The organism is Mesorhizobium sp. WSM4307 (genome assembly GCF_007003945.1).
Lineage (GTDB): Bacteria > Pseudomonadota > Alphaproteobacteria > Rhizobiales > Rhizobiaceae > Mesorhizobium.
This window is the reverse complement of sequence record NZ_VFTB01000007.1, coordinates 1-57,671: the sequence shown is the minus strand read 5'-3', so window position 1 is coordinate 57,671 and position 57,671 is coordinate 1. Positions and strand designations below refer to the sequence as shown.

43 protein-coding genes and 3 pseudogenes (1 of these 46 running past the window's edge) are annotated in these 57,671 nt (G+C 59.6%); 36 read left to right on the top strand and 10 right to left on the bottom strand.

Going from position 1 to position 57,671, the window contains the following annotated elements; genetic code table 11:
• Nucleotides 1-728: the 3' portion of a hydroxymethylpyrimidine/phosphomethylpyrimidine kinase gene (locus tag FJV83_RS17850; protein ID WP_142886641.1), read on the top strand. The gene continues 34 nt to the left of window position 1, outside the view; only the last 728 of its 762 coding nucleotides appear in the window; its start codon lies beyond the left edge, outside the window; it ends in the stop codon at nucleotides 726-728.
• A 625-nt stretch (nucleotides 729-1,353) separates the two neighbouring features.
• Here the strand turns inward: FJV83_RS17850 and pmtA (FJV83_RS17845) are convergent.
• Complete coding sequence (gene pmtA / locus FJV83_RS17845) at nucleotides 1,354-1,926, bottom strand: phospholipid N-methyltransferase PmtA (RefSeq protein WP_142886640.1); 573 nt, start codon at nucleotides 1,924-1,926, stop codon at nucleotides 1,354-1,356.
• A gap of 395 nt (nucleotides 1,927-2,321) precedes the next feature.
• Here pmtA (FJV83_RS17845) and FJV83_RS17835 point away from each other — a divergent pair, with 395 nt between their 5' ends.
• The 7 genes and pseudogenes from FJV83_RS17835 to FJV83_RS37005 form a co-directional block, all read left to right on the top strand.
• A complete protein-coding gene (locus FJV83_RS17835; RefSeq protein WP_245318364.1) occupies nucleotides 2,322-3,989 on the top strand; it encodes an ABC transporter ATP-binding protein in 1,668 nt (555 codons plus the stop codon).
• A gap of 387 nt (nucleotides 3,990-4,376) precedes the next feature.
• Nucleotides 4,377-5,372: an ABC transporter permease gene (locus FJV83_RS17830; protein ID WP_095775734.1), complete on the top strand. Its 996-nt coding sequence runs from the start codon at nucleotides 4,377-4,379 to the stop codon at nucleotides 5,370-5,372.
• 14 nt (nucleotides 5,373-5,386) lie between these two features.
• Nucleotides 5,387-6,208 (top strand): ABC transporter permease, encoded by an 822-nt coding sequence (locus FJV83_RS17825; protein WP_095775733.1) that lies wholly within the window; start codon nucleotides 5,387-5,389, stop codon nucleotides 6,206-6,208.
• A 490-nt stretch (nucleotides 6,209-6,698) separates the two neighbouring features.
• Entirely contained in the window at nucleotides 6,699-7,715 is a 1,017-nt protein-coding gene (locus FJV83_RS17820) for a dipeptidase (protein WP_095775732.1), read from the top strand.
• Nucleotides 7,716-7,888: 173 nt separating this feature from the next.
• A complete protein-coding gene (locus FJV83_RS17815) occupies nucleotides 7,889-9,445 on the top strand; it encodes an ABC transporter substrate-binding protein (RefSeq protein WP_142886639.1) in 1,557 nt (518 codons plus the stop codon).
• Between the two features lie 180 nt (nucleotides 9,446-9,625).
• Entirely contained in the window at nucleotides 9,626-10,990 is a 1,365-nt protein-coding gene (locus FJV83_RS17810; protein ID WP_095775730.1) for a serine hydrolase domain-containing protein, read from the top strand.
• A gap of 51 nt (nucleotides 10,991-11,041) precedes the next feature.
• A pseudogene (locus tag FJV83_RS37005) lies at nucleotides 11,042-11,367 on the top strand (aldehyde dehydrogenase); the annotation flags it as partial.
• A 141-nt stretch (nucleotides 11,368-11,508) separates the two neighbouring features.
• On the opposite strand, the gene pmtA (FJV83_RS17800) reads toward FJV83_RS37005, so the two are convergent.
• The 3 genes from pmtA (FJV83_RS17800) to panB all read right to left on the bottom strand — a co-directional run bounded on the left by pmtA (FJV83_RS17800) (nucleotide 11,509) and on the right by panB (nucleotide 13,913).
• Nucleotides 11,509-12,105, bottom strand: a complete 597-nt coding sequence (gene pmtA / locus FJV83_RS17800) for a phospholipid N-methyltransferase PmtA (RefSeq protein ID WP_095775729.1) — start codon at nucleotides 12,103-12,105, stop codon at nucleotides 11,509-11,511.
• A gap of 75 nt (nucleotides 12,106-12,180) precedes the next feature.
• Nucleotides 12,181-13,071 (bottom strand): pantoate--beta-alanine ligase, encoded by an 891-nt coding sequence (panC, locus tag FJV83_RS17795; RefSeq protein ID WP_095775728.1) that lies wholly within the window; start codon nucleotides 13,069-13,071, stop codon nucleotides 12,181-12,183.
• Nucleotides 13,068-13,913, bottom strand: coding sequence for a 3-methyl-2-oxobutanoate hydroxymethyltransferase (gene panB, locus FJV83_RS17790; RefSeq protein WP_095775727.1), 846 nt, complete (start codon nucleotides 13,911-13,913; stop codon nucleotides 13,068-13,070). Before panB ends, panC begins: the two co-directional genes overlap by 4 nt.
• Before the next feature lie 234 nt (nucleotides 13,914-14,147).
• Between panB and FJV83_RS37000 the strand changes: the two are divergent.
• From FJV83_RS37000 to FJV83_RS17770, 3 genes and pseudogenes are all read left to right on the top strand, one after another.
• Nucleotides 14,148-14,331, top strand: a pseudogene (locus FJV83_RS37000) (MFS transporter); the annotation flags it as partial.
• A 326-nt stretch (nucleotides 14,332-14,657) separates the two neighbouring features.
• Nucleotides 14,658-15,158 carry a YdcF family protein gene (locus FJV83_RS17780; RefSeq protein WP_095775726.1) on the top strand — a complete coding sequence of 167 codons (501 nt, stop codon included), beginning with the start codon at nucleotides 14,658-14,660 and terminating at the stop codon, nucleotides 15,156-15,158.
• Nucleotides 15,159-16,000: 842 nt separating this feature from the next.
• On the top strand, nucleotides 16,001-16,741 hold the full coding sequence (locus tag FJV83_RS17770) for a hypothetical protein (RefSeq protein ID WP_095804221.1): 741 nt from the start codon (nucleotides 16,001-16,003) through the stop codon (nucleotides 16,739-16,741).
• Nucleotides 16,742-16,831: 90 nt separating this feature from the next.
• On the opposite strand, the gene FJV83_RS37715 is transcribed toward FJV83_RS17770, so the two are convergent.
• The gene (locus FJV83_RS37715) at nucleotides 16,832-17,623 is read right to left on the bottom strand and encodes a PAN domain-containing protein (RefSeq protein WP_348628979.1); all 792 of its coding nucleotides are present in this window, start codon (nucleotides 17,621-17,623) and stop codon (nucleotides 16,832-16,834) included.
• A 444-nt stretch (nucleotides 17,624-18,067) separates the two neighbouring features.
• On the opposite strand from FJV83_RS37715, the gene FJV83_RS17765 reads away from it, so the two are divergent.
• From FJV83_RS17765 to FJV83_RS17695, 15 genes are all read left to right on the top strand, one after another.
• Nucleotides 18,068-19,003 carry a hypothetical protein gene (locus FJV83_RS17765; protein WP_095775724.1) on the top strand — a complete coding sequence of 312 codons (936 nt, stop codon included), beginning with the start codon at nucleotides 18,068-18,070 and terminating at the stop codon, nucleotides 19,001-19,003.
• Nucleotides 19,000-20,241 carry a hypothetical protein gene (locus FJV83_RS17760; RefSeq protein WP_095804222.1) on the top strand — a complete coding sequence of 414 codons (1,242 nt, stop codon included), beginning with the start codon at nucleotides 19,000-19,002 and terminating at the stop codon, nucleotides 20,239-20,241. Before FJV83_RS17765 ends, FJV83_RS17760 begins: the two co-directional genes overlap by 4 nt.
• Nucleotides 20,242-20,278: 37 nt before the next feature.
• A complete protein-coding gene (locus FJV83_RS17755; RefSeq protein ID WP_095775722.1) occupies nucleotides 20,279-23,404 on the top strand; it encodes a virulence factor SrfB in 3,126 nt (1,041 codons plus the stop codon).
• 10 nt (nucleotides 23,405-23,414) lie between these two features.
• A complete protein-coding gene (locus FJV83_RS17750) occupies nucleotides 23,415-26,117 on the top strand; it encodes a virulence factor SrfC family protein (RefSeq protein WP_095775721.1) in 2,703 nt (900 codons plus the stop codon).
• Entirely contained in the window at nucleotides 26,114-27,073 is a 960-nt protein-coding gene (locus FJV83_RS17745; RefSeq protein WP_095775720.1) for a hypothetical protein, read from the top strand. The genes FJV83_RS17750 and FJV83_RS17745 overlap by 4 nt, the downstream gene beginning before the upstream one ends.
• Nucleotides 27,073-27,879 carry a PAN domain-containing protein gene (locus tag FJV83_RS17740; protein ID WP_095775719.1) on the top strand — a complete coding sequence of 269 codons (807 nt, stop codon included), beginning with the start codon at nucleotides 27,073-27,075 and terminating at the stop codon, nucleotides 27,877-27,879. Before FJV83_RS17745 ends, FJV83_RS17740 begins: the two co-directional genes overlap by 1 nt.
• Before the next feature lie 107 nt (nucleotides 27,880-27,986).
• The gene (locus FJV83_RS17735) at nucleotides 27,987-28,817 is read left to right on the top strand and encodes a PAN domain-containing protein (RefSeq protein WP_245318361.1); all 831 of its coding nucleotides are present in this window, start codon (nucleotides 27,987-27,989) and stop codon (nucleotides 28,815-28,817) included.
• Nucleotides 28,818-28,820: 3 nt separating this feature from the next.
• Nucleotides 28,821-29,999: a glycoside hydrolase family 3 protein gene (locus tag FJV83_RS17730; protein ID WP_095775718.1), complete on the top strand. Its 1,179-nt coding sequence runs from the start codon at nucleotides 28,821-28,823 to the stop codon at nucleotides 29,997-29,999.
• Nucleotides 30,000-30,027: 28 nt separating this feature from the next.
• Complete coding sequence (locus tag FJV83_RS17725) at nucleotides 30,028-30,666, top strand: PAN domain-containing protein (protein WP_142886638.1); 639 nt, start codon at nucleotides 30,028-30,030, stop codon at nucleotides 30,664-30,666.
• Between the two features lie 40 nt (nucleotides 30,667-30,706).
• On the top strand, nucleotides 30,707-31,393 hold the full coding sequence (locus FJV83_RS17720; protein WP_142886637.1) for a PAN domain-containing protein: 687 nt from the start codon (nucleotides 30,707-30,709) through the stop codon (nucleotides 31,391-31,393).
• 36 nt (nucleotides 31,394-31,429) lie between these two features.
• Nucleotides 31,430-32,422, top strand: a complete 993-nt coding sequence (locus tag FJV83_RS17715; protein WP_245318359.1) for a PAN domain-containing protein — start codon at nucleotides 31,430-31,432, stop codon at nucleotides 32,420-32,422.
• 345 nt (nucleotides 32,423-32,767) lie between these two features.
• Nucleotides 32,768-33,172, top strand: coding sequence for a hypothetical protein (locus tag FJV83_RS17710; RefSeq protein WP_142886636.1), 405 nt, complete (start codon nucleotides 32,768-32,770; stop codon nucleotides 33,170-33,172).
• Nucleotides 33,173-33,213: 41 nt separating this feature from the next.
• Nucleotides 33,214-33,495 carry a hypothetical protein gene (locus FJV83_RS17705; RefSeq protein ID WP_126070484.1) on the top strand — a complete coding sequence of 94 codons (282 nt, stop codon included), beginning with the start codon at nucleotides 33,214-33,216 and terminating at the stop codon, nucleotides 33,493-33,495.
• A gap of 58 nt (nucleotides 33,496-33,553) precedes the next feature.
• Nucleotides 33,554-33,877 (top strand): hypothetical protein, encoded by a 324-nt coding sequence (locus FJV83_RS17700; RefSeq protein ID WP_095775714.1) that lies wholly within the window; start codon nucleotides 33,554-33,556, stop codon nucleotides 33,875-33,877.
• Nucleotides 33,878-34,133: 256 nt separating this feature from the next.
• Nucleotides 34,134-34,820 (top strand): hypothetical protein, encoded by a 687-nt coding sequence (locus FJV83_RS17695; RefSeq protein ID WP_095775713.1) that lies wholly within the window; start codon nucleotides 34,134-34,136, stop codon nucleotides 34,818-34,820.
• A 173-nt stretch (nucleotides 34,821-34,993) separates the two neighbouring features.
• Here FJV83_RS17695 and FJV83_RS17690 read toward each other — a convergent pair whose 3' ends face one another.
• A complete protein-coding gene (locus FJV83_RS17690) occupies nucleotides 34,994-36,172 on the bottom strand; it encodes a hypothetical protein (protein WP_142886635.1) in 1,179 nt (392 codons plus the stop codon).
• A gap of 992 nt (nucleotides 36,173-37,164) precedes the next feature.
• On the opposite strand from FJV83_RS17690, the gene FJV83_RS17685 reads away from it, so the two are divergent.
• Complete coding sequence (locus FJV83_RS17685; protein WP_126070487.1) at nucleotides 37,165-37,788, top strand: hypothetical protein; 624 nt, start codon at nucleotides 37,165-37,167, stop codon at nucleotides 37,786-37,788.
• A 278-nt stretch (nucleotides 37,789-38,066) separates the two neighbouring features.
• Here the strand turns inward: FJV83_RS17685 and FJV83_RS17675 are convergent, their stop codons facing one another.
• Nucleotides 38,067-39,392 (bottom strand): hypothetical protein, encoded by a 1,326-nt coding sequence (locus tag FJV83_RS17675; RefSeq protein ID WP_095775711.1) that lies wholly within the window; start codon nucleotides 39,390-39,392, stop codon nucleotides 38,067-38,069.
• Between the two features lie 363 nt (nucleotides 39,393-39,755).
• On the opposite strand from FJV83_RS17675, the gene FJV83_RS17670 reads away from it, so the two are divergent.
• The 7 genes from FJV83_RS17670 to FJV83_RS17640 all read left to right on the top strand — a co-directional run bounded on the left by FJV83_RS17670 (nucleotide 39,756) and on the right by FJV83_RS17640 (nucleotide 47,784).
• Nucleotides 39,756-40,985 carry a dsDNA nuclease domain-containing protein gene (locus FJV83_RS17670; RefSeq protein WP_095775710.1) on the top strand — a complete coding sequence of 410 codons (1,230 nt, stop codon included), beginning with the start codon at nucleotides 39,756-39,758 and terminating at the stop codon, nucleotides 40,983-40,985.
• Entirely contained in the window at nucleotides 40,982-41,590 is a 609-nt protein-coding gene (locus tag FJV83_RS17665) for a hypothetical protein (protein WP_095775709.1), read from the top strand. Before FJV83_RS17670 ends, FJV83_RS17665 begins: the two co-directional genes overlap by 4 nt.
• Nucleotides 41,587-43,539 carry a hypothetical protein gene (locus FJV83_RS17660; protein WP_095775708.1) on the top strand — a complete coding sequence of 651 codons (1,953 nt, stop codon included), beginning with the start codon at nucleotides 41,587-41,589 and terminating at the stop codon, nucleotides 43,537-43,539. The genes FJV83_RS17665 and FJV83_RS17660 overlap by 4 nt, the downstream gene beginning before the upstream one ends.
• Before the next feature lie 856 nt (nucleotides 43,540-44,395).
• Nucleotides 44,396-45,061, top strand: a complete 666-nt coding sequence (locus FJV83_RS17655; RefSeq protein ID WP_245318356.1) for a thermonuclease family protein — start codon at nucleotides 44,396-44,398, stop codon at nucleotides 45,059-45,061.
• 10 nt (nucleotides 45,062-45,071) lie between these two features.
• Nucleotides 45,072-45,677 (top strand): BRCT domain-containing protein, encoded by a 606-nt coding sequence (locus tag FJV83_RS17650; protein ID WP_095775707.1) that lies wholly within the window; start codon nucleotides 45,072-45,074, stop codon nucleotides 45,675-45,677.
• Nucleotides 45,678-45,738: 61 nt separating this feature from the next.
• Nucleotides 45,739-46,509, top strand: coding sequence for a hypothetical protein (locus FJV83_RS17645; RefSeq protein WP_095775706.1), 771 nt, complete (start codon nucleotides 45,739-45,741; stop codon nucleotides 46,507-46,509).
• Between the two features lie 156 nt (nucleotides 46,510-46,665).
• Entirely contained in the window at nucleotides 46,666-47,784 is a 1,119-nt protein-coding gene (locus tag FJV83_RS17640; protein WP_210248235.1) for a hypothetical protein, read from the top strand.
• Nucleotides 47,785-47,884: 100 nt separating this feature from the next.
• Here the strand turns inward: FJV83_RS17640 and FJV83_RS17635 are convergent, their stop codons facing one another.
• Nucleotides 47,885-49,666, bottom strand: coding sequence for an ATP-dependent helicase (locus FJV83_RS17635; protein WP_095775704.1), 1,782 nt, complete (start codon nucleotides 49,664-49,666; stop codon nucleotides 47,885-47,887).
• Nucleotides 49,659-51,446 (bottom strand): AAA family ATPase, encoded by a 1,788-nt coding sequence (locus tag FJV83_RS17630; RefSeq protein ID WP_095775703.1) that lies wholly within the window; start codon nucleotides 51,444-51,446, stop codon nucleotides 49,659-49,661. Before FJV83_RS17630 ends, FJV83_RS17635 begins: the two co-directional genes overlap by 8 nt.
• A gap of 55 nt (nucleotides 51,447-51,501) precedes the next feature.
• Here FJV83_RS17630 and FJV83_RS17625 point away from each other — a divergent pair, with 55 nt between their 5' ends.
• On the top strand, nucleotides 51,502-54,198 hold the full coding sequence (locus FJV83_RS17625; protein WP_142886634.1) for a PD-(D/E)XK nuclease family protein: 2,697 nt from the start codon (nucleotides 51,502-51,504) through the stop codon (nucleotides 54,196-54,198).
• Nucleotides 54,195-57,479, top strand: a complete 3,285-nt coding sequence (locus FJV83_RS17620) for a UvrD-helicase domain-containing protein (protein ID WP_095775701.1) — start codon at nucleotides 54,195-54,197, stop codon at nucleotides 57,477-57,479. Before FJV83_RS17625 ends, FJV83_RS17620 begins: the two co-directional genes overlap by 4 nt.
• Nucleotides 57,480-57,488: 9 nt before the next feature.
• Here FJV83_RS17620 and FJV83_RS17615 read toward each other — a convergent pair.
• Nucleotides 57,489-57,671 (bottom strand): annotated as a pseudogene (locus FJV83_RS17615) (SMC-Scp complex subunit ScpB); the annotation flags it as partial.

Below are 57,671 nucleotides of genomic sequence, written 5' to 3'. Positions count from 1 at the left end.
TCGGTGGCTCGGACTCCAGCGGGGGTGCCGGAATCGCGCGCGATATTGAGACGATCTCTTCGATTGGCGTGCGAACCTGCCTGGCTGTCACCGCGCTAACGGTGCAGACACACAAAGCCGTCATGGAAATCCATCATTCGCAGCCCAGTCTGGTGGCCGATCAGATGCGCGCCGCGCTGCAGGCCAACACGGTGGCAGCCATCAAGATCGGCATGCTCGCAACGGCCGAGATCGTTGTTGCCGTTGCCGGCGTGCTGCGCGAAAATCCGCGGGCGCCCGCAATCCTCGACCCCGTGCTCGCCTCGACCTCAGGCCGGGCGCTTCTTGAAGCCGATGCCGTCGCCGTCATGAAGCGTGAGCTGATGCCGCTTTGCCGCCTGGTCACACCCAATCTCATCGAGTTGGCGCTCCTTGCCGGCGCGGAGCAAGCGGTCGACGAAGATGGCGCGGTCAGGCAAGGCCAGGAACTCTTGGCCGCCAGCGCGCAGGCCCTGCTGATCAAGGGCGGCCATGCGACGGGACCCAGATCTACAGATATCCTGTTGCGTCACGAACAAGAACCAATCGGCTTCGATATGCCCCGCCTTGCCGCATCAATGCGCGGGACGGGATGTATGCTGGCCAGTGCGACTGCGGCACATCTGGCGAAAGGGAGATCACTTGAAAACAGCGTGCGCGACAGCAAGCTGTTTGTGTTCGAGAAGCTGCAAGCCGAAAACAGCGAGTGACCGTTTTGCGGCGCTTTGCCGATCACGCCGTAAAGGCTGACGAGCGACCTCCCTTCTCCAACAAAGCGAGCCGAGAGGGCTCGCAGGGAGCGAAAGAACTCGCGTATCCTTTTTTCGCGGTCCGCTGAAAAGTCTTCAGCCTAAACATGACTATTGTGGTTTGCCTGTCGTATTTCCGAACGCCATTGCACTGTAGAGTGACCGAACCTCATCGCGTGCGTGGCACGGAAGGCTGTCGTACAAGCTGAGGCACTACAAGACGGCACAGACCGTCACGCTCTTCAAAGAAGAATATTCTCCAGGGGATCGTCATCAACGATCCGGCGGTCGGGAGGCCCGCCCGGCAAAAAGAGGGCGATGGCTATGATATGGTTGGGGACGAGATGGCATGGTTTGCGTCATGCACCTCCAAAATGGCAGGCCGGTCCCGGTACCGAGACGCCGTCGCGAGATTTTCGCGGCCGTGGTGGCTTCGCCGTTTGTCGTCCGCAGGGCGATGTGCGTAGCAGATGAGTGTGGCATCTGCCAGCGAAAGGGCATAGCGGCCTCCGCAAAACGGCGGCGGCTATAAAAGCGCAATCGATGCGAATTTCGTGATGACCACCGTCCTGTCTTCGGCGTGATTCTACGGGATGCCGCCAGTTTCCGCGCGTCCCGGCTCAGACTGCTCGTCGGTAAGTCCAGAGCTGATTTTGATCACCGGCGACAAAGGTCCGTAGGTGATCTGAATCACCGGTCTGCCAGCGGGTATGCGGGCCAGCAAATCCTCGAGCAGGCCAACACGCTGTTCCATCGGAAAGCTCAACAACGGCACCGCACTTATGACACAGTCGAACTGCTCCCCGCGCCGTTCGGCCAGCACTTCTCCAAGCGCAAACGCATCGCCCAATCGAAAATCCACGCCCGGAAAAGCTCGCGTCAGGCGCTGATAGAAATCCTTGGAATATTCGACCGAAACCAGCTGATGCGGCTTGATGCCTCTTTCCAGGATTGCCTTGGTGATGACGCCAGTTCCCGCGCCAAGTTCAAGAACCGGCAATCCGGATGCCGGATTGATGACGCTTGCCATACGACGCCCGGCATGAACGGACGTTGGCATCAGCGCGCCCACTCGCTTCTTGTCCTTCTGCCAGCCCTTGAAGAATTGCACTTCTTCTTCAAACTTTCTGGCGAGGCGCTCCTTCAATCGAAAGACCATATCCACTCCCTGCTACGGCTATTTGTCTGGGTCATGTTGACGACGCACGTTTGTCCAAGCCTTGCGGCTGCTCAATCATGCGGCACGGATGCGGAAGGTATGGCGGTTTTCATGACCTGGTGAACAACCACTGTTGGCGCACCTTCGGCTCGGCGGCGCTGATCGCTTTCGTAGCTTTCGCGGGTGCCGCCCACAACAGTGACGGCCCTCATGCACTACGAATCAAAGGGTCAAGATGCGTTCTTGGCCAAGCGAACCTTTAAACCAGGCACATTCCTGAATTCAAAACATGTCTCTCCATAACTGTATCCAATCTACAATTGCTTGACAACGGGGGTTTTGAGGTGGTTTGTTCCAGCAGTATCGTTAACAACGATATGTGGGAGGATTTTTCGTTGAACGTCCAAAAATTGCCGCGCCGCAAGCCAGAGGGACCTGAGATTCTGCGTCTCGAAAATCTTTGCATTGCGGCGAGGTCTGATGACAGCCGAGTGGCAACGTCAATCATAAACGGCGTCAACCTGTCGCTACGACGTGGGGAAGTAATAGGCCTGATCGGAGAGTCCGGGGCGGGAAAATCGACCATTGGACTGGCTGCGCTTGGATATACCCGCCCTGGCTGTGAGATCACGGATGGAAAGATTCTATTCGACGGCATGGATCTCCGGACCCTCAACGGGGAGCAACGAAGACAGGTACGGGGGCATCGAATCGCCTATATCGCCCAGAGCGCAGCGGCAGCGTTCAACCCCGCGAAGCGCCTTTATGATCAGGTGTGCGAGGGCCCTGTCCGTCACGGACTGATGAGCTATGAGGAGGCAAAAGCCCAAGCAGTGCAACTCTTTCGCGAATTGGATCTGCCTTCGCCGGAGACGTTTGGCGAGAGATATCCCCATCAAGTTTCTGGAGGTCAGTTGCAGCGAGCAATGGCGGCCATGGCCATGTCATGCCGTCCTGATATCCTGGTTCTGGACGAGCCGACCACTGCGCTTGATGTAACGACGCAAATTGAAGTCCTCGCGTCGATCCGGAGGGTGATCCGCGAGCATCAGACGGCCGGCCTCTATATCACCCATGATCTCGCTGTCGTTGCTCAAATCGCGGATCGCATCGTCGTGCTTCGCAACGGCAATATGGTCGAAGAGGGTGAGACAGAGCAAATACTGAGCCAACCGCGCGTCGAATACACGCGAGCCCTAGTCGCAAATCGGACAAACGTAGCTCAGGAAAGCGAGCGCGCAAGCGAGGCTACTCCGCCCGTGCTTGAGCTCCGAAAGGTCACCGCGAGTTATGCGCAAAACGTTCGCGTGGTAGAAAGCGTTGATTTGTCGGTGGGCAAAGGAGAAACGGTCGCGATCGTAGGCGAGTCCGGAAGCGGAAAAAGTTCCTTAGCTCGCATCATCACAGGGTTGCTCCCAAGTGAATCCGGCAAGATCATATTTGAAGGCTCCGAAATCCCGCCTGCCCTTGGCGCACGGAAAGCCGACCTGCTGCGACGCGTTCAAATGATCTACCAGATGCCCGACGTCGCGCTTAATCCACGCCAACGGGTTAGCGATATTATCGGCCGCCCGCTTTCGTTTTATCTGGGTTTAAGTGGGGTGAAACTGCGCGACCGAGTTGCACAGCTGTTGGAAGACATCGGGTTGTCCTCTGATTTCGCTCGACGCTATCCGAGCCAACTCTCCGGAGGTCAAAAACAGAGAATTTGCATCGCTCGCGCCTTAGCCGCAGAACCAGATCTCCTGATCTGCGACGAGGTAACCTCTGCACTCGACCCCTTGGTCGCAGAGGGCATCCTCGAACTTCTTCGGCGATTGCAACGCGATCGCGGCTACGCGTATCTATTCATAACTCACGACCTCGGCACCGTACGGCGCATCGCGGATCGGGTCGCAATCATGCTGAAGGGCCAAATAGTGGCGCAGGGTGCATGCGCACAGGTCTTTTCCGCGCCAATGCACCCCTACACCGAACTATTGCTTTCGTCGGTCCCGGAGATGAACACCAATTGGCTGGATGACGTCCTTGCAGGTCGCGTTCTGGAATCCTCTCTGTCATGACAATGGCACGTCAATCGTTGTTAAGGAACTCGCTCTCAAACGATAGCCGCGCCGTTGGCGGTGGAAGGCAGTAAGACGACACGGAGTGGACTCCTTATCGACCGCACTTGCGTTGCACGACCATTAACTGTATCCAATCTACAATCGTGACAGCCATACGTGTGTGTAGACGTCGCTGTTGGTCCAGGAAAACTCTGGTTATCTCATGGTGATGCATCCTTATTACGTTGAAGCCATGTCAGAAAAATTGACGCTATGTGAGGTATCCCTTCGGAGAAAATGCAAAGAATACACAAAACAGCTGGTTTACTACATAGAGCCAGCAGGGAACGGCGCGAGTGCGCTTAATATAACCTCCGCGTGGAGAAACTAGGGGAGGGCACGCGAATGAAGGCATTCCCAGCATTTACGGCACAACGGTCAGGTAACCTGTCGGTCGTTTCTATCATCGTTCAACGAATAGCGACGGGTCTACTAACTTTGTGGGTCGTTTCATTATTGATATTTGCTAGCACCGAAATCCTTCCGGGAGATGTTGCCAGCGCCATCCTCGGACAGCATAGAACTCCAGAGGCCGAACTTGCCCTGCGGCATGAGTTGGGTTTAGATCGCCCCGCGCCAGTGCGCTATGTTGAATGGCTTTCCCGCTTCGTCCAGGGAGATATCGGCAGGTCGCTGATCAACAAGCGGGACATGGGCCCGGAAATCCGTGAGCGGTTTGGGAACACTATGTTCCTCGCTGGCATCGCGGCATGCATCGCCGTTCCTTTGTCAATATTGTTTGGTTTGATTGCCGCGGTACGTCAGAACGGTTTGTTTGATCGCGTAATTAGCATGTTTACGCTTTTCACCGTATCAGTGCCCGAGTTCTTCGTGGGTTACGTTCTGATTATCGTATTTGCTGTCAAACTCGGTCTAGTGCCAAGTCTGTCGATGGTCGATAGTGACATGGCACTCGGTGCTCGTCTTCAAGCCGTCACCCTTCCCGTCGCCACACTCGTGCTTGTCGTGCTCGCTCACATGATGAGGCAGACGCGGGCTGCTGTCATTGGGGTATTGTCCAGTCCTTTTATCGAGATGGCAATTCTCAAGGGCATCCCATGGTGGCGTATTGTCCTGGAGCATGCGCTGCCAAATGCCCTCGCCCCGATAATCAATGTGGTTGCGATCGCGCTTGCTTGGCTAATTGTCGGCGTCGTGGTGGTGGACATCGTGTTCGTCTATCCGGGCATGGGCCAACTTATGGTCGATGCGGTGTCCAACAGAGATATTCCTGTCGTTCAAACATGCGGATTGATCTTCGCGAGCGTCTACGTCGGGTTCAATATGATCGCTGACATGTTGGCGGTGATAAGCAACCCGCGTCTTCGTCATCCGCGTTGAAGGGATTAAGCAAAATGAGAATTTTTGGGCGTCAAATTCCGGCCGGCGCGATCTTAGGAGCAGCCATCGTCTTCATTAACATATTGGCAGTTTTATTGGCACCAACCATCGCTCCTTCTGGCGAAGCTGATATGGTTGGCGCGGTGTGGGCACCGCCGAGTAGCGAGTATTGGCTTGGACTAGACAACCTTGGCCGGGACATCTTTTCGCGTTTGTTGTTCGGAGGCCGAACAACAATCGTACTAGCTCTGGTTATCACGCTTCTGTCGTGTTCGATCGGTGTGGCGACCGGCTTCGCAGCAGCGGTGAAAGGGGGGTGGGTCGACACGGTGCTGAGTCGTTCGGTTGACGCCCTTTTGGCGATACCCGGGCTGATCTTTTCGCTTGTGATACTCTCCGTTTTTGGAAGCTCGGTTCCGGTATTGATCATTACCATCGCTGTTCTTAGTTTCCCTGGTGTTTTCCGGGTTAGTCGCGCAGTTGCCCTTGGTATCGCCGCCATGGATTATGTGGAGGTGGCCCGGCTTCGCGGTGAGCGTCTTCCTTGGATCATGCGAAGTGAGATCCTGCCCAATGCTATGCCTTCACTGATGGCAGAGTTTGGCCTACGGTTCTGCTTTGCATTGCTTTTTGTCGCTGCGCTTAGCTTTCTCGGTCTAGGTATCCAACCTCCCTATGCCGACTGGGGCGGAATGGTCCGCGACAATGCCCAAGCAATCAATTTTGGCAGCCTCGCTCCTCTGATTCCGGCGTTTGCCATCGCGCAGCTAACCATCGGGGTAAACTTGGTTGTTGATGGCTTCCTTCCGAGCCACGGACGAACTCGAGGCGATTGAGTTGACTCTCGGCGCCTATTTCAAAGATCGATATCGAGCACTTTTATCTATCGGGGTCCCAGGTCAAAGTCCTGCGGACCCATGAGTTCAGATTCTTTGACCAGCGACTGCAGCCCCCGAACGGCGATCGCTCACAGGTAGGCCGGTTCACCGCAGAAAGTCGACTGTGTTGCGTTCTCGAGCAAGCTAATCCTCCTTCGTTGGCCGAGATCGCACTCATGTCGAGGTGGGTGCCCAATCTTAGTCGTGCAACGCACGCTCACTAGCCGTTGATAAACTTCCAGAACAATAAGTACGCAGTTCATCCAAGCATTTCGTCCGCAGACGTCAATGCCAGGCTGCCCCGCCTTCCAACAAGCGCCAAACAAATCGGACCCCCTACGATCACGTCTCGGGGCTACTGTATCCAATCTACAAACGCTTGACTATTGGATCCCAACAAGGTACCGTGAATGATGCCACTAAGGGTTTAAGCAGCAGAGGCAACACATTGGACGCAGCAGAAATTCACCGCGATTCCATAATCATCGACGCGGTGGCGCCGCTTCTCGACCGGAAGAATTATGTAGACGCCTATATCTCCGGTAGCGCTACGTGTGTAGCTCCGACGATTGCAAGCGGCACTGACACGCCTGAATTCGCGTTAAAGGCTATTGGCCGATGGCTAAGATTTATTCGCTCGCGACAGGATCTCAGGCTGGTTCTTAAAGCTTCGGACATCGAGGAAGCAAAGCGCGACGGCCAGATGGGCATACTGTTCCATTTTCAGGGCACTGGCCCTTTCAAAACGGATCTTGACCTCACTGAAGCTTTCCAAGCCCTGGGCGTGCGAATGGTGCAACTGACGTACAACAGGAAAGATTACGTTGGGGATGGGTGCGAGGAAGAATTTGATGGAGGGCTTAGTAAATTTGGCAAGAATCTTATTCGGCGCTTAAACGAGAACAAGATAATCGTCGACTGCACTCACACCGGCTATAGAACAACTATGGATGCGCTTTCACTAACAACGCAACCGGCCGTTTTCTCTCACTCAAATTCAGCCTCAATTTTCCCGAGCAGGCGAAACATACAGGATGACCAGGCACGAGCTGCCGCAGCGACAGGCGGGTTGGTTGGCGTGACGGCCGTTCCGCAGTTTGTCGTGCCCGCCAATGGTGGGCCAGCGCGGCCATCACTTGACGATCTGATCGCCCATATTGACCACTTCGTCTCACTGGTAGGGACCGATCACGTAGCCTTGGGGCTGGACTACTGGTGGGGCACGCTTCCTTTCTCGGATATCAGCACCGTTATTCGTGAATGGGAGTATTATGTTGGAATTGGCGATTGGGATCCGGAGGCCTATCCGCGCCCGCCGCATTACAACCCGCCCGAAATCGACACGCCCGAAATGCTCCTAGGCCTGACTAAAGGGCTCCTTAGACGCGGGTACACGGAAGACCACGTCCGCAAGGTGCTCGGCCTGAACTGGCTTCGCGTGTTCCGAGAGGTCTGGGGTGAATGAACCTGGGCTGGATGAAAGCGGTGGATTCAACTCAAGCCCGTCTAGGGTAATTGAGCGTCGCGAGCGTCATTTTTCGCTACGAGCGCGATTGGGCCAGACAGGTCTACGGATCAAGAAAAAGCACCGTCCTCAGTCGGTCAAAAGTTGAAACCGTAGAGCAGAAGGGGAATGAAATGGTCGATAATTCTAGCGCATACAACAACCTCACCAGGCGGCGGTTTTTGCATTCGAGCGCAGCTTTGGGTGCAGGGGCGGCGCTTGCAACGTCTGTGCTGCCCACGTTTGCTGCTGCCCAGACGCCCACCAGAGGAGGTAAACTCGTGGTGGGCGTAAAAGGCGGCTCGACCGGCGATCCATTAGATCCGCTGCTTATTCCATCGCAGGCTGCTGCTTACGTAACTTATCAATATGCAAACTGGCTTGTCGAGCGCAGTGTCAACAATGAGTTGAAAGGGGATCTCGCCGAAAGCTGGGAGCCAAGCGAGGGTGGCAAGAAGTGGACGATCAAGCTCAAGCAAGGCGTCAAGTTCCACAACGGCAAAGACATGACCTCAGAAGATGTTGCTTACTCGCTTAACCGCCACCGCGGGACCGACTCAAAGTCACCTGCTCGGCCTTTGATGAAGCAGTGGGACGACGTCAAAGCGGATGGACCACATCAAATTGTAATTTCCCTGAAGGAGCCGGATGTTGGTCTGCCCTATCTGCTCACCTTTATCCATCTGGTTATCCAACCCAAGGATGAAGATCCGAATAAGGGTATTGGCACCGGACCCTTTGTGCTCGAGAAGGCTGAGCCAGGCAAGCGATACACATTTAAGAGGAACCCAGCTTACTTCAAGCCAGATACTGTCTGGTTCGATGAGTTGGAAGTCCTGATCATCAACGATGACACTGCACGTATTTCTGCCCTCCTTTCGGGAAGCGTGCACATCAGCACAGAAGTAACGCCGAATTTGGTGGCTCAGATAAAGAACGCTCCCAATTTTAATATCGTGAGTTCAGCAAATTCCAAGTTCTACTATCTCACGATGCTGATTGATCAGCCACCATTTGATAATCCTGACTTACGGTTGGCTCTAAAGTACGCTGTTGACCGTGAGATGATTCTGAAGGGTGTCTTGGCCGGATACGGCGAGATTGGCAATGATCATCCGGTCAATTCCGCTTATCCGCTGCATCCTACTGATATTCCGCAGCACAACTACGACGTCGACAAGGCCAAATACCACTATCAGAGGTCTGCAAATAGCGCACCGATTGTTCTCCATACAGCGGAAATATTTCCCGGCGCCGTCGACATGTCGGTAATGTTCCAACAGAGCGCCGCCAAAGCCGGCATTCCCATCGAACTGAAGAGAGAGCCGGTTGATGGTTGGTGGGATAACGTATACTTGAAAGCTCCCTTCCAAGTCTCCTATTGGGGCAGTCTAACAACCGAAGACCAGGCCTTATCGCTGCCATTTGCGAGCGACGCGCCTTGGAATGATTCGCATTGGCGCAAGTCCGAATTTGACGATCTGCTCACTCGAGCGAGGGGCGAACCAAACGAACAGTCGCGGAAATCTTTATATCGTGACGCATGTTTGCAGATACACGATAATGGCGGCCATATCACCGTCATGTTCCCTCAAGATATTCAAGCGATTTCAAGCAAGGTGAAGGGGTTTGTCGGCTACCCATTTGGCGAAAACGCTCAGAACACGCAGCACTGCTGGTTTGGATCTTAGGATTTAACAGAGCGAAAGCCACCCGGTGTCGGATTGGCGAGTCTTCGCCAGTTTGGAGCTAAAAGGCTGATCGCAAGCTCAATAGCTGTACCTTCCCCACACGCGGCCGCGTGGGCCGTCACTAGTGCGCAGTGGTCGGCCAAGAGGCAGAGAATACCCAACGCAGCGAGAGAATTATAAATGACTTTGAACAAACAAAGCACGCCTGTGATGGCGTCCCATCGGCTCGACCCCGCGCTTCTCGATCAGGCGCGTGTGGAGATGCAGCGCGATGGCGTCCCAGGAATTGCGCTCGGCATCTATCATAACGGCCACGCAGCGACCGCTGGTCTGGGCGTCACGAACTTGGTGCACCCGCAGCCTGTCGATGGCGAAACGCTCTTTCAAATAGCATCAATCACGAAGACCTTCACCGCCACAGCGATTTTGCAACTGGTTGACCAGGGGCGTCTCAATCTGGATGACCCGGTCCGCGTCCATCTCCCCCAGTTCACGGTTGCAGACCCAGATGTCTCTGCATCCGTCACCATACGTCACTGTTTGACCCACTGCTCAGGCTGGGAGGGAGACTTTTACGAAGATCCAGGGTGGGGGGACGACGCTCTTGCCGCAATGGTCGACCGAATGCGCAAACTAGTTCAGGTAACGCCCCTCGGAAAGATCTGGTCGTATAACAATGCAGGCTTCTACGTGCTCGGGCGAATACTTGAGGTGCTGCATGGACGGACTTTCGAGGTTCTGCTCAATGACACTCTGCTTTCGCCTCTCGGCCTCCACGGAACCTGCTTCTTCGCCCACGAGCTCATCCATCGCAACTTTGCCGTCGGACACGCGGAACTCCAGGGGCGGACAGTAATTGCGACGCCGTGGGTGATGCCCCGATGCGGCAACCCAATAGGCGGGCTCATCGCAAGTGCAGAGCACCTCATGCTCTATGCGCGGTTCCAATTGGAAGGCGCGTCAGTGCTCAGCGATGCCATGCGATTGGCCGCCTTCTCGCCAGCCGGTCCTTCAAGCGACGTCCCAGAGATTGGACTTGGCTGGTGGCTCGACGACAATTTCGGAGAGCGCGTTGTCAGCCATGGTGGAGGTGCCAACGGCCAGCCGTGCTTTTTCGCGATGGTTCCCTCGCGAAGGTTCGCCATCGCCGTACTGACGAATGGTGAAAATGGCTCCACCACAGCGCAGCAACTGCTTTCGTGGGCAATGCGCACCTACTTCGGCCTTGCCGTGCCCGTTTCGCGCAGCCAGCGGCACCCGATTAGCGACGATTGGGTGGGAAGTTACGAGACTTGCCTGGAAAGACATGCGTTACGGCGCGAAGGCGAAGGGCTCGTCTACGATCAAAGCACAATCAAGGAATGGCTAGAGGGTCTAGACCCACTCCCTGGTCCAGAGATTGGCACACCGGTCCAGGCAATTGGTCCGGATACGATGCACATCGCCCCCGGCGAGCGCACACAGTGCGTTGGAACCGTCTTGCGTGATGAAAGCGGCGAGGCCCGTTGGCTGCGCATCAAGGGTCGCGCTGCGCTGCGCAAGTAAACCAGAACGCGTTGCGCTGATCCTTGCGCGCTTCGCCGGGCTGTCGGCCATCTGGAAGGGCAGCTGACATTTCTGTCCATGCCGACACCAGTGGTTACGCGGTTGCTGGTGGACTGATGCCGCTTCTTGAACGGAGAGCAGGTCGTCTCATAGTCAACGGGTTTGGGACGGGGGTAGAGGTGAGCCACGCAATGGTTCACAGGGAACCATTTCCCGCCACATCGGACGTCCGAACTACTTCAGTCGGTAGTCTTGCGATCGCGCGCTTCCTACGACCAGCCAGCCATCAGAATTTCCCAGCAGACCTGCTCCCGGCAGCGGCCGCGGTGGTTTCGCTGTCTGTTGTCCTCAGGGCGAAGCGCGTAGCAGGTGAGTGAGCACCTGCCGATGCGAAAAGGCATAGCGGGCTCCGCGAAACGGTGGCGGCTATAAAAGCGCAATAGATGCGAATTTCGTCACGACCACCGCCTGTCCTGACGATTTTGCGAACGGCCCGCCGTCCTCGCGCGTCCCGCGGCTCAGACTGCTCGTCGGTAAGTCCACAGCTGTGCGGGCGGGATGTTGCGGACGACGAAATCATAGTGAGACACGACATAGCGGTCGGGCATTTTGATCACCGGCGACAAAGGTCCGTAGGTGATCTGAATCACCGGTCTGCCAGCGGGTATGCGGGCCAGCAGATCCTCGAGCAGGCCAACACGCTGTTCCATCGGAAAGCTCAACAGCGGCACCGCACTTATCACACAGTCAAACTGCTCCCCGCGCCGTTCGGCCAGCACTTCTCCAAGCGCAAACGCATCGCCCAATCGAAAATCCACGCCCGGAAAAGCTCGCGTCAGGCGCTGATAGAAATCCTTGGAATATTCGACCGAAACCAGCTGATGCGGCTTGATGCCTCTTTCCAGGATTGCCTTGGTGATGACGCCAGTTCCCGCGCCAAGTTCAAGAACCGGCAATCCGGATGCCGGATTGATGACGCTTGCCATACGACGCCCGGCATGAACGGACGTTGGCATCAGCGCGCCCACTCGCTTCTTGTCCTTCTGCCAGCCCTTGAAGAATTGCACTTCTTCTTCAAACTTTCTGGCGAGGCGCTCCTTCAATCGAAAGACCATATCCACTCCCTGCTACGGCTATTTGTCTGGGTCATGTTGACGACGCACGTTTGTCCAAGCCTTGCGGCTGCTCAATCATGCGGCATTGGCTGCCGCGAGCAGCTCGCCTTTGCGCCGCCCGGGCAGAACTCCGACGTTATCGATAAGCCGCGTTCCGCCGAGCCAGGCAGCGACGATCAGGCGGGCCGGTCGGTCCGCGGCGGATAGTGGCGACAAGTCATGGTCTGCTCGTAGCTCGAGATACTCGACTTCGTCGTAACCGGCAGCGAGGATCGCTTGCCTGGCCTCGGCAAGCACAAGCCCCGCCGGCGATCCCGCCGACAGCCGCTCGGCCGAAGCCGAGAGGACTTCGGCGAGCTTTGGCGCTGCCAGGCGCTGTGCGGTCGAGAGCCTGACATTGCGCGACGACATCGCCAGGCCGTCGGCTTCACGCACCGTTGGACAGGCTATTATCTCGATCGGAATGTCGAGATCGCGGACGAGCCGGCGAACGACGTGCAGTTGCTGGAAATCCTTCTCGCCGAAGAAAGCGAGATCGGCACGCGTCTGGAGAAAGAGCTTGGCGACGACGGTTGCCACGCCGTCGAAATGGCCGGGTCGAAACGAACCGCACAGGCCCTCGCTCACCCCGCCCACCGAGATCGTAGTGGCGAAACCTTCCGGATACATGTCCGCCGCGTTCGGCGCGTAGAGCAGATGGGCGCCGAGCGGCGCGAGCCTGGCGGCATCGTCATGCTCAGTGCGCGGGTAGGCCGCGAGATCGGCCACGCTGTTGAACTGTTTCGGGTTGACGAACAGCGTCACGATAACCCGGTCGGCCTTGGCAAGCGCGGCACGCACCAGGCTCAGATGGCCTTCATGCAAACCACCCATAGTCGGCACGACAGCGACCTTCAGGCCATTCTGACGCCATCCGGCCACAGCCATGCGCAATTCGGCGACGGTTCGTGCGATCGGAATGCTCATGCGCCTTCTCCACCATTGACCGTCCTTGTCGCATCGCCGAAGACATGCTCGTCCGCTGGAAAGCTGCGGTCGCGCACTTCCTGCGCGTAAGCCGCGATCGCCGCCTCGGCGATCTCACCGAGTTCGGCATAGCGCTTGACGAATTTGGGCCGGAAGTCGCCGAAGATGCCCAACATGTCGTCGACGACGAGAATCTGCCCGTCACAGGCCGCCGAGGCGCCGATACCGATCGTCGGGATCGCTACCTCTGCGGTGATCCGGCGGGCGAGCGCCTCCGGGACCTTCTCCAGCACCACCGCGAATGCCCCCGCTTCGCTCACGGCATGCGCGTCGGCCCCCACGCGCTCCGCATCACCGCCCCTGCCCTGGACGCGGTAGCCGCCGAAGGTATTGACCGCCTGCGGCGTCAAGCCGACATGGCCCATGACAGGGATGCCGCGTGCAACCAGGAAGCGGATCGTCTCCGCCATTGCCTCGCCACCTTCGAGCTTGACCGCCGCGCAGCCGGTTTCCACCATGACACGTGCAGCATTGCGGAAGGCCTGCTCGGGGCTTTCCTCGTAGGAGCCGAACGGCATGTCGACGATCATCAGCACCTGCTCGAGGCCGCGGCGCACGGCCTGACCGTGCATGACCATCATCTCAAGCGTCACGCCCAGCGTCGACGGCAAGCCGTGAAGCACCATGCCGACGCTGTCGCCAACGAGAACAATGTCACAATGCCGATCAACGAGCTTTGCAATCGGCGTGGTATAGGCTGTCAGGCAGACAAGCGGAGTGCCACCCTTCCGGGAACGAATATCGGGCGGTGTGATCGCCCTGGTGTTAGCAACCGCACTCAACGAGGCTCCTTCCCCAACGTTACCAACCATAGGGGCTGCGTTTGGCACATTTTTGTGCAGGTGCGAAGAGCTAAATTCGCAATTGCGAGTGTGTGACGCGCCGCCATTCATCGTCAGAATCAATCAAATCGGTTTAGCTGCCTCCGCAGCATATCACTCTGCCAACCCAGTTACGGGATCATGGCCATCGGCAAAGCCAACTAGGAAGGGAGAATATCGCGGAATTTCTGAGACATGCGCGAAAGGCGGCGTGTTCAGAGCCGTGCCGGTGCGCGGGGACTGGACCCTCCAGCGCGACCTTCAGAAGCTGACTCTTTGGACCGAGACATTCCGCACGCCGACATGGACGGACTATCTTCGTCTAAACCATCGACTAACGGTGACTGACCGGGAGGTAGGCGAGCGTCTTGCCGCTCTGCAGGTTTGTGGTTGTCCTTCTTATCTCGCGCTTTCGATCGAGCGGTCGACAAATCCTGCCCCCCGGCAGCCAAGTCCAGCCTGTGCCCTTTGTATCGCCCGTGAGGCGACCGGTAACTTTTGTGGGGGGTGGACACGGGTTGAGACCTGCGCAGTCCATCGCCGTTGCTTTGTTTGGAGGTCAACGCCCGCTTCCGGCTGACGAAGCTCGGTTTACCCCATTTGCATTGTTAGAATGCCGTTGTACCCGTGGAAGGCAGTGTGCAATCCGTGGCCGCGGACGCCACGGTATCCATGGTCTCAAGCGAGTAGCCCCAGGAGTTGGGAATGGTCAGCGCAACAGCTTTGGAACTTGCCAAGGTACTTTGGGAATACAACTACTGCTCAAATCCCCCTCAGGACGCGGACGTCCTTATTGTGATGGGAACGAATGATCTATCAGTTCCGCGCTATGCCGCAGAGATTGCAATTAGGCATGCGTACCGATGGATCGTCGTCAGTGGCGGTGTCCGTCACTCAGTAGCTTTGCATGGGGAAAGCTTTGGAGGGACAGAAGCGGACGTGTTCGCGCGGATCATGTCCGAACGCGGCACCCATTCCACTAGAATAATGCTCGAAAATGCGGCAAAAAACACAGGCGCAAACATACTTGAGAGTAAGCTACTGCTCGAACAGAATAATGCTGCTGTCCGAACAGGGCAGTTGGTTCACACACCCACCATGCAACGTCGCGCTTGCGACGGCTCAGAAGCAATGGCCATCGGTTTCATGGAGCATCAGTTGCAGCCCAACGACCTTCGAGGACTACACGAAAAGCCTCAATCTTGAAAAGTTCATCAAAGGGTTGGTGGGCGACACCTACCGTATCTGGCACTATCCTTCCATCGGCTATCAGGTCGAACAGCTAATGCCGGTAAGAGTGAGGAAGAGCCTCCGTCGCCTGATTGAAATGGGCATGACCAACCCCTTCCCTGGCGGCTTTTGTAAAGACGAACTTTAATCATTTTCCATTTTTTAGGAGAAGTGCCCATGGTTCCGGCAAAAAACGCATGGTACATCGCGGCAATCGCAACCTTATTCGGCTTGTCGAACCGCCTTGCAAACGTCACCAGGATACGCCCAGCCCCGAGATCTACAGCATGGGACGCGGCGGCTAAGGACGCCGGAGGTCATGGAGCGGAGAAAGCGTGAGTTCGCACCGCTTTGTTCAGCGGTGGCCCCCCGCCGTCGCAGCGCCTGTCGCCGACGTTCCACACTGCCATTTATGCGACTTTCTGAGAACAAAAAGAGATCATGTAATGCCAATGGCACGTCATGGTTCTGGCAAAGCTGCACCAGTGTGGTCTGCTGGCTTTGTTTCGACGATTTTGCGGTGACGACCGCGGAAATTCAGTGCGCGTTGATGCCAGCTGTTGCGCCGATAGGCATTGAAGCCTCTGAGCACGCCTTCATTACGTCCAGCAAACCCTTGCGGAACAAAGGATTAGGATCGCGCTGCCCCAAAGACGCCGCAGCAATCAAACCTGGCTGTGGGCAGAGAAGTATAATGTTCATTGAACATTTTAGTGACGATCGTTCTCAGAGACGACTGAGGGTTTATACATTTGGTCAAGTACCGGTTGAAGCCTCAATGAATGAATGCCATCAGTGGGCTTTTTGGGGAGCGACCTATGAGACGACTTGCGGCAAGCGTATTGATTTCCATAGCTGCGGCCAGCGGGGGCCAGGCCGCCTGTTACGATATCTCGAAAGGGCAGCCGTCGCGGCTGAGCGGCGATCTCCATCGACGAATACTTCCCGGGCCGCCGAACTATAAAGACGTGCAGACAGGAGACCAGCCCGAGCCGACTTACTTACTGGAGCTGGATGCCGACATTTGCCTTGAGGGCGAGGGCTTTGCTGATTCCGCATCCAGCTTCCGCGAGGTTCACGTCGTGCCGGTCGGCGGCATGGAGGGCGCCATGGCATCATTGATCGGACGCCGCGTGACTGTCGGCATCGTTGATCGATGGGCTCCAAAAAACGCAAATCGCCGAGCCCCGCTGATGGCCATTGTAGGGAGCATCGCGCCTGAAGAGGACATCACTGAACAGCCCGGCACCGCAGCGACCGTTGTGCGGGCGTTTTACCTGGCCCTCGGCACTGGGGACGGCAAGGAGGCGGCGCGGTTTGTAGTCCCTGAAAAGAGCGCCAGGGGTCCTCTCTCCGCCGCGGCCCTGAGTGGTTTCTACGGAGGGATGCAGGCGCCCCTTAAGCTTCTCGGCATCGAAGCGAAGGCAGATGACTTGTTCTTCGTCAGCTATGCGTTCAGGAAGGGTGCCACAGCATGTTCTGGCCGCGCGGAAGTGACGACCGTGAACGAGGGCGGCAAGGACTACATCAAAGGCATTAAGGCGCTCGACGGCTGCTGATACGATCGCACGGCTAGAACTGGGCAATTGAGAGGCTTACGCGCAGACATCAACGCCTAGCTGCTGCGCCCGATAGAGTAGCCGGGAAATTCACTCGTGGCCAAGCCATATGTCGATGCGGTATCGGTCGGAACCTTGCATGGGCAATAGACCGTCCGCCCGTGTTCCCACTCCGGCAGGACGAAGGAGCGGACGCATCTCCTCTAGCGCCGCTCCGATTCTCCACTCCTCGGCGCCCGGCGAGGCATACCCGACGGCCTTGGGTACGAGCGCACATTGCGGTGTGGTACTCCTGTCAAACTGTTCAATCCTGCCCGGAATGAGCCGCAATGACTCAAAAACAAATCCGTTGATAGAACTGCGAAGTGAATCCGCTTCCACCGGGGCTCCGCTGCAGACATTGATATACACCCAGCCTATCGGCCTGGGGTCGCCGGGAATCGATCGATAACTCACCTTGCGGCCACTGATGTTCGGCGGCGCCGCGCGTGAAACTTTTGGCTGGGCGGCGGAAGGCGTTGCGGGCGGGTTTGAGGGAGGACGATACCCAATGATCAGATTCCGCGTAGCTGCTGTCGACGCCCGGCTTTCGCCGGCGGAGCTGACCCCTGCCAAAAGCCGACAACTGTTGTCGGCGGACGAGTGATCAAAACCTACGCAGCCCGAACGCGAGGTGCAAAGGGATCGACATGCCTGCAGGGGTGCGATGACCTGCGCGCTGACAACCCCGTTCAGTGAGGTCCCGGGATAGTCGAAGAACACTGCCGTGGTCTGCGCGCCGATTGGTTGGATGCCAACCAGAACGACGAGAGCTGCCAGAGACGAGCCAGCGGCTCTAAGTAGGAGCTCTCGGTATCCGCAGAAAAAAAGATGCGCAAACATGTTTCCCGTGTCACTATTATTCTGTTTCAAGCGGGTCTTGACCGACAAGTCAGCGCGGTTGGCTGACTTTGACGTCATGACTGGCGAGGAGGAAGGCGAGTTAGACGGCTAGCCAGAAACCTCATGACAGATCGCGATCTTTCCCGTTGCCCCATTTTCTTTTGACGTTGGCAATGCCCCTGTTGCGCTCGGCAAATTCGGCCCGGCGCGACCGTAATCCTCCAGTTTTTGCATTTCCACCCCAAATGGGGGATGTGCAATGCCAGAATGCAATTCAACTAGAATTGGCGCTAAGATGGGAAATAGGCTGCGGTCCGCTACAGGTTAAGCATCTGAGTCGAATCTACTTGAGCGCTCGTTGACACTGCGTTTCTTTCCGTCGAAGTATGCCGGAGGGGACGCCGCATAGTTAACGATTTCTTGCGGCAAGGGGAAGGTGCTTAAATGGCTCGAGGGGGCAACGTCCACTTCGTTCGCTCAACGTCGGCGCTTTCCGGCGACGTGTTGGCCGTCGCCGGAAAGCCGATGTGGCGGGACTGCGAAACGACGTTCGCCCGGATAGACGAACTGTGCGGTGACAATGCGTCCCGGCTGTTCGCCGAACCGAACGCCAAGGAGCAGGAGGGCGGGCGCCTGGCAGTGGCGTGGTTCAGCAGCTTTGACGACGAGCCGAAGCAGCTGAGCGAACTCGACCGAGGAAAGCGCGCCAGGGTCGAATCGATTTTGGTGGCGCGGATCGACGCGCTGCGTCCGGCGCTGGCAGACCGGGAAATCGGCGAAACGGTTGGCGCGATGCTCAACGTCGCGGACGAAGCCTCGATCGTCGCCGTCGGCGAGAACGCCGTGCTCACGAATTGGGGGGTGCTGCCAGAGGAAGCCCGCTCCTCCCGCGCCGCATTCGTGCGGCACTGCGAGAAGACAATTGGCCCCTACCTTCCAAGCGGCATCTCTCCCTGGGTGCCGGGGCAGTCCTGGGCCGCCGTCGGAGGTTTCGCCACCGCCGGACTGTCTCCCCCGCGGCGCGTGATTGTTCCCGAACCCACCGCAGCGTCCGCCCAAGAGGCTCACCCAGCGGCCTCGGCAAGACATAGGCAGGCTTGGCTTTGGCCCATAGCTGCCCTTTCTCTAGTTTTCGCCGCCAGCCTGATCTACGCGGCTTGGCCTGGCAACCTCGTTTATCCGATGGCGCTTCCGCCGCGGACGGCAGCTCCCGTGAACAGCGATGAGGTCAACCGCATCATTGAAGAGCGGATCGCTAAAATGAATGCCGAGCTCACGAAGACTGGATGCGAGACAGATTCTTCTATTCTTGGTCCACTCCTCGACGACGGAAGCGGTGGACCCGCCGCCCCGGCGCCAGCCGGAGGCCCGGCCCAATGAGCCAGTTCGTTGCCACCACGACCCTCAGCCTGATGCGATCCCTCGGATCGACCGCGGAGCGCTCGGTCCATAGGCTTCAAGCCGTGCTCGGGCGGGAATTCCCCGGAGGCATTGGGCTTGAGCTGGCCGAACCAGTGCCACGCAAGGACGGCTCGGGGATCGACTGGTATACCGAACGGGACGAGACGCTTGTCCGCCTGACAGACCTCCCGCCCGAAACGGCGTCCGTCTACAAGGCGCGGCTGGACCAATCCGTCCGATCAGTTCTCCGTGCGGCCGCCGCGCACGAGGCTCGCACCGACCCGGCGGCCCGGTCGACGGCTACCGCGCTGCGCAACGCGGTGACATTCCCCGACGACGAGAACGTGTGGGTCTCCGGCGATTCCGACGGGGGCGACGGAGTGCTCGTCCTCACTGCATGGGGTTATGAAAAACATGACGCGGAGACCAGCGGCCGGGGGCAGATTGCTGCGGTCGCCCGGGACCGGCCGCCGACGCCCGTTCCGGATGCAGTGGTGGAGCGGCCCGTGCTGCCCGCCGGTCCTTCCCGGTGGCGGCCGATCGCCCGCTGGCTGCTTTGGCTTGTTCCCATAGCGCTCGCGGGGGCGACCGCGTGGCTGCTGCTGCCCGCCTGCGGCTTGGTCCTTCCTTTCGGCGTAACGGCATTCGGAAAGGGCGGGGGCGCGTATTGCGCACTTGTCGCGCCGGCGCCAGCCGTCGATCAAGCCAGCCTGCGAACGCAGGAGCTAATTTCTGAGGCCACTGTGATCGAGGGGCGGCTGCGCCAGCATATGAACTCGTGCCAGCAGGCCTCGCTAGATCAGGCGGCGATAGCCAAGAAGCGCGTCGACCGCGAGCAGGGACTGCACGGCAAGATGGAGGTAGCTCTCACTTGGAACAACCGCACGGATTTGGATCTTGCCGTGAAATGCCCCAGCGGGGAAATAGTGAAACGGCGACAACCCGCATGCGGCGGCACTCATGATATCGATATGAATGTCCCTGACCGAATGAGCAATGAGCCTATCGAACACATAAGGTGGGCGGACGATCCCCCGCCGGGCCACTACGAGGTTTTCGTAAACCTCTTCGACCGCCGGGATGACCCGTCGGTGCAAACCGACTTCACCGTCCTCCTGAAGAGGGGTGATTCCACTACCCCCCAGTCCGGTTCCCTGAGCGTAGTGAAAGCCAACGATGCTACGCAACTGAAGGTCATGGAGTTCGATATCCCATGACTACGGCAAGCCGAAACAAGCCTGACAGGACGACTCAATGCTGACCAACCTCGCCGATTTCAGCGATGGCTTCACGCTGGTGCCTGACAGTGGCATCCAGTTCGTCGAGTTCGGGTTCGACTTCGACGCTTCTCCGCGCCTGTCGAGGTCGTTCATCGAGCGGCTGTCGCCGGGCGAAACGGGTTCGGATGGAAAGACGCTGATCCGCCTGCTTCCGAACTGGAACGATGACGATCCTGACTCGGACCAGCCGCCCTACCCCCCGAAAGGCGACGACGTGGTGTACGACATCGCGAAATCGAGGGCGCTCGAGACCTTCCTCGACCGCTGGGTTCCGGTGCCGTTCTTCAAGATCGAACCCGGCAAAGACTCGCTGGGCAACGAAATATACGCGCAGGGCCCGACCGACTGGGTCCGGGTGAGGGTTACGGAGACGCGGAATGCCCACGGCGACCGCAAGGGAACGCACAGGGCGATCTTCGCGTTCGACAGCTCGCTCGCGCCCCGGAAGACGAACCGTCCCTACCTCGCTCCCTGTCCTGAGGACGCGATGCGGACCGAATCGTTCCGGTTCGTCAGCCAGCTCCCCGACGTCATCTCGTTCCTGTCGCACAAGGTCGACGTTCCCGGACAAGGGCCAGTGGACGCGCAGAAGTGGCTGGACGACTGGCTGAGGGACATCCTCTATTCCTTCAAGAAACTCCAGAGGAAGGGCAAGGAGCTGAGGCCCGAGGACTTTCCTTTCCAGTTCGAGCACCTCGCCCGGTACATAACTTTCGTTCAGTTTCTCGCCAGCGTGATTAAGCCCGTTCGCGTCACCCTCATCGATACGGTTAGCGACAACAGGAACGTCCATCCGGTCGATGTCGACCTGGTGCTCGACATCGGTAACTCGCGGTCGTGCGGCCTTCTGATCCAGTCGTTTCCCGACGACGTGAACGTCGATCTCAACAACTCCGTCGTCCTGGAGCTGCGCGACCTCTCCAAGCCTGAACTCGTCTATCGCGATCCCTTCGAAAGCCAGTGCGAGCTGGTGGCAGGGGAATTCGGCGCGGAAGACATAGCGAGGCGGTCGGGCCGCCCCCGGGCGTTCTTCTGGCCAAGCCTGCTCCGCATCGGTCCCGAAGCCTCGCGCCTGCGCGGAGAGTCCGAAGGCACCGAGGCCGCCACGGGGCTTTCTTCGCCGAAGCGGTACCTATGGAGTTCCGATCCGGTTCTCCAGGAGTGGAAGTTCCGTTCGGCTTCGGCGGGGCATGCGGGAACCGAGCCGCTGATCGAGCGCTCCATGTACCGCTTCATAAACGACCGCGGCGACGTCCTCGAGCAACTCGAGAGCGACAGGCGCCAGTTCAAGCTGAAAGTCAAAGAGAGCGAACTGCAGACGGCGAGCCGCTTCTGTTTCTCGAGGTCGTCCTTCTTCACCTTCATGCTCGTCGAAATCATCGCGCAGGCGATGTCGATGATGAACAACCCCGGCACCCGCCGGGAAAGGAGGTTGAAAGACTCTCCGCGCCGCCTGCGGAGGATCATCCTGACGATCCCGTCGGCGACCCCGATCCAGGAACAGCGCATTCTCCGGTCGCGCGCCGAAGCCGCGGTGAAGCTCCTCTGGTCCCTGTCGGGATGGGGCGACAGCGACAGTGGCATAAACAGCCAGCGCCCCGAAATCCACTGTTCATGGGACGAGGCGAGTTCGGTTCATCTCGTCTATCTCTACGGCGAGGCCGTGCACAAGCTGGGCGGGTCGATCAGGACGCTGTTCGACATGCTCGGCAAGGACAGGGAGAGGCCGAAAACGCTCCCGCCCTCCAAGGGCAAGGAGAAGCTGGAGCGGTCCCTGCGCGTCGCCAGCGTCGACGTGGGCGGCGGCACCACCGACCTTATGGTTACGACCTACTTCCAAACGGACAATGTCGCCCTGTTCCCCGACCAGAATTTCCGGGAGGGGTTCCGCATCGCGGGCGACGACCTTCTCAAGGTGGTCATCGAGCGGCTTGTCATACCGAGGCTGGAGGAAGGGCTCGCCCAAGCGGGCCTTCCGAACGCGCGGAACTATCTCAAGGACCGCTTCGCCGGCGACAACCCGAACATGTCGGAGCAGGAAAAGCACCTGCGCCGCCAGTTCGTGCTGCAGGTCCTGCAGCCGATCGCCATCGCGGTCCTGTCCGAATGCGAAGCCATGCCGGCGACGAGCCGTAAGACGGAAATCCGAAAGGCTGGCAGCTTCTTCGAAACCACGGGAAGGACGACGGCCGGAGGCGACATTCCGGTGGACGCGCGCATCCTCGGATATCTCAAGGACAGCATAGGCGCGCTCGGGGCCGGAGAGTTCACGATCGCCGACTGCGACGTAGCGGTCGACCCGCTTGCCGTCGAAGAGTGCGTTCTGTCGATCTTCGACACCGTCTTCGACAACATCGCGGAAGCGATCAACCATCTGGACGCGGACGTGGTGCTCCTGACCGGGCGGCCGATGCGGCTGCCGCAGATGATAAGCCTGTTCATGAACAAGATGTCTGTCCTGCCTGACCGCGTCATTCCGATCAAGGACTACCGGGTCGGCACGTGGTATCCGTTCCGGGGCGTCAGCAACACGCACATCGACGACCCGAAGACGACCGCGGTCGTGGGAGCCATGCTGTGCGCGCTCGCGGAGCGGCAGATCACCAACTTCACCCTCTACTCCCAGTATCTCCGGATGAAGTCGACGGCCCGGTACATCGGGCGGCTTCAGGGCAGCTCAGCGCTTCCGGACGAGACCCTGCTTTTCTCTGACATCGACCTCGACGCCGCCACGGCGGAAGCCGAGGCCGAGTTCGACTACCACAGCCCGCTGCGCATTGGCTTCAGGCAGCTTCCGCTGGAGCGCTGGGTGGCGACGCCGCTCTACAAGCTGACGACCGCTCAGACGCGGTCGGCGCGGAGCGTGCGAAAGCCGGTCCGCGTCACGATCGCGCGCAACGTGCAGGCGCCGGAAGACGACGAGGCGAACGAGATCGCGCTTCTTACGAGCGAGGCGACCCGCGAGGAATTCGTGATCCAGGACGCGGAGGACGCCGACGGCTCTCCGGTCAAGCGCATCATGGAGCTGAAGCTGGACACGCTCGCGGTCGAGGCGGGCGACGGTTACTGGCTCGACACCGGAATTATCTCCATCCAGTGAAAGCTGAAGCATGCGTAAAGAATTGAAGAAGACCTGCGACACGGCGCTGAAATCGGCGCAGGACGGTCTTGCCTGGATAGGAGCCGCCGCGAACGCGGAGCGGGTCGGCAGCACGCGCCTGATCGCCGAGCAACAGCTCAGGAAGTCCATAGTCGCCACCCGGAAGGCGATGCTGGCCATCGACCGCCCCATGTGCGTCGGGGTGTTCGGACCCAGCCAGGCTGGCAAGTCCTATTTGGTGTCGGTCCTGGCCCGCAACGGAAGCGCGCCCTTGATGGCCCGTTTCGGCGATCTCGGGCGTGAGGTCGACTTCATCCGGGAGATCAACCCCGGCGGCGACCGGGAGTCGACCGGGCTCGTCACCCGCTTTTCGGTCCGGGAAGAGCCAAGTCCTGCGGGCGCGCCCGTCGTGCTGAGGATGCTGAGCGAAACGGACGTGGCCAAGGTGCTGGGCAACAGCTTCTTTCTTGACGGGGACGCGAAGAAACGCGCGCCGCTGACTTCCGACGCCGTCCTGTCCGCTCTTGAACAAGCAAAAAGCCGGGCGAGGCCGCAGGCAGCTTCGGATGGCCTGACAGAGGAGGACGTGTGGGACCTTCAGGAGTATTTCGAGAAGCAGTTCGCAGGCCTGGCCAACATCGAAACGCTGGGGGCCTACTGGGAGGAAGCGGCCTTCCTTGCCTCCCGGCTCTCCATTGCCGACCGCGCCGACCTCTTTTCCGTGCTATGGGGCGGACTGCCGGAATTCACCGATCTCTACGTTGAACTCGTCACCGCCCTCGAAAGCCTCGGGTTCGCCAAGGACGCCTACTGTCCCGTGGAGGCGTTGGTTCCCCGGGAAAGCAGCATCATAGACGTAGAGACGCTGCGGGGGCTCGGAAAACCCGGCCAGGACGAGCTGCTGATAAGGCCAATGAAGGGATCGGCGGTTTCATTGCCGAGACCTGTGATCACCGCATTGGTGGCTGAACTGCGGATAGCGATATCGGAACAGCCATGGCCCTTCTTCGAGCATACTGACCTCTTGGATTTCCCGGGAGCCCGCAGCAGGCAGAAAGTCGACCTTCAGGCCTTCATCGAGGGCAACCCCGACGCGCTCAAGGAGCTCTTCGTCCGGGGCAAGGTCGCCTACCTATTCGACCGCTACGTGGCGGAGCAGGAACTTTCGAGCATGCTGCTCTGCATCAAGCCGTCGAACCAGGACGTGGCGACCCTTCCCGACATGATCGACGACTGGATCCGGACCTCGCACGGGGAGAGCCCGCTCGACCGCGCCCGGACCGAGACCGCGCTGTTCCTGGTGCTGACGATGTTCGACATGCACTTCAGCGAAAAGGCGGGCGAGGAGGGGCAGAGCCTGGCGGATCGTTTCAGCGCGCGCCTGGGCGCCTCGCTGACGCGCTTTTTCGGCAAGGCCCACAAGTGGCCGTTCGAATGGATGCCAGACAAGCCTTTCAACAACTCCTACTGGCTGCGCAACCCGAACTTCAAGGCAGAGTCCCTGATCAAGTACAAGGGCGGCACCGAGATCGAGATCCTGCCCGACAAGGTCGCGAAGGTCGCCGCCATGCGGGAGGCGTATCTTGAAGTCAGTGAAGTTCAGCAGCATTTCCGGGAGCCGGCCAAGGCCTTCGACGAGGCCCTTAGGCTGAACGATGGCGGCGTCAGCTATCTGGCGGAAAACCTCGCGGCCATCTGCCGCCCCGAGATCAAATACGGACAGATACGGGGCCGCGTCGGCAACATTGCCCACGATATCCGCCGCGTGCTCGCTCCGTATTTCATCGAGAGCGACATCAACAAGCGCATTGCCGAGCGCCGTGAGGTTTCCGACCAGATTCTCGCAAACCTCACCGAGATCTGGGAACGGGACCACTTCGGAACCGCCATGAAGATGCTGCAGATATCGCAGAACGGAATCTCCGAACACCTTCACATCGAATACGGCAACCGCCTCAAGCGCCAGAACGCGCCGGAGGAAGGTTCCGAAGGGCGAGCCGAAGCCGCGGCGAAAAAGCGCCCGACCCCGCCGCGCCCGGGAGCCCCTCCCTTGCCCGGCAAGAAGAAGGTGGCCGCAGCCGCGGTTTTCTCCGGGGGATCGGTTTCGCAGAAAGCCTTGCCTCGCGAGACCTATCTCGCCCGCTCGGCCATCAGGCATTGGACGGACAGCCTCTTCGTCCTCGCGAGAAACGACAATGCGCTGCAGGCCATTGGCCTCGGCCAGGAGTCCGCAAGCGAACTGGTAGCCGAACTGACTGCCGCGGCCCGGCGGTCGGGCCTCGAAGCACGCATAGCCGCGGATCTCGCCAAGCTATCGGGGAGTTCGGTCGAGAGGTCCGATGTCCTGCTCGAAAAGGCTGGCTTTCTCGCAACGAGCCACATCAACCGTTTCGTCAGCACGCTAGGCTTCGACGCGATGCCCGAGAATAAGCGGCCACTTGCTCCAGACGGCACTGAGAACGGCGAAGTCAGGGTGTTCGCGCGCCGTCCGAGCGTTTCCGACTGCGACGGCCTTGGCGTGGAGCGGCGGAACTTCTCCTACCTCGCGCTCTCGGAATGGATGTACGCCTTCCACCAGGCGGTCACCGACAACGTCCTCTCGGGCGAAGGGATCACCATCAACGTCGAGGAGAACGAGCGCCTGAGAGCCATCCTGGACGCGCTTGATGACTCGGCGCCGCTGCTTGCCACGCCCGCTGGGACGGTTCGATGAACAAGGTTGCCGTCAAAGTCAGCGAGGACGAGACACGCCTGTTCGGGCATGCCCTGATCACGTTCCCGCAGGAATTGGGCAGCTCCCAAAGGGTGCGGCTGTCGATCATGCGCAAGTCCAAGGACGCTCCCTATCTTGGCGGCGCCGGTTGGCAGGCGCGTCCGGCAACCGTAGATGCGGCGGTCGTCAGCCGCGGCGCTAATTCGGCCACGGTAGTTGTCGGACCCGAGGTCTGCGACCAGATTCCGGTCGACCTGCAGGTGAAGATCGAAGTCGAAGGCCATGACATAGAGGGGAGCGCTTTCTGGCCGCCGATCCCGCCCAGCCCGGGGGCTTGGTCACAGGAACTGACCCCTTTCAAGACAGCGTCCCCCCAAGCCATAGAGCGGGAGATGGAAGAGGCTGTCGAACAGGCCGTGGAGCTCCCTCGGGCGGCGGAGCCGCCGAAACCCCAGCCTGTGACCCCGCCGCCGAAGTCGAAGTGGCGGTTCCTGTACCTCCTGATCCCGCTGGCGCTGCTCGTGGCGGGCGGAGGGTACTACATCGCCGACAGCAGGGGCTGGTTCAACAAGCCCGAGCCTTTGCTCGCGCGTTTCGAGAGGCTGAAGCTGACGGACACCAACGGCGCTGAACTGTTCGCCCTGAGCGGCGAGGCATACCGGGAAGGCGACGGCGGAATTGGCTTGCAGGCGATTAATCTTGCGATGGAGCGGGGCAACAAGGACGCGAAACTCGAAATCGCGCGCTGGTACGATCCAGGTTCCTTTGACCCCGCCAAAGCCGATCGAGCCGACGCCAACAGGGCGGCCAGGGCCTATTTCGAGCTGTCGATAGAAGGCCAGACAGCGGCCAAGGAACTGCTCCGTTCCCTCTGCGCGAAGAGCGCGAGTTCGCCCCAGGATCCTGCGTTCAGCGGGTTCCTGAGGGACACTTACTGCGAGGGGACGCTGGAATAATGATCGAAAATAACAATGTCCGGCAAATGCGCCGCCTATGGAACCGTCAGAGGGACAAAAGCATGCTGAAGAGCAGCTTAGACAAGTATTTTCTCCCCTTCAGGGGGTACATGGCCGCTGTGGCTGCCACAATGCTGCTAGGCCTGACCCTGTCGGCGGTAGCACAGGAAAGCTCAACGGCCAACGAGCTTTTCAACTACCCGGACACCGTGCTGAACGGGATCGTCAGCGCCCAGTTTTCCAAGCCGATGGAAGAATGCCGGAAACTCTGCGAGGCGCGTTCCGGATGTCAGGGGTTTGACCACTCTCAAAAGGACGAGTGCCGCCTGTTCGCAAGCGTAGGAGCCGGACGCGTGAACGTGGGTTCGACCGCGGAAACGCGAAGCCTGCTTTCGAACTACACCGATCCAACAAATCCTCCGCTAGCCGCCAGGCTGGCGAAGCTCAAGGAGACGGACACGGACGGCCATGAGCTCTTCGCCCTGAGCAAGGAGGCTTTCAAGCGCGGAGACCGGAGCGTCGGGCTGCAGGCGATCAATCTCGCAATGCAGAGAGGCAATCAGGACGCGAAACTCGAAATGGCGAAATGGTACGATCCAAGGACTTTCGCCCCGGACCGCGTCGACGCGATCGACTCCAATAAGGCGGCGCGTTCGTATTTCGAGCTCGCGCTGGAGGGCAATGCGCAAGCCAACAACCTGCTGAGTTCGCTTTGCCTCGACGCCAGCGACACGGGTTCGAGCCACGCCAACGCATACGAGAATTTCCTTCGCACCACCTACTGCGAAGGATCGATCAGTCCTTGACCCGGCCGCGCTTTCGTATCGGTTTCACGGGCTGGGCAAGGGGGGAAGCGGGAATGCGGCAGGGGGGTCGTCGGTTGCGCATGGCCGCGGCGGGGATAGCGTCGTCCTTGCTTCTGCTGTCAATTTCGCTTGCGATGCCCGGAATCGCCCCAATGGCGTCAGCACAGGAGTCTGGCGGCGAATTCCTCGACTATCCAGGGACGGCGCTGAGGGGAAGCGCCAGCGCCGAGTTTCGGCGGCCTTTGGACGACTGCCGCCAAATCTGCCAGGAACGTTCCGGCTGCGCCGGCTTCGACCATTCCTCCGTGACCAATCTCTGCCGCTTGTTTCCAGCAGTCGCGTCAGCGCAGTCCGATCCGCTCTCGACGGGTGGCGCGCGCCAGAAGATTCCAGGCTACCGCGATCCCGCCAACGCCGAGTCCTGGTACTACGCGTCGTTCAGCGGCGTTGACCTCTGGGGCGGGGATCTCGTGACGAAAGGCCTGGATGCGCCCAATGCCGAAAGCTGTTCGGCCCTGTGCGACAGCCGAACCTCCTGCCGAGCGTTCACCTACAACCAGGAAGTGAACCGATGCTTCCTGAAATCCGGCTTCGATTTCGTGCAGTCCTACCCGTTGGGACGGTCCGGCCTCTATTTCAAGGCAAAGCCATCGGCCCCTCCTCCGACCTTGAATGCCGATTGGGAGCTTTTCACCACGAGCGGCCTCATTGGAAACAGCATGGAGTCAGCTGCCATCTCGTACCAGGAATGCATGCAGCAATGTAGTTCGGACGGCGGCTGCGGCGGATTCACCTGGGTGACCGCGCGTCCCAACCGATGTTTCCTGGTCAACGGGACAAACCTCTACCCGGTGCGGAAAAAAGGCATGACGTCGGCGCGAAAAAACAGCCGGACGGTCACTCCCGACTTCGTGCGTGCTGTCGCTCCGAGGGACTGAAACATGCCGCTGCGGATCACGTCTTGCATCGCCTTCGCCTGCGCCCTCTTTGGCCTTTGCGCCCCGCTGAAGGCTGACCCGGTCCCGTCCCATATGCCGAACGCGCAGCGCAGCGTCGTCGACCACGCCACTCTGCGCCAGATGATAGGGCAGATGGTGCTTGTTGGCTTCCTCGGCAGCGAACCGGACGCCGACGGCTACGCGAAGGTCGTCACGCAAGCGAAAGAAGGAAAGATAACAGGCGTCATGTATCTCGGGCGCAATATCGACAGCCTGAACCAGGTGCGGCAACTGAACGAAGGCCTGCAGCGGTTCGCGGCAACCCCGCTGCTGATCGCGGTCGACCAGGAGGGTGGCCGCATCCAGAGGCTCACGGGCGCCATCGGGTTCAAGGAGACTCCAAGCGAGTCGACTGTGGCCAAGTCAATGAGTCCCGCCAAGGCCGCCGCGGTGTACCAGAACCTCGCTTCCGCTCTTTCCGACCTGGGGTTCAACCTCAACCTGGCTCCGGTCGTCGACCTCAACGTCAACCCGGCGAACCCCATCATTGGCAAGCTTGGCAGGAGCTTTTCCGCCGATCCTCAGACGGTCGAGACATACGCGAAGGTTTTCATCGAAGCGCATCGGTCGAAGGGAGTGCTGACGGCCTTGAAACACTTCCCGGGACACGGTTCCAGCACCAAGGACAGCCACAAAGGCATGGCCGACGTTTCCAAGACATGGAGCGACAAGGAACTTCTCCCCTACAGGAACCTGATCGCGTCGGGAGATGTCGACATGGTCATGTCCGCCCATGTGATAAATGACAAGCTGTCCTTTTCGGACCAAATCCCATCCTCGCTTTCCCGCGCGACGTTGACCGGGCTGCTGCGGGACAACATGCACTTCAAGGGCGTGGTCATCAGCGACGACATGCAGATGCAGGCCATTACCGACAACATAAGCTTCGAGGACTCGGTGCTGCGCGCCGTTCGGGCAGGGAACGACATCCTGATATTCGCCAACGACAAACATCCAGACCCCCTGGTCCCGGAAAAGGTCGCCGCCCTCCTGTCTGAAGAAGCTCGCAAAGACCCGGAAATGCTCGAGCGGATACAGAAATCCTATGAGAACGTCATGCGCCTGAAAAAGAAGCTGGCCCCGGCCATGTCCCAGGAAACGACCATTGTACGGGAACGGTAGCGCTCGCGCGCCCAGGCAAGGAGGCAGCATGCTGGCGTATCGTCTTCGTCACTGTACAGCGGGACTTCTTTTGGGAATGGCAGGCGCGGTTGCAGCTCTCCTGCCGCCGACCGGGACTCGGCCAGCGAACGCACAGTCGGCAGAAGAGTTCTTCGATTACCCGCAGACCCTCCTGAACGGAGCCGTCAGCGCTACGGTCAGCGTGCCGGCCGGGTCGTGCATGAAACTGTGCGTAGCCCGCACTGGATGCGTCGGCTTCGACCACTCGTCGTCCGACGGACTTTGCAGGCTGTTCTCGAGCGTGGACGGTGCGGAGGAAAGCCAGCCACGCGTCGCCGGCACCCGGAGTCTCGTCACGGGTTACCGTCCGCCAGCCAATCCGCCGGTGCAGGCTCCATCGCCCAAGCCAGCGGAGGCGGAGGCGCCTAAGCCTCGGGATGCGCCCTCTCCGAAGTCGGCCGAGGCCCCGAAAAGCGCGCGAAAGAACGGCGTTCGCAAATCTGCGCCGCCTTCCGTCGCGCCCAAGCCCAAGCCGCCTGCCGCCGCGCCGCCTTCGCCGCAGCTTAGAAAGCCTGCCGCGAAGCAAGGCGGCCGATTCAAGATGTGCACGACTGTAAGAGGCGTTTTCCAAGTGCCGGCGAACGAAGTCTGCTCGCCTGGCATGTGAATTCGAGCGGGCGCGCCATCAGGAGGACCACGAAGTGAGGTTGCGACAATTCGAATGGCTTGTCAGGCTCATCGCCGTTCGTCCGCTCCGCAACGACCGTCCCCGCGACAGGGCCGCCGGACTGCTCTTGAGAGTGGCAGCCGCAATTGCGGCTGCAGTCGTTCCGTCGGGCGGATTACGGCCTGCGAACGCCCAATCGTCCGAGGAGCTGTTCCGTTACCCGCAGACCCTCCTGCGCGGGACCGTCAGCGCCACGGTCAGCGTGCCGCTGGAGGCCTGCAAGGTATTCTGCTCGGCGCGGTCAGGCTGCCTCGGCTTCGATTACTCGTCGTCGGACCAAATCTGCAGGCTGTTCGCTAGCGTCGGCGGCGCGAGCCAAAACCAGCAATATATCGCCGGAACCCGAAATCTGGTCACGGGTTACCTTCCGCCGGCCAATCCGCCTGTCCCGGCTCAAACGAAAGCACCGCCGGAAGCCAAGAAGCAGGAATCCACATCGCAGAAAGCGCGGGAGCCTGCGCCGATCGTCCGCGCGAAGCCGAAACGGGAAAAGAAACGCGAGACGGCAAGACCGCGGCCGCCAGCAAAGCCAACGCCAGTACCAGCGCCGGCGGCGCCAGCCCCGGCGGCACGTCAGTCCAAGTTCCGCATCTGCAACAATCATTTCGGGACCTTCTCGGTGCCCGCATCCCGGAGATGTCCGGTGAGCGGCCCCGGGAGCTTTTGAGGTCCTGTTCGGGAAAGCGGCGGAGAAAGGCAACCAATGTCACAGATGAACAACCGGCGGATGCGCCAGGTATCCGAGCCACCAGCCGACATGCATTTTCCTGGTCCGCGTACGTTCGAGACCCGCATTCTCCGCCAATGCTTTTATGACAGGATCGCAGGCCTTCTCTTAGCAGTGATTGGCGCAATCGCGGCTGCTGTCATCCTGCCGTCCGGAGTTAGACCCGCCAGCGCGCAATCGACCGAGGAACTCTTCCGCTACCCGCAGACATTCCTGAACGGGGTCGTAAGCGCGACAGTCAGCGTGCCGCTGGACTCCTGCAGCAACCTTTGTGCAGCGCGCTCGGGATGCGCCGGCTTTGACCATTCGTCGGATGGCGGCGTCTGCAGGCTGTTCGCGAGCGTAGCGGGCGCTGGGCAAAGCCAAGGACATACGGCCGCCACCCGCAGCCTTGTCACTGGCTACCGCCAGCCAATGAATCCGCCTGCCCCTCCGCAGGCTTCCGAACCGTCGCCGCAGCCTGTCCCGCCGGAGCAAGAGGCAGTGGCCGTAATGCCGCCCCCTGCCACGTTCACGCGTTTCCTCAACAGGGATCTCAAAAGCGAAGCGGCCGAAACGCGTCAAACGGAGAGCGTAGAACAATGCGAATCCATGTGCCGAACCTCAGGAGGCTGGTGCAAGGCTTTCACTTACGACGCATGGAACCGGAAGTGCTTCCTCAAGGAGCGGCCTGGCCAGCTCTCGATGAACGCCCGCGCCACCAGCGGCGTCGTGTCGGGGAGTGAAACCCCCTCCGCTTCGGGCTCGGCTGTCTATTTCGAGTATTTCAACGGCAAGGCTTTTTCGGGGAACGGATTCCGGGTGCTTGCTGCCCGCAGCCGCGACGAGTGCGAACGGGATTGCTCGTCACAGGACCAATGCATCGCTTTCGGATTCACCCAGTCACAGAAGCGCTGCGTCCTGTTCGACCAGCCGGGTGAGTATTCAAGCAGCCGGGGAACTGACAGTGGCGCAAAACGCCAAGATTGATCAAGAGGCAAGCCGGGGCTGTCCTACTGGAACCGCAAAGGACTCCACGGCCTGAACGCACGGCTGCTACTGGCAGCTCCGGATCGCACCTGCCACAACGACCCACTTGGCGCCATCACAAGCCTCCGAGTCCATGAGGCAACCGCACTCCTCAATCTACCCCGCGCCAGCCTCACGTTCTGTTTGCAAGTCGATGCCCGAATATCAAGTTAACGGCACCTTCGAAGCCACTTTCTACTCGGAATGAGCCGGATATAAAATAGTTCCGCAAACTGTCTCCCCCGAACGAGGGATGTTTCGGCCCTATGGAACTGCTCAACTCCTTGACGCATAGGGGCGGGCAAAATGGCCAGGAGCAATGTTGAAACTTCAGGACATGCGAGAACACGGCACGGGCAGCCCGTTGCTTACATAGTCTGCGCCGGGCTGACGATAGCCTTCTCTTCGAATGTTCCTGCCGTAGCGGGCGAGCTGACACTCTCCTGCCTACTTATGAAAGACGTCAACGGCAACGATCTGAAGAATCCGCCAAACCTGACGATGACCGTCGACGTCGATGCGCGATCGGTGCTGTTGATGGGCGCTGAGCCGCAACGAGACGTGGCGATCTCCAAATCGACGATCACGTTCACGAGGGCCAACAGCCTGTTTTCGATCGATCGCGGAACGGGCCGAATACAGATCATCGACAACGGAGACCCGAGTAAGATCGTGACGGGCGTTTGCCAACCGACTGAAAACAAGTTCTGAGACAGACACCACCCCATCGAAACATGAAGGAGATCAGTTCCATGCTTAGACTACTCATCCCGACGCTGCTTTTGGTGTCGATCATGGCAGCCATGTCAATCCAAGCCTATGCGGGGAGCTGCGGTGCCGAGGTCAACCGCGTCTTCGAGCTCAAGCAATATTACGACTCGGTTCCAAGTTCGAATCGGGCTGAAAAGCGGAACGCTGCCCAGGCTCTGGAAGAGCAGCAAGCTCTCGCAGTCGAATGTGCGCACAACGAAACAAACAATTCTGAGCCGGATCAATTCACGACGAAAATGCGAAACAACTATAAGGTCAACTGACACACACCGCATCCGGGGCCTTTGGCAACATCGGCAACCATAGTATGGAGATTGAACGATGTTAAAATTATCGACGTACGCGGCGCCGCTATTAGCTGTATTGCCTCTTGTCTTCGGTTTTGCGCAAGCAGCAAGGGCCGACGAGGCATGTACCGATGAGGAACTTACTCGCAAGATTCAACCCACGGTCGATCTCATAAACTCCCGCTTGGGCGAAGGCGTCTGCGTCGGAGCCCGGGATGGCGTGCTGCTATTCTCGACATCGCTTGGCCTGTTGGAAAATTGCACGAAGGACTCTGCAGATCTCAAGAGAATGCGGGCTACGTTCAGAAAGAGCCTGAACGAAGCCCGGGAAGAAGAAGCAGGTGCGTGCTCTCAGTAGCGAGAGCGGGGGAATGAACCAATCGAGAGTGCGTCGGGCCTCCTTGCTCTAACGAAGCTACTCTCTCGTTTTGAATGATCGGGTGCCGATATCGAAGGTTTTTGAGAGCAAGCTCCAACTGGTCGATACCTATTGCATTTAGGCGCCATAAAGAGCGCAACATGCCATTCAGTCATGAGGCAAGTTTGGCTTTAACGACCTCTGGCGTGTGTAAAAAGATTGGGCTTTTCCGAGACTATATAGGGGAGGATGGCGTATGAAAAACCTCAGGATTTCGTCCGTTTGCACAGTGGTGTTCGCTGCCTCGATGATTTCGATGTCCAGTTCTTTGGTCCAAGCGGCCGAGTGCGATTTCAAGAAGCCAATCGGGGTATGCACTGGAACGATCAAGGTTGGAAAAACGGTCGGCTCCAAGAAGAGTTTCACCACAACTCTCTATGTGAAAAGCTCTGCAGGAGCCTGCTCGAAAGTGGAATACTTCGTAGATAGCACCCCGTACCAAACGGTTCTCAATAATTCAAACTCGGATACGGAGAGTGTATTTGGCACCAAGCCAACCATCAAAAGCGATGTAGAGGTCGAAAAGTGCACCGCATACGCGATCAAGGGTAAGGATGTGGTCGGAGAGGAAACGTCGACGTCAGGGCAACAAAGCTTTGCGGGCCACTGGACCGGAAGCTTGAGGTGGATGATCGTTTCCAGTCCCGCCACGGTCGATATCGCTGTCCAAGGTAGTTCCGCGAGAGGGACTTGGGTTGATGGCAAGTCACATGTCACTACCAATTTTTCGACCACGATCAGACGCAACAGACTGTCATTTTCGTTCACCGATCAAAGTGGCGCACCGTCGCAGGGCGTAATCGTTTTCCAGTCGAATAATGCGGCCACGTTTAAAGTGTCAGGCTCTGGAATCGAGTTTGTAGGCAAGCTGCGCAAGGAGTAGCGTAGGAGTATCGGCAACTTAGAGGGATTGGTCGGGTTGGGGGTTAGGCGCGAGGTGCAGGCCCGTCATCGAAAGTGCGCGGAGGAACGTTCGAAATTTAAGACATGTGCTTTCGGCGACCCTAAGTGCAGCTCCAAAGAATAGCCGTGGAAGGGCACCAGTGGGATAGCCTCTCAATCGTCGACAGAAAACTGCCTGCCGGCAGCTGCACGGCTTGTAACCAGCGTGACGACATCTCTCTGTTTGGAGGTGCCAGTCTTAGCGAAGATCGACTTGAGGTGAGATTGGACGGTCGACCGCGAAACCCCACGCCGATCGGCGATTTCCGACAGGGTGCCGCCGCGTCCAAACTCTAGAATGAGGCCGACTTCGGCTGTAGTAAGCCCGAAATGTCGACGCAGATCGTCAACTACTATTGACGCGTCTTGGCTTGCGCGAGGGCGGATAATGACCAAGGACACCGTTCTTGGAGCGAAAATCGACAAGAGTCCTGCTGGCAGCGCACTTGTTTGCTCTATAGCCATCGGCACGCACGTAATGATGTACCCTCCCGATCGGGTGTTGACGATCAAATCGTTCGGCCTAGCCCGGTCCTGAAAAACAGCACAGCAATCTCTGACAAGCCGGACGAAGGCCGCATTCGCCTCCGAGTCCTTGATCTCTACTTTGTCCTTCGCCTTAACCAACAAAACCCGGGCATCGGTTAAAACCTGGTTTGCTGGCACGTTGGACGCCAGAAGTCGACAATCTTGATCGACGACCATTGCCGCGTCGACGAGTTGGTCAATTAGCCCACGTCCTCCTGGGAGGTGAAACGTTGGGTTGGCGAGGCGGTTTAATTCGAGCGCGGTTCGCAGGGCAGGAACAACGGTCTGAAGCAAGGCTAGACTTCGAGCATGGATCTGCTCATGATGCCGGAAATCATGATGCACGGCCAGAACCGCATATCGATCGCTGTGCGCTGCAAACTTCAGAGCCGTGGCTCCATCGCACTCACGCTCCGGATTCACAAGATCAGTAAAGAATTCCGTCTTCCTCAACAATTCGTCAGGATATAGTTCTGATGAGCTTTTGAACGACGACATATGCATCGCGTTCGTACCGCTGGTCCAGGGATTAAGCTTCCAATAATGATCACCGTAAGCCTGAATGGTTTTGTCGTTGAAGCCTGAATAGACAACCTGATGCACAACGGTGCTTTCTTTCTCCACCACCTGAAACAAGATCTTTGATCCAGGGATAAAGCGCTGCAGCGCCCCGGCGACGTCAGCCCAGCGATTTGCATCACAGGCTGCAGCGTTGATGACCGTGTTGAGTTCTGCAATCTGAGACTGTTTTTCACTCGACGCCATGATCGCTCGCATTGGGGCCGTCTGAAGTACTCATGGACGCTCCATGGTAGGAGGTCTGTAAGCAATCGAGATGAAAATTTTCTTTCTCGGTCTGGCTAACACCATCTCCCTCCGAAACTCGTTGGCAAACGTGGCACAAGCGTTGATGGGTTGCCAGCCTTTGCATGAAGTCTGCACCATTTAACACTTCTAACGGCTCGACATCCCCCGTTTGGGGGAAGCAGCCGATCCTCCATCTGCTAGTCGTCCGCGGGTAGATTTCGTCGACAAAGACGGCGCTGCATGGGGGATCTATGTCCAACTCGCTTACTCATCATCTTTCGTATTTCATCGCTACTCATCGAGTGAGAATTAAGTCACTATTGGTGGCAGGCATTGTTATGCTCACAGGTTGCGCGGTATCGGGGACACAAGTACTGGCGCCTTACCGACTGGCGGATGGAACAAGGCTTCAGGACGTTGTGACGATAGGCGCTGACAAGACCGGCACCGCGCCTGTAGTGACACACGTCAAGACATTCAGGATTGGCGAACGCGGAGGCGCGGCTCTTGTTGCGGAGGGGGCCGGCTCCGGTGCGGGTCTTGGCACCGTGATCGTTGGTGCAACGGTGGCTGGCGTCACAGGAGGAGTAACGGGCGGGCTCATCGCCAAAGCGGTTCGTCACCGTTCCAATTCGTCGTCGAGCGCATCATGCTCAGAGCCCGCCAACGCCCAGACGCCTACATGTCTGTGTCAAGCAAATCCAAGGCTTCCTGGCTGCGAAATGCCCTTCAGCCTGTTGGGGATGGAAGTGGATCCCTTAGCAGACCACCGTTGGGAAACTGATAGTCCGGGAGAGATCGCACACTGCGATGCAGGCTGCACCGCGGGTCACGGATTAGCGGGATGGCGCGCGCATCACGCGAGAACCGATTCACCTGCCGTCTGAGGACTCTAGACTCTTCGAGCCGACCCTGATTTTCTAGCTACCGGGCAAGTGGGAGTAATGACGATGCGTTATTTTCAAGGAATTGTTTGTTCTCTTTTTATCGCGATTGCCAATGCCCCTGCGATAGCAGCGGACTGTGATTTCAATCAGAAAATCGGCTCCTGTGCGGGCACGATCGAAGTTCTGAGCACCTCAGGATCTAAGAAGAGCTACGCTGCTGAGCTGATGATTCACAGTTCTGCTGCAACATGCTCACGAGTCGAATATTATGTGAACAGCACGCCCTACAGAACAGTATTGGGTGGTTCCAACTCGGAGCCGGAGAGCCTTTCGTCCACGTCGCCGATCCAGCCAAAAGATGTGAGCGTCGGTCGCTGTACCGCGTATCTAGACAGAGACACTGCAGATGGAAAGGCTCAAGAGGAAAACAAGAAGGCGGCGGATATGTCAGCAGGCCTTCACGCCTGCGCCGTCGACTACTGCAATAGCTTTTTTTCCAGGGCTCCAAGCTTCAACGTTCACATGACTGTGAGTTTATCTCAGTGCATCGCTCGGGATGAGGCATACAAAGCCATTTCCGATCTCCAGGCATCGCTAAACAAATGGCTAGCCTCAAGCGAAGGAGACCCGTTTCAAGACCTGAGAGTGAACCTTTTCCGTTGCAAAATATCTGCCGAGGGAGGTTGACCCCCGGCAGCAGCGTTACTTGCCCCACGGATTTTACCGATAACTGGGCGCAGCTGCTGGGCAGCCTCTTTTTGCTGATTGTGCCTCGCCCCAGGTCGCTCGCATCGACAAGAAGATCCCGCCATCGTTGAAGCTCGCGGACCTGATCATCATCGCCGGGCTTCGACCCGATTGCGTCCTTTCCTGTCTCCCTTACGAGGTGGCGCTTTGAGCGATTCCGACCGATGTCATGCGCAATCCGAATAACTGCTTCGGCTAGCGCGTCTTACTAGAGAGCGTCACAGTCGGGCCTCGCGCTTCTCGATTTTCCGTTCGTGCAGCAGATCGAAGATGCACCCCTGTTGGACCTGCCAGATGCCTTCATCAGTCGGCATGGCGATGTCACCATTGGCCGTATGACGGAATGCCGGGATCAAGAAATTGCCGCTGACATTTCCTTTAATACTTTGACCGAGCATTCGAACGTGCGCTTCCGCCCGTACGACCGTTGTCTGAGACACCGAGAGCATATCGAACTCAACGAGTTGCACATGCTCCACATCTGCTCGCATACGCCCTGCGAGATGCCCATGTTTCTGCTGTGTAATGTTGACGGCTCGCTTCGCCATGAGGCCGAAGTTCCTGGTCTGCCAGCCAGCGAGGAATTCCCGGAACGCAAACGGAGGCTCGTCCTCCGCCATGTCCCCGGCGAATGGCCCCTCCCACTGGCGAGGCACGAACGCTTCGATAGACGCCCGGTCCGCGCGGTTCTTCTGCACCGATGTAGAGATGTCGCCCCAGTTTGTGGATCGTCGCGCTTGGTCTTTCGCCCGTCGCGCCTCCTCGTCCCGTTTGTCTGCCGCCCAATCGACCAACGCGATCATCAGCATCCAAGCCTTCCCGCAGACTGTACGATTAGCGTATCCCAGCGACCGGCCGTGAAGGATGCCGTGCCGAAGCGGCACGGACAGTGCATCGTCGCTCGACTTGCGCACTCCCTTCGTAATCCGCTCGATCGCCGCTGGCAGCGAAGAAGAGTGAGCTACCATCGAGTCGAACAAACTCAGGTCTGCATTTTTTTCGAACGGAGAGGTTCCCAGCACATCGGACGCAAAACCATCGCAGGCTATCAGGACTAGCGGAACTGCGGACCAGTAGCGGCCTTCTTCGGTCAGCGCGACTGCCTCGCGCAGCTGATGCCATCGACCGTGCACATCGCCGAAAGACTTGCTCCGTGTGATGGCGAAGAGGTTGATGGTCTCTGGGTCTAGTACCCAGTCAATTAGGACCTCTTCCCCCGAATCCGTATCACCTTCTCTATGCTTCTCCAATGCAACACGCATCGCGTCCACCGACATGGATGAGGTCGCGAACCAACTGCGTTCTGCGAATACGGCGTTAAAGCGGTCGGGAAGATTGACGATTTCGGATTGGGCGAGAAGCTGATCTGCACTGTCCACAACTTGCTTCGCCTTGTCACCTCCAAAACCCGTCTTGAGGGCTAGCTTCGCTAGAAAACGCCCCGCTCGCACTGCAGGGAGCGCGGCCGAGAGTTCCTCCGTAGATGGCAGATCAGCAATTCGGTTGTACTTCTTCGCCATCTCAGCCGCAGCTTTCGCTTCCATCTTGTCGGTCTCTGGCCGCCAGCATAAACGTCCGTAGAAAAAGTAACAACGACCAGTATCCGTCCGCATAATTGCTGCCACCAACTGACGGCCGGAATATCAGCCATTGCGTGCTTTCAGGCTGAGCCGGGCACCTACCAAATCCCATCGAACATTCGACGAGTTGTGATCGCTTGAGGGGCGCAAGCGACATCCGCGACGCGGCGTTTCAGATAATTGCGGCGCGATACCAGATAAAGCGGGGTGTGTACCGTTGTAGGAAAAGTGAAATCTGATTAGAATTATCTGCGCGGGAGGGCGACTAGTTATGCTTCAAAAAATCCGGTTCGCTTCGGTTGAGTAGCGGCCACAGTCCCTGCTCGGCTGGAAAATACTGCCAGCAGGGATCCAGGCGACGAAACTGAACGCAACTTTCGCTACCAGCATCAGTATGGCGTGGTGATTCTGGCAGCGGTGCGGCGCGGCACGCTCAACTACATCGCCCTGTATTGTGAACAGCACGAAGACTTCCTGGCCGAACGGCCCGATGGCCTCTTCGACGGCTACCAGATCAAGACATCAAGACCTGAAAACGGTGCTTGGACGCTTGCGTCCGCCGCCCTCACCAAGTCGATCGGCCGCTTCGTCGATCTCGTGACTGCATTTCCCGGCCAGGTCGGGAAGTTCGTATTCGTGTCTAACTCCGACGTGGATTCGGTTACACCGGCCAGCACGGACGACAAGCGTCGCGGCCGTTGCCCCCGCCTCATGCTGGACCACGTGAGATCCTGCAGCGAAGCCGACGGGATACAGCCGCCATTTCGGAACACCTTCGACGCCTTGGCGGCGGAGCTCGGCGCGGAGAAAGCGCATCTCTTCGAAGTGTTGCGCCGGCTCGAAATCGTCAAAGGCCCCTCGCGTGAAGAATTCGATGCAGCACTCGCTCAAGAACATATCGGCGGACTAAGCGAATGTGCGCACCTCGCGCCGGATCCTCTCCGCGAGCTCTGCAACGACCTCGTCGCCCGATTCCACCGCGCCGCATCGCTGTATGTGGTCGACCCGGATCGTCACCTTGCGAAAGTTGCCTCGGGGACGATTGACGATCCGGTGATCACGGCCAAACGCATTATCATCGCTGATGTGGCTTTGGTCCCGGTGTCGAGGATCAGCGACACATTCCGCTACCAAGGCTCGCCGACCATCAGCCTCGGTCAAGTTCGGCCGAAGCGGATCTTGGAGCAGAAGCTGGCGCGCGGCGGCGTCGGCGCCCTGGTCGACTACATGAAGGCTCGCGAGCAGGCGGCAGAGTATCATTTTCTGGAAGAGCAGGCCAAGGATCCCGTGGCGGCGGCCCGCCAGCTACGACAAGTGGAAGAGGCGGTTCACGGAGAATGCCTAGAATCCTACATGGCGCTTCATACCCCCGGCGCACCATTCGGGCAGGCCATGTTCAATGACGTGGCGACCCGTCTACGCAGCTTGGAGACCAAGCGGAAAGATTTGCTTGGAGGCGCGCCCTATGAACTGCTTATGGGAACCGCAGCGCTTTTGACCGACGATTGCCGCGTGTGGTGGAGCGACCGTTTTCAGATCGATGGAGGAGAAGGGTGAGCCTTTCCGTCCTCAAGGCCGCGGCTGATGCCGAGAACGCCGACGGTCTACATCTCGCCCGCCTGCTGGTGCTCCTGCGAAGCGCCGACAAGCGCGGCAAGAGTGCCCCGAAGCCAATCGAGGGCATAACCAAACTCGCAAAGTTGGACTTCCTGCTGCGATACCCGGTCTATCTGGAGCGGGCATTGGAGGCGCTAGACAAGTCGCCGGCCGACGCGGCGGTGCTGCCGCGAGAACGCACGACCGTCGAGACGAAGATGATCCGGTTCCGCTACGGGCCGTGGGACGGACGCTATCGGCGCTGGCTCAGCCTCCTATCATCTCGCGACCTCATTACCCTGTCACTCAGCCGCCGCAAGATCGAAATCGGCTTGACTGAACGCGGCCGCGCCCTGGCCGACGATCTAGCCAACCGTCCGACCTTCAAGGACTTCGGGACGCGAGGCGCCGTCTTGATGAAAGCGGTCGGCGCCATGTCGGCCACGAAACTCAAAGACTTCGTCTACGAGATCGTCCCGGAAATCGCTGGCATGAAATGGGGCGCTGAGATCGGCGCCAGCGACCCGGCGGCGGAGACTTCCGCTGTCAGTGGAGAGCGGCAATGAAGTTTAATCTCATATCCCTAAAACTGTCGCTGCGCCGTGCCGACGATCAGATCAACTTCTCAAAGCTAAGCTACTTCTGGGGGCAGATGGGTGCGGGCAAGTCGAGCATCGCCCGGCTGGTCGACTACTGTCTTGGGGGCACTATCCAGCTGTCCCCCGCGCTGCAGTCCGAGTTCGTCTCGGCGACCCTGACCCTTGAGCTTGAACGGGCTACGCTCAGCATTGAGCGGGCCCGGGACGCAGCCGACGTCTTTGCATCCTGGGAGGACGATCAAGGTCGCTATTCGATCGTCATCCCGTCCCGTGTGGCTGCCGGCGAGGTCATCCCGGAAACGGGCGTGGAGACCTTATCGGACTTAATATTCTGGCTATCGGAGATTAACCCGCCGCGTGTGCGCAAGAGCAAGACCAAGGCGGACAGCAAGATCGTTCGCTTGTCATTGCGCGACTTGCTTTGGTACTGCTACCTCGATCAAGACCACATCGACAGTTCGTTTTTTTACCTAGAAGAATCGGCGGAATTCTACATGCGGCTCAAGAGTCGCGACGTGATCCGCTACATCATCGGCTACCATGACGAGCGGGTCGCTGATCTGGAAGCAGAGCTCGATCAGCTCCGGGCGAATCGAACAGCGCGCGCTGCCTCGATCGATAGCCTATCCAGGGCATTGGCGGAGGTCGGCATTGAGTCGGAGGCTCAAGTGACAGAGCGCGAGTCGGGACTTCGCGCGTCGATAGTCAAGGTTACCGCAGAGCTGGAGGTGCTGCGCAAGGGGCGCCGCGAGGACCAGACCACTCATGCCATCGACGAGCTGGCGAAGACGGCCCGGAGCCTAGGGTCTGATATCGCCAAGCTCGACCTTAACGCCGAGGAACTCCGCGCCATGCGGGACCGTCACGTGCGGCATCGCAACGAAATCGATATGCTTAGCCTGAAATTCCGGCGCTCCGCGGAGGCCCGCGAAATCCTCGGGGACGTTGCCTTTAGCGCCTGCCCGAGATGCACCCAAGCCCTGCCTGCCCGCTCAGCACAATGCTGCGACGTGTGCGGTCGGGAAGATCTGGTCGACTTAGCCGATCCCGCCGAACTCGCAGCCCTTGAGGCCGATATCGCCAGCCGATACTCCGAGCTCAAGGACGCCGTCGCAGCGATCGACAATAATCTTGCCAGAATGCGGGCACAGCGGTCGAACTTGCTGCAGACCAAGGATAAGGCCGAAGCCGACATCAATCGCGCCATCGCCGAGCAGGACTCTGCCTTTCTGTCGATGAGCCTGCTGAAGGAACGCGAGCGCGCCACGCTAGAGGCCGAATTGGCGAGCTTCGCCTGGCTATTGCGCCTACCCGTTTTGCTGCAGCAGCAGCGCGAAGCTCTCGCCCAAATCGTCGCCCTAGAACAGTCGAAGCGCGAGGCGCTCAAACAGGCACGCAGCAAAGCAGAGGCGGATCGCACAAGCCTCGATCGTTTCGCCGGCTATTTCCTAGATTGCCTAGTTCTGTCCGGGGTACCGGGCATCAAGCGCAACGACCATGTCGAGTTGGACCCGCCCGACTTCTACCCGGCGATACTCAGCGCCGACCCCAGCGACCTCACCCGCTCGACATTCACCTCCCTTAGCAGCGGCGGCAAGAAGACCCTCTTCAAATGCTGCTTCGCGATCGCCCTGCACCGCATCGCGGCACAGCTTCACGCGCCTCTTCCCGAGCTCCTAATCGTCGACTCCCCGATGAAGAACATCAGCGAGCGGGAGAATAAGGCACAGTTCGAAGGGTTCTATCGACTGCTCTACCAGCTCAACGCTGGAGAACTTCGGCAGACCCAGTTCATCTTGATCGACAAGGAGTTCTTCCCGCCACCCGGCGACTTCGCTGCCGGCATCACGAACCGGCACATGCAGCCGGATAGTGACGTACACCAGCCACTGATACGCTACTACCGAGGCAAATAGCACGCTATCGCATTGAGAACCTTTCCCGGCTTGCGTCCGAATAGTCGTTATCGGATTGGAGAGCGACTACGACATGATCTGATCACTGGCGCACGACCCTCTCCTAGGGAGTGCTTGAGGCTACGCTTGCAAGGCTAAGACAGTAGCAATGTCAGCTTTCGGTAAGTCGTAGGTGTGGGTCGAACAGCCGGAATGAGGCGCAAAGCTGCCGTCGAAATCGGACCCGCGTACGCCGCGATCCATTGTCCGGAGGGGTTATCCAGACTAAACATTGTGGCTGATCAAACGGCTCGCCACGATCGCAGCTCGCTCGCATCCTCAGGAATGCTGACGCCGATTGCGTAGCCCAACGAGACGCAAAACACCTGTTGGCAGTGGCCAAGCGATCTTGAAGGCCATCTCGATTCCTGCGAGCTTCTCACGGTCAACGGAGGGCACACACCCATGGCACATAAAATGGCCCAAGTGCGCCGGTCGAAGACAATAACTAATAGCCTACGACTCCACACAATGCTGCGGCAGTTCCTAAGCTAGAGCATATTGGCTTCGGAACGAGCCTCGGCTCGGCACTGACACTTGTTGCGCTAGGGCAAGTGAAACCGTGATCTCCTAAGGGAATCATCAGCAAATAGGCTTCGCTAGACCTCTGATACATTTAGGAGCATTCTCCCGCTTGGGGAGATAGGGTGTGGATAGGTCTCGTTACGACAATCGTTCTAATCGCTGGCGCAAGCGCACTGGAGCAAAACGCTCTCGTGCACTGCGGTGGGCAAGTGTCCCGCGACGGTTGATTTTCGTCACCGCTGCTGCAGTCGGTGCCTTAGCTGCTCAGACGGTCATGATGCATAGTGACCGCTTGCCAGACCTGACCCCTTCGAACTGGATCGAGCCAAAGCCCGCCCCCATGACCGGCGTGGCGTCCGTCATTGACGGTGACACGATTGAGATCCGCGGCCAGCGCATTCGGTTCAGCGGGATCGATGCGCCAGAGAGCAAGCAATATTGCGACGACGCCAAAGGCTTCGAGTATCCATGCGGTCGGCGATCCGCCGAAGCGCTGGATAGCTTCCTCGCGGCCTCTAGGCCGTTGGCATGCATCTTTGTGACTTGGGATCGCTATCACCGCTTCGTCGGCGACTGCCGGCGCGCCGACGGCGCCAGCGTGGCCGCGTGGATGGTAGAGCATGGCCAGGCGCTCGATTGGCCGCACTACAGCAACGGCGCCTACGCGCCGCAGCAGGCAAAGGCCAAGGCGGCGAGACTTGGTCTATGGGTTGGCAAGTTCGACGCGCCTTGGGACTGGCGCGCATCGCATGGCGACGGCGCTGCGCCGTCGAGCCAGCCGCTCGGCATCATCAGTCGCAAGCTGGTCGCGCAAAGCCGCGGCCTTTCGTGCGAGCCCCGGCGATACTGCTCGCAAATCAGCTCCTGCGAAGACGCCCAATGGTACCTGCACAACTGTGCGTGGGGCCGCAAGCTGGATAGGGATGGTGACAGGGTAGCGTGCGAGACGCTTTGCTAGGGAGGGGTCCATGGATGACAAGTTTTACAACCGCGTCGGCGGCGATCGTATTTCTTCGCGGCAGATCGATGAGTTAATTGGGTTAGCGCGCGGCCTCGCTGCAGACGGAAGTATCAACAAGGCGGAAGTCGAGTTCCTTCAAAAGTGGCTGGCCGCCAATGTCGAGATTAGCGATCAGCCGATCGTCCGGACCTTGTACCGACGGGTCAATGAAATCCTTGCGGACGGGGTGCTCGATGCCGATGAACACACCGAACTTCTCGATACGTTGAACAGCTTCTCGAACCGAGATTTCGAACTCGGGGAAGTGTTGAAGCCGACCACCCTGCCCCTTTGCAATCCGCCTCCGAATTTGACCTTTGAAGGTCGGTCGTACTGTTTCACCGGGACGTTCAATTATGGCCAGCGAAAATACTGCGAGCAGGCCATAGCGGATCGTGGCGGCCGCGCCGGCAGTTTGACGCAAAAGACCGACGTGCTCGTGATCGGTGCCTACGCCACGGAGTCTTGGAAGCACTCATCGTTTGGCGACAAGATTTTCAAAGCGACCGCCTGGCGCGACGAGGGGTTGCCAATCTCGATTGTCGCCGAGAGCCACTGGGTCGGTTTTCTCTGACTTCGTCCGTTCGTTTGCAGCGTCTCATACCATCAGCACCCTATTCGACTGAGGTGGAACGATGCGGCACAATGCGTTCAGCGATCAGATCCGCCTGTCTCGGCGATTTACAGGTCGCTTCTTTACGAGCGTGATCGCGCTCGCAGTTACAACGGCAGCTGGGTGCAGCTCCATAGACTACCAGAAGCTTACCACCGGTGAGATATCCGGCAGCTTGTTCGTGATGTGGGTCGGTGAGGGCAACAGTTCCGGTGACGGGAGTTTCCTGTTCGTGCCCGACCCTCAGGATCCCTTGATCTTCCACAGGGCAGATCCGGCAGCGCCAGGAAGCACGATCAAGCCGGGCCTCATGTACACGGACGGCGGCTCAATCCCGAAGATCGCGCAGGTCTTCAAAGGGCTGTCGCCTTGGGGCTACGCCCCAGCCTACATGATCCACGACTGGATCTTCATTGCGCATCACTGCATCGTTGACGGGAGCACGGAGAAGAGGTTCGATCAAGTTCGCGGGGTTGGCTTCGACGACTCCGCTGCGATCCTCGGTGAGGCAATCAAGGCGTTGATCGCGACGCGCCAAGTCGCGCCGAACGATGTCGCACCCACTGCCATCACGGCGGCGGTGGGAAGCGCGGTTGCCAAGAATCTTTGGGACGAGAAGGGAGCCTGCAAGTCGCTGCAGGTGAGTGCAAAAGACATTGCTTCCGCAGAGGCAGCGATACCGGGCGCCACATCCAAAGCTCAGAACCTGAGGACCTTCCAAGTACCAGAAGCCGTAATACCTTCGATCCGAGCAGTGAGGCCAGCGAAGATCATCGCTCGTCTGTCCTTCTGACCTGAGCGTCGAGCAAGCCCATGGCGGGCCGGCGTGCGGCGACCGACCGTCGAAACAGCCGTCATGGTGATCGTCATGAACTTAGCGCGAATGGCGGCCCTTATCGGAGAAGTCCGGTTTCAGCAGACGTCATTAACCAATTGAAATGGAGGTTTTGTGGTCTCGATCAATCGCGCCTGGTGGGAGCATCTCGCGCCAAAACCGATGCATCGCCGGTTTCACGAGGTTGAGACCTTGCTGCGCCAATGGTGTCGATCGGAGTATGGCGCACTCTGGCTGGGAATGGCCAAGCGCAAAGGCGGGGTGATACGGGTGAAACCGGGTCAGCTCATTCCGGTCGTCCACTTTGTTGCGCTCGGCGACATGCCGATATTCATCGCACCCCCGATGAAGGTCAGGCTCGGACACCGGATGGTGGGTTCCGATCAGTTTCTTTCGGGTCACGCTCTTGCGGAGAACGAACTTGCCCTTAGCCCGACAATTCGTCTTGATGTCGTTGAGAATCAGGCACTGCTGGCAGCTGCGGCGCGCAGGGATTTCTCCGCCCATATCCCCGGCGTGAAGAATCCAAGTCAGGTCTTCTCGGCGCCAGCGCATCTCCTTCTGGCTCCGGAATCGTTTCCGAGAAAGAGCTTCGTTCTCTATCAGCACATCTTCGGTTCAGGATCGTCTTATCCCGACGATGGGTTCTTCTATGTCGGCGTCACGACCCGTAGCTGGCAGAAGCGCTGGGCGGAACATCGACGAGCGATGCAGACCGGTAGCCCCTTGCTGTTTCACCGAAAGCTTCGCGAAGAGACAGACGCTGGCCGTGTGACCTACATCCACCACAAGGTCATGGCGATCACCGATGATATCGAACGGCTCTATGCCACGGAAGAATGGCTGGTGGATGGACATTGGCACGACGAACGGCGCCTCAATATGATCCCGGGAGGCAAGTCGGGTCTGCGATATCTTCGTGAAAATGGCATGCTGGGTGATCGAGTCGTCCCGCTGCCCGATGAGCGCGACAGTATTCTCGAAAACTGGTTACGTGACCATCCCCGCAAGGGACTTCCTGCCCCTTGGGTCTCGGAAAAATGGAAGGACGACGCCTGGGCCGTCGCCCAGATTTGCGGCCGAGACGACCGCCTCTCTGTTGAGCAGGTCCGGGCTATTCGGGAGCTTGCGAAGGTCCATACAGCTGAGACCATCGCCGAACGGATAGGCGCACGGAACCGTGAGCAAGTGCAACGGGTTATCGACGGAGAGACATATACCCGAGTGATTTAGACAAGGTCGAGCATGTTGAACGTCAGGCTGAAGATCGGCCGCCAGGATAGGGGCACAGCTCGGATGAGGAGCTGGTTGACTACGCCGATTTACTCGGGATTCAATCCTGCTGACTTCGCTGGTAAAGCTCGAAGACCCATGGTGAGTGGTGATGTTCCTGGTAGACCAGGCTGAGGTGTTTTTTCGGGCGCGTCACTCCGACGTAAAACAAGCGCCTGGCCTCACGAAGGCTCGCGGGAGTCTGCTTGTCGCGCGTGCTCGGAATGTCGGAAGCGTTTACTCCATACACGATGACCGCATCGAACTCCCTGCCTTTGGCGCTGTGCAGGGTGCTCAGGTTGACGCGACCTGATCCCTCGACCTGCCCGGCGAAGTGCGCGAGGGGAAGATCGAGGTCTCGGGCCGGATCGGTGTTGGTGATCATTTCCCCACAGACGTCCCATTCCTGTTCGGAGTTGCGCGCAATGTTGCGCCACGGCGTAACAAGTTCACGAGAAAAGCGCTGGAGCCAGACGTGGGTCGTCTCGACGCTTGCGAGCGAGGTGTTGAGAAACTCCATGAGTTGCACGGACAACTCCTGCTCCTCGCGTTCGCTGGCGTGGCGCCCATAGACCAGAGTCAGCGCTTGCGACAGCAACCGCGCGTATGGCGGTTCGGCATCGCGCCAGCCGCCGGTGATCCAGCGAGCGCACTCCTCGATGAAGCGCGCCAGCCGGGAACTTCGCTTGACCAGCGCATTCATGTCGGTCCGGACAAAAGGGATCCCCGCCTCTTTCAAGGCGGCCGCCACCTTGTCGCCGAGCCAGGCGGCCCGATAAAGAACCGCGATTGTTCCGAGCTCGAACCCTTGCTCCACAAGCTTGGGAATGATCGTGTTGGCGACCGCTTCAGCCTGATTGTCGTGTCCGTAGGGAACCGGCCAGAAGTTCAGATCGCCGTCGGGCGCGCCGTCGATGCCATGATAGTCGCGCTCCTCGCCAAGCGCGCCGAGCGACGCGCGGATGATCTTTGCACCGGATCGATAGTTGAAGCGAAGCCTGATCGTACGCACATCGCGCCGGCGCGTCAGGCTCTCGAGCAATTCGGGATTGGCGCCGGCGAAGGCGTAGATCGATTGGTCGGTGTCGCCGACCGCGAAGAGCCGAATTCCGCCTTCGAAGCAGAGCACCAGGACGAGTTCATGCAGCGCGTGGCCCAGGTCCTGGTATTCGTCCACAAACAATATAGGAAAGCGAGCGCGAAGCGCGTCGCGAATCCAGCCATTTTCCTTGATCATGCGATAGGCGATCAGGGGCATGTCGTCGAAGTCGATCAAGCCTTGCCGGTGCAGTTCCGCCTCGTACGCTTCGATGAAATCGGCCAGCTCCGGATTGTGTCCCCGCCATTCAGGCCGCGTGCGGTCGACATCGCGAAGGCGCTTTTCCGAAGCGAACTTCCATCGGTCGTGCGGGTTGCCGTAACCGCCGATCGAGTTCCTGTAGGCCGTTTCGACCGTCGCTTTCATCTGCGACTTGCTTGCGACCTTGAAGTCTGCCGGAAGCCCCATGGGTACGCAACGCGCGTAGGGGCTGATAACCTGGCGCAGCGCGAAACTGTGCACGGTGCCGATGAAAGCGCGGTCGCCCGGCGTGATCCCGAGGCGGTCGAGCCGCGTTTCCAGTTCGATCGCGCAGTCGTTGTTGTAGGTAATACAGGCAACACTACGCGGTTCGGAAATATCCTGGATCAGCCCGCGCGCCATCGCCGTCGTCAGCGTCTTGGTCTTCCCGCTCCCCGGACCGGCCAGCACTACGCAATGACCCTTCTCGACGACCGCGGCCGCCTGCTCCGGGTTGCCCTTTAGATCAGCCAACGCCTGAACAAGTGCCCGGTCGCTAAGCATTGGAGACCAGCGTGACGAGGGCGGCGAGGGCGGCGGCGATGTAGGGGGGCGGTGGGAGACCAGCGGCTTTTTTCGCCAGCCGGGCACCGAGTCGTCCCTTGCCGACGCTTCCAACCATCGCGAGCAGCTGCTCGGCATCGACTGGCGTGCCTGCACGCCAGTCGGCAATTCGCTTGGTCCGCACGGACCCGAAATCCTGGTCGCTGAGGATGTCGAGGAGCGGGCTCAACAGGGCGGGCGTGTTGGCGACGGAGACTTCGAAGGTCCGATCGTTGAGAAAGACGCTGGTCGTCATCGCACCGGCACTGAATGCCGCATAGTCCTTTCCCTCCCACTCCGCCAGTTGCGCCGGCGTCAGTGGGGGCTTGCCGCGGATGGTGAGCATGTCTGCCCACAGATCCATAGTGCGTTTCTTGCCGAGAGGCGGTTTGGTGCCGTCCAGAGGATCCCAGTCAGTGATGACGCAATAGGGCAGCGCCAGCGCCTCGGCGAGCTTGACATAGGGGCGGAAGTTCGTGCCGGCGACGTTGCAGACGGTGATACCGAGATCGTCAAGCGAATGGCCAAGGGACGACGCGAAGACGGGCATGAGCGCCTCTTCCGCATCGCCCTCGACAAAGATGGCGCCACGCGCGAACAGCAACTCGGCGCGTGTCGCGTCGAGATAGTTCTCGAGATCGTCAAGCTCATCGGGTGTCACCGGAAGATGCGCCAATGAGAATGCCTGCGTCGCGCCCCCTCTCCTCTTCAGCTGGACGAGTGACCGCAACGGGGCGACCGCAGCCAGGGTGGGCGAGTGGCTGGTGACTATCATGGCCTGAGCGGCCTCGGCATTACCAAGCAGCTTGGAAAAAACCGATCGCTGCAGGTGCGGGTGAAGATGGGCTTCCGGCTCCTCGATGCACAGCAGCGAGAAATTGCGTTCGTTCTTCTTCCGGCGCCACGCGAATTCCGCAAGCTTCAGTGCCAGCAGAGCAACGTTCGCCGAGCCGAGGCTGGCCTCCGCGATGCCGCGCTTGCCGCCGTCGATGTACATCGCGATAGCCCGGAAAAGGCGAAGCGGGTCGGCTGGCGCGAATCTCAAACGGGCGTCGATATCATGCGCCTTTCCGGACAGGTAGGCGATACCGGCGCGCAGTTCATCTTCAAGCGTCTTGATGGTCGGAAGGGTTTCAAGCGCCTTGCTCGCTTTGTCGAGCTCGGCCGCCACGGCGTCGAGTTCGGGGCGGCTAATGCTCGAGACGGCCTCTTCGAGGAGATGGCGCAGCGGAGAGGCTCGCCAGCTACCGAGCTGGCCTTCGGCGTCGCGCAAGGCGTCGAGCAGATCGATCGTAATGCGGCGGCGCACTTTGCTCGGCAGCGATCGCGTTTCATCGCCACCACCGAAGACCAGGAACTCGCAGTCGGCGCTGGATTGCGGCGGGCCCGTAACGTCCGACTTCTTGCGAAAGACATAACTAAGCTGTGCGATCGTCGGATCATGGCGCGCCCGGAAATCGGTCAATAGCGCGGTCAGCGCCATGTCCGTGGCGAAATCGGAGATTTCCAGATGCACCTCGATGGGCGCGGTATAGTCGGCCGGCGCGCCATCCCAGAAATCGGTGAGCTTCAGTTGCCGTGCCGAATCGGGCAGGGTCGGATCGAGGATGAGCTGAATGGCGAAGAGCAGATTGCTCTTGCCAACACGGTTCTCGCCGAGCAGCACGACATTGCCGGCCAGCGCGACGTCGATCGACTGGAAGTTCCTAAAATTCCTGATGCTCAGCTTGCTCAGCCGCATTTCCGTCACCAATGCCCGAAGTTTTTCTTTGCCTAAGCTTCAATAGCCGGTGATCTTGGGCGATCACAGTGCCCTGTTGGAACAACAACACGAAAACACGATGCCGAGTCGCTCCACTTACGTCGTCGATGGTATGTTGGCGCTTCGCAGCGCCCGCGCCGCTGCGGCGCGGGGCGGAGCGATCGGTCGCGAGATCGTAACTCTGCCTCTGCTTGCGGCGCGGCTGGTTGGTGGTTTTGCCACACCTGCCGGCACCGATGTTCTCTATCCGGCAATCAAGGCCGCGCTGGCATCCGAAAGCTTTGGCGATATCGGAATGGTGGCGGCGTTGCCGGGGATGCCGCGTGCGGTCCTGCACGCGCTCGATTGCGCCTGGCGGGCGGATCTCGATCTGTCGTCATTGGCAGGCGAGGTGCCGAGGTTTGACGATCTTCATCGCGTCGAGACCTACGTTCGCGATCACATCCCACCCGCGCATATGCTGCCGCGCGATCTTCGTGATGCAGCCGCCAAGCGGATCGATCGTGCGCGTAGCCTGCTGGGTCCGGTCACGCTTTCGGGAGTGGTGGACGTCGATCCGCTTTGGCTGTCTCTTCTCAATGACCTCGCTCGCGTCACCGACATTACTTGGGAACTGCCGGCGCCTGCCGAGCACGCATGGTTTAGAGGGTCGATCCAAAGAAGGGCTGCGACTACTCCGGTCCGTAAATCCGCCGAGGCGAGCGCGGACCCGAAGTCGGAGGTTATCGAGGCGCTGCGCTGGACCCGGCAGTTGCTGGCGACCGGAAAGGTGCAAGCGCGAGACATCGCGATCGCCGCGACTTCGACACAGGACTGGGACGATCACTTTCTGGCCTATGCGAGAAGTGCCGGATTGCCGTTGCATTTCTCTCATGGGGTGCCCGCTTTGAGCACGCCGGAGGGCCAGGCCTGTGCCGCCCTGGCCGACATTCTCGCAAACGGGCTCAACCAGGAACGGGTCTGGCGCTTGGTCCGGCGCCTCCCCGCGCACCCGTTCGCCAGCCGGCTGCCGCCGGACTGGTTCGCCGCAATCCCGCGAAGCGCCGGCTTGCGCAGCCTCGACCAGTGGCGAGAAGTTCTGGCCGCGGCGAGGCCGCGGCGAGACGACGGCGAATTGGCCGAGCAAATCCTGCTTCCCGTTCTCGAACTCCTCGCGCGCGGCGCCGACATAGCGGCAGAGGCCGGAGCGCGGTTGCTAAGCGGCGCCAGCCTGGCGATGTGGGAGGAGGCTCTGCGAAGCGCCCCGGCACAAGCCATCGCGCTCTCCTTGCAAGCGCTGCGCGTCGCCGACCAGCGTGATCCGGCCAATAGCGTCGTCTGGTGTCCCGCATGGCAACTGGCCGCATGTCCGCGCCCGTATACGCGGCTGCTCGGCCTCACCAGCCGATCCTGGCCGCGTTCGGAAAACGACGACCCGCTGCTGCCTCACCATTTGCTCGACCGCCGCAGGCTTCATCCCGTGGGGGTCGCCGAGCGCGACCGGCGCCATTTCGAGGTCATCCAGGCGCACACCCATGAACAACTCGTCTTGTCCCGCTCGCTGCGCAACCCCAACGGCGGCGTTCTGTCACCCAGCTCGCTCTGGCCTTCGGCAGAGATCGTGTACAAGCGCGATCGCATTCCGGAACATGCTTTCAGCGAAGCGGACCGGCTTTTGGCGAGACCCCGCGATGCCGGCCAACTCGCCCATGTTCGCCAAAGCCAGCTTTGCTGGCGCAACTGGCAACGGCCTTCGATATTGACGCCGCATGATGGCCTTTCAGGAGCCAATCATCCGGCGATTGAGAGAGCCTTGACGCGGGTTCAGTCGACGACATCGCTCCAGAGGCTGTTGCGAGATCCGCTCGGGTTCGTCTGGCGTTACGCTCTGGGCTGGCGCTCTGTCCGGTTCCTATCCGACCCGCTGCAACTCGGTGCGGCCTCGTTTGGCGAACTGGTTCATGAGCTGATCAGCGGCGCAATCATAGCGCTCGAGCCGACGCCGGGATTTGCGCGCGCCAGCGCCGATGAGATCGAAGCCGCGATCGCCGATGCGTCGACGGCGATCCTGCACGCATGGCCACTACAGCGTTCCGTTCCGCCACCCATCCTGTGGCGGCATACGGTGAGCGAGGCCGCGCGTCGCACTGCCAGAGGCCTCAACGCCGATGATCAGGTCAGATCCGATACGCGCAGTTGGACGGAGGTGCCGTTCGGGCAAGGCGGCGGCGCCGGGGAAGGCGCGCCGTGGGACACGACGATCACGGTCCCGATCGAGCAGACTGGCCTGGTGTTCGGCGGCCGCATGGATCGGCTCGATATTCGCGCCACCGGCGACGGCGCTCGGATCACCGACTACAAGAGCGCGAAGCCGCCTCCGAGACATCAACGCATTGCGTTGGGCCAGGGGCGAGAGCTGCAGCGCGTTCTTTATGCGATCGCGGCCCGTGCGCTGCTGCCTGAAGTCAGGACCGTAGTGGCGCGCCTGGTCTATCTCGCCGACGATCCGGCAATCTTCGAGCTCAAGGGCGACGAGCTCGATGCGGTGGTCGGCGAGGCGGCGGGTTTTCTGTCGGCGGCCATGACCATCCTGCGCAGCGGCCGGATCGCGCCGCGTTGGGAGCAGGACGCCGATTACGACGATATGCGCCTCGCGCTTCCTGCCGATCGCGAGACTTATCTGCGCCGCAAGGCTTCAGAGTTCCGGGCAGCCAACCAGCCGCTCAACAAGCTCTGGAGTGCCTCGACATGACGCTCGCCGATCAGGACGCCCGGCGCCAGGCCATGACCGATTTTTCCTCGATCCTGTTGGTCGAAGCGGCCGCGGGAACGGGCAAGACCTCGCTGATGGCCGGTCGTGTGGCGATGATGCTGGCGGCCGGCCGCCACCCTGGCGAGATCGCCGCCATCACCTTTACCGAGCTCGCCGCGAGCCAGCTCGCGCGCCGGATCAGGGAAACGGTCGATAAGCTGCTGGCAGGCGATGTTCCCGCGTTCATCGAGGCGGTTCTTCCGCAGGGCCTTTCGGAGCAGCAGCGCGAGGCGCTTGTCGTCGCTTTTCCCCGGCTCGACGAGCTCACGGCGACGACAATTCACGGATTTTGCCAGTCGGTCATCCGCAGCCATGGCGTCCAGGCCGGGCTCGACCCCGGCGCCCGTGTGGTCGATGCCACCGTCGCCGGCAATCTATTCATGGCGGAGCTGTCGGCGTGGTTTTCGCATCGGCTCGCGGCCGATGCCGCGGAAGGCGACCCGATTGTCGTGTTGGCTGAGGAGATTCCGCTTCAGGTGGTGGATCTCATCCGTGAACTCGCGAACCTTCGGCGCAAGCATCCCGACGCCCAACCGATCCGTCCGTCCGCCGGCGCGCGGCCCGACATTGATTTCGTCCAGGCGGTCGACGATTTCGACCGGTGGCAGACGAGCGCCGAACCCGACAAATGGCTTTCCGACATCGCGCACGAATTGCGCGGGCTTGCGCAGCGATATCATGACTGCCTCGCAAGCAAAGAGAGTTTCCGAGCCCTGTGGCGCCTCTGCGATCCGGGAACCGGCCTCCTCTTCGAGCGCAAAGGCCTGCAGCTAAAAACCTACGATGAGGCTGCGCGGGGCTTCGGCGCTCACCGCAATGATGTCGGTTCAAATGATGGCCGGGAGCTTTATGAAACCGTCGTCACCGCCTGGAGCGAGCTCGTCGGTCATATCGCCAGCACGTTGGTGTGCTCGCTGTCGACCTCCCTCGACCAGTTGCTGGAAAGCTATCAGGCGCGCAAGCGCGCTGCCGCCGTCCTGGATTTTGACGATCTGTTGATTCACGTCCGCTCGCTGGTCCGCGACCATGACGAGGTGCGCCAGGCCATCGGCCAGCGCTATCGCTACATCCTGGTCGATGAGTTCCAGGACACCGACGGCATCCAGAGCGAGATCCTGTTCTGGATCGCCGCGACCCAAGCGCGGCCAGGACAATGGGAGAAGTCGGAGCTACGGTCCGGGGCGCTCTTCCTCGTCGGCGATCCGAAACAGGCGATCTATCGCTTTCGCGGCGCCGACATAGAAGCCTACGAACTCTGCCGCCAGCTGATCGACGGCCAGGATCATGGTGCGGTGCTTGAGATCACCGCTAATTTCCGATCGCTGAAACCGATCATCGAGCATGTCAACGCCTGCTTCGAGCCGGTCTTTGCCAAGCCCTCGCAGCCCCGATATGTCGCGCTCGCACCGACCCTCTTCGAAGCGTCGCACCCGCTTCCCTGCGTCGCCCGCTTCACCGTCGAGGTGGCTACCGAGGGTCGCATCTACGCGGAAATGTTTCGCGAGACCGAAGCCGAGCGCGTTGCCGACATTTGCGCTGCCTTGATCGGCAATGTGTCGATAAAACGTGCGGACAAGACATCCACTCCGCTGCAGGCCGGCGACATCGCGCTGCTCTCTCCGGGACACACGGAACTGTGGCGTTACGAACGCGCGCTTGAGCAGCGCGGCCTCGCGGTATCCTCGCAAGCCGGCCAGACTCTGATGCGGCGGCAGGAAACGCAGGACATTCTGGCGTTGCTACGGGTCCTGGCGGATTCCTCCGACACGCTGGCCTTTGGCGCGCTGATGCGAGGGCCGCTGGTGGGCCTGAGCGAACAGGAACTGCTGGACATCACCTCAGCCCTTGTCGAGCAAGCCGACGGCCAACGCTTTTTCACTGTGCGGACGGATCCCGAGCTCGTGCAGCATGCTGTCGCCAGAGATATTCTCCTCGAGTTGCAGCGGCTTCGTCGGCGCGCCTCAATCGTGACCCCAAGCCTGATTTTGGCGGAGGCCATCGAACGCCTGAATGTTCGCGTGATCATGGCAGCGCGACATCGCAACAGGAATGCCCGCGCGCTCGTCAACCTCGACGCATTGATCGAGAGGGCGCGCGGCTACTCGATCGCTGGCCTGCGCGCTTTCATTCGCGATCTGCAGGAAGATTGGGAGCGCAAGGCCCGGGCGCAGGAAGGACGCATCGATGCTGCCAAGGATGCCGTCGAGATCGTCACCATTCATAGCGCTAAGGGATTGGAGTGGCCAATTGTCATTCCGGTCAATTCGACGACCGAACTCTACCGGCCGGATCAGTTCGTGCATCGGCAGTCCGACAACACGTTGCACTGGATGCTGGGGGGCGTCGCGCCGCCGGAGCTGGCTGCAGCGCGCGCCGCGGAAAGCCTGGAGGATGCCAATCAACGTGAGCGTATCTGGTACGTGGCATGCACGCGGGCACGGGATCTCCTGATCCTTCCCCACATTCCCCAGGCGTCCAAAGATTCCTGGTTCAGCTCGATAGACCTGCGTCAGCGGGACATTCCTGAGCTGGACCTTACGTCCTTTGCGCGGCGCGAAATGCCGGCACCGGCGTCTCTGACCAACGAGCAGTCTTCTGATATTTTTGCCGCCGAGCAACGGTGCGTCGAGGAAAGCGCGCCGCCGATAGTGTGGCGCCGGCCCAGCGAACATGATGCCGATCGACTCGGCGACCCTCTCGAGGGCGTCGTAACTTCGGAGAGCCACATTGAGCATTTCGAGGTGGCCGGTGCCGGCGCCCGCCGCGGCGTCATCCTTCACAAGCTGATGGAAGAGCTTCTTACCGGTGAGCTCGCGGGAGAACTCGGTGCAAGCGTTGACCGCGCTCGCGAACTGCTCAATCAATTGGTGACCGACGTAAATGACGATGAACCTCAGCCCGATCCTTATGAGATGGGAGCAGCGGCGCTCCGCGGGCTCGCTTTGCCGCAGATTGCCGAACTGCGGCCCCACCTTGTGCCCGAAATCGCAATCTGGGGGCGCGACCAAGCGAGCCTTATTGCCGGGCGGGCCGACGCTTTGGCGATCATCGAAGACCGTGTCGACGCTGCCATCGATTGGAAATCCGACGTCCATCCCGCACCTGCTGTGCGCGAAGCACATATGCGGCAACTGCGTGACTACCTGTCTGCGACCGGTGCCGTGCGTGGCGCAATCGTCTATCTGACAAGCGGCGAGATCACCTGGGTTGTCCCGCCATGACGGGATCATCTATTCGTCGAGGAAGCCGTTGGCGCCATGTTCTTCGATATCTGCAAATCCTGGGATGATGTTTCCGGCGAGGAGCTTCTCCTTCGACAGCAACCCGGCGTCCTCAAGCGCCTCGAAATCCGGCAGTTGGCGCAGCGTGTCGAGCCCGAACTGCGAGAGAAAATTTTTCGTCGTCACATAGGT

Bases quoted from the DNA above. Each gene is read 5' to 3' on its own strand.
- pmtA (WP_142886640.1), bottom strand. From the start codon at position 1,926: ATGGTCTTTCGATTGAAGGAGCGCCTCGCCAGAAAGTTTGAAGAAGAA.
- FJV83_RS17830 (WP_095775734.1), top strand. From the start codon at position 4,377: ATGAAGGCATTCCCAGCATTTACGGCACAACGGTCAGGTAACCTGTCG.
- FJV83_RS17825 (WP_095775733.1), top strand. From the start codon at position 5,387: ATGAGAATTTTTGGGCGTCAAATTCCGGCCGGCGCGATCTTAGGAGCA.
- FJV83_RS17815 (WP_142886639.1), top strand. From the start codon at position 7,889: ATGGTCGATAATTCTAGCGCATACAACAACCTCACCAGGCGGCGGTTT.
- FJV83_RS17810 (WP_095775730.1), top strand. From the start codon at position 9,626: ATGACTTTGAACAAACAAAGCACGCCTGTGATGGCGTCCCATCGGCTC.
- pmtA (WP_095775729.1), bottom strand. From the start codon at position 12,105: ATGGTCTTTCGATTGAAGGAGCGCCTCGCCAGAAAGTTTGAAGAAGAA.
- panC (WP_095775728.1), bottom strand. From the start codon at position 13,071: ATGAGCATTCCGATCGCACGAACCGTCGCCGAATTGCGCATGGCTGTG.
- FJV83_RS17780 (WP_095775726.1), top strand. From the start codon at position 14,658: ATGGTCAGCGCAACAGCTTTGGAACTTGCCAAGGTACTTTGGGAATAC.
- FJV83_RS17770 (WP_095804221.1), top strand. From the start codon at position 16,001: ATGAGACGACTTGCGGCAAGCGTATTGATTTCCATAGCTGCGGCCAGC.
- FJV83_RS37715 (WP_348628979.1), bottom strand. From the start codon at position 17,623: ATGTTTGCGCATCTTTTTTTCTGCGGATACCGAGAGCTCCTACTTAGA.
- FJV83_RS17765 (WP_095775724.1), top strand. From the start codon at position 18,068: ATGGCTCGAGGGGGCAACGTCCACTTCGTTCGCTCAACGTCGGCGCTT.
- FJV83_RS17760 (WP_095804222.1), top strand. From the start codon at position 19,000: ATGAGCCAGTTCGTTGCCACCACGACCCTCAGCCTGATGCGATCCCTC.
- FJV83_RS17755 (WP_095775722.1), top strand. From the start codon at position 20,279: ATGCTGACCAACCTCGCCGATTTCAGCGATGGCTTCACGCTGGTGCCT.
- FJV83_RS17750 (WP_095775721.1), top strand. From the start codon at position 23,415: ATGCGTAAAGAATTGAAGAAGACCTGCGACACGGCGCTGAAATCGGCG.
- FJV83_RS17745 (WP_095775720.1), top strand. From the start codon at position 26,114: ATGAACAAGGTTGCCGTCAAAGTCAGCGAGGACGAGACACGCCTGTTC.
- FJV83_RS17740 (WP_095775719.1), top strand. From the start codon at position 27,073: ATGATCGAAAATAACAATGTCCGGCAAATGCGCCGCCTATGGAACCGT.
- FJV83_RS17730 (WP_095775718.1), top strand. From the start codon at position 28,821: ATGCCGCTGCGGATCACGTCTTGCATCGCCTTCGCCTGCGCCCTCTTT.
- FJV83_RS17725 (WP_142886638.1), top strand. From the start codon at position 30,028: ATGCTGGCGTATCGTCTTCGTCACTGTACAGCGGGACTTCTTTTGGGA.
- FJV83_RS17715 (WP_245318359.1), top strand. From the start codon at position 31,430: ATGTCACAGATGAACAACCGGCGGATGCGCCAGGTATCCGAGCCACCA.
- FJV83_RS17710 (WP_142886636.1), top strand. From the start codon at position 32,768: ATGGCCAGGAGCAATGTTGAAACTTCAGGACATGCGAGAACACGGCAC.
- FJV83_RS17705 (WP_126070484.1), top strand. From the start codon at position 33,214: ATGCTTAGACTACTCATCCCGACGCTGCTTTTGGTGTCGATCATGGCA.
- FJV83_RS17700 (WP_095775714.1), top strand. From the start codon at position 33,554: ATGTTAAAATTATCGACGTACGCGGCGCCGCTATTAGCTGTATTGCCT.
- FJV83_RS17695 (WP_095775713.1), top strand. From the start codon at position 34,134: ATGAAAAACCTCAGGATTTCGTCCGTTTGCACAGTGGTGTTCGCTGCC.
- FJV83_RS17690 (WP_142886635.1), bottom strand. From the start codon at position 36,172: ATGGCGTCGAGTGAAAAACAGTCTCAGATTGCAGAACTCAACACGGTC.
- FJV83_RS17685 (WP_126070487.1), top strand. From the start codon at position 37,165: ATGCGTTATTTTCAAGGAATTGTTTGTTCTCTTTTTATCGCGATTGCC.
- FJV83_RS17675 (WP_095775711.1), bottom strand. From the start codon at position 39,392: ATGGAAGCGAAAGCTGCGGCTGAGATGGCGAAGAAGTACAACCGAATT.
- FJV83_RS17660 (WP_095775708.1), top strand. From the start codon at position 41,587: ATGAAGTTTAATCTCATATCCCTAAAACTGTCGCTGCGCCGTGCCGAC.
- FJV83_RS17650 (WP_095775707.1), top strand. From the start codon at position 45,072: ATGGATGACAAGTTTTACAACCGCGTCGGCGGCGATCGTATTTCTTCG.
- FJV83_RS17645 (WP_095775706.1), top strand. From the start codon at position 45,739: ATGCGGCACAATGCGTTCAGCGATCAGATCCGCCTGTCTCGGCGATTT.
- FJV83_RS17635 (WP_095775704.1), bottom strand. From the start codon at position 49,666: ATGCTTAGCGACCGGGCACTTGTTCAGGCGTTGGCTGATCTAAAGGGC.
- FJV83_RS17630 (WP_095775703.1), bottom strand. From the start codon at position 51,446: ATGCGGCTGAGCAAGCTGAGCATCAGGAATTTTAGGAACTTCCAGTCG.
- FJV83_RS17620 (WP_095775701.1), top strand. From the start codon at position 54,195: ATGACGCTCGCCGATCAGGACGCCCGGCGCCAGGCCATGACCGATTTT.